The organism is Pseudovibrio ascidiaceicola, assembly GCF_900114245.1.
Classification (GTDB): Bacteria; Pseudomonadota; Alphaproteobacteria; order Rhizobiales; family Stappiaceae; genus Pseudovibrio; species Pseudovibrio ascidiaceicola.
Genome location: NZ_FOSK01000013.1, coordinates 57108 through 111602, shown reverse-complemented (window position 1 = coordinate 111602; position 54495 = coordinate 57108). Strand labels below are relative to the sequence as shown.

63 protein-coding genes (2 of these 63 running past the window's edge) are annotated in these 54495 nt (G+C 51.1%); 48 read left to right on the top strand and 15 right to left on the bottom strand.

The features are described from left to right. Positions 1-144 carry the beginning of an Ntn hydrolase family protein gene (locus tag BM231_RS21565; protein ID WP_093522756.1) on the bottom strand. 1188 nt of this gene lie to the left of the window's left edge, so only the first 144 of its 1332 coding nucleotides appear in the window; its start codon is at positions 142-144; its stop codon lies beyond the left edge, outside the window. Between the two features lie 97 nt (positions 145-241). Here BM231_RS21565 and BM231_RS21560 point away from each other — a divergent pair, with 97 nt between their 5' ends. Then, entirely contained in the window at positions 242-844 is a 603-nt protein-coding gene (locus BM231_RS21560) for a hypothetical protein (RefSeq protein ID WP_139226391.1), read from the top strand. Here BM231_RS21560 and BM231_RS21555 read toward each other — a convergent pair. Then, the gene (locus BM231_RS21555) at positions 822-1676 is read right to left on the bottom strand and encodes a hypothetical protein (RefSeq protein ID WP_093522752.1); all 855 of its coding nucleotides are present in this window, start codon (positions 1674-1676) and stop codon (positions 822-824) included. The genes BM231_RS21560 and BM231_RS21555 overlap by 23 nt on opposite strands. 289 nt (positions 1677-1965) lie before the next feature. On the opposite strand from BM231_RS21555, the gene BM231_RS21550 reads away from it, so the two are divergent. From BM231_RS21550 to BM231_RS21540, 3 genes are read left to right on the top strand one after another with little or no spacing between them, the layout of a single operon-like run. After that, entirely contained in the window at positions 1966-2433 is a 468-nt protein-coding gene (locus BM231_RS21550; RefSeq protein WP_093522750.1) for a terminase small subunit, read from the top strand. Further along, positions 2405-4489: a phage terminase large subunit family protein gene (locus BM231_RS21545; RefSeq protein ID WP_159437985.1), complete on the top strand. Its 2085-nt coding sequence runs from the start codon at positions 2405-2407 to the stop codon at positions 4487-4489. The genes BM231_RS21550 and BM231_RS21545 overlap by 29 nt, the downstream gene beginning before the upstream one ends. Beyond that, entirely contained in the window at positions 4486-6111 is a 1626-nt protein-coding gene (locus tag BM231_RS21540; protein ID WP_093522746.1) for a phage portal protein, read from the top strand. The genes BM231_RS21545 and BM231_RS21540 overlap by 4 nt, the downstream gene beginning before the upstream one ends. Here BM231_RS21540 and BM231_RS21535 read toward each other — a convergent pair. Then, entirely contained in the window at positions 6098-6964 is an 867-nt protein-coding gene (locus tag BM231_RS21535; protein ID WP_093522744.1) for a hypothetical protein, read from the bottom strand. The two genes, BM231_RS21540 and BM231_RS21535, sit on opposite strands and share 14 nt — an antisense overlap. Before the next feature lie 56 nt (positions 6965-7020). Between BM231_RS21535 and BM231_RS21530 the strand changes: the two genes are divergently transcribed. The 27 genes from BM231_RS21530 to BM231_RS21400 all read left to right on the top strand — a co-directional run bounded on the left by BM231_RS21530 (position 7021) and on the right by BM231_RS21400 (position 28789). Next, on the top strand, positions 7021-7260 hold the full coding sequence (locus BM231_RS21530; protein WP_139226390.1) for a hypothetical protein: 240 nt from the start codon (positions 7021-7023) through the stop codon (positions 7258-7260). A gap of 8 nt (positions 7261-7268) precedes the next feature. Beyond that, on the top strand, positions 7269-8294 hold the full coding sequence (locus BM231_RS21525) for a head maturation protease, ClpP-related (RefSeq protein ID WP_093522740.1): 1026 nt from the start codon (positions 7269-7271) through the stop codon (positions 8292-8294). 65 nt (positions 8295-8359) lie between these two features. After that, a complete protein-coding gene (locus BM231_RS21520; protein ID WP_093522738.1) occupies positions 8360-8728 on the top strand; it encodes a head decoration protein in 369 nt (122 codons plus the stop codon). Between the two features lie 42 nt (positions 8729-8770). Then, positions 8771-9793 carry a major capsid protein gene (locus BM231_RS21515; RefSeq protein WP_093522736.1) on the top strand — a complete coding sequence of 341 codons (1023 nt, stop codon included), beginning with the start codon at positions 8771-8773 and terminating at the stop codon, positions 9791-9793. A 12-nt stretch (positions 9794-9805) separates the two neighbouring features. Continuing rightward, positions 9806-10237, top strand: coding sequence for a hypothetical protein (locus BM231_RS21510; RefSeq protein WP_139226389.1), 432 nt, complete (start codon positions 9806-9808; stop codon positions 10235-10237). A gap of 49 nt (positions 10238-10286) precedes the next feature. Then, positions 10287-10664, top strand: a complete 378-nt coding sequence (locus BM231_RS21505) for a hypothetical protein (protein ID WP_093522732.1) — start codon at positions 10287-10289, stop codon at positions 10662-10664. Beyond that, complete coding sequence (locus BM231_RS21500; protein WP_093522730.1) at positions 10661-11398, top strand: hypothetical protein; 738 nt, start codon at positions 10661-10663, stop codon at positions 11396-11398. Before BM231_RS21505 ends, BM231_RS21500 begins: the two co-directional genes overlap by 4 nt. Further along, a complete protein-coding gene (locus BM231_RS21495) occupies positions 11391-11954 on the top strand; it encodes a phage baseplate assembly protein V (protein ID WP_159437984.1) in 564 nt (187 codons plus the stop codon). The genes BM231_RS21500 and BM231_RS21495 overlap by 8 nt, the downstream gene beginning before the upstream one ends. 11 nt (positions 11955-11965) lie before the next feature. Beyond that, a complete protein-coding gene (locus BM231_RS21490; RefSeq protein WP_093522726.1) occupies positions 11966-12172 on the top strand; it encodes a hypothetical protein in 207 nt (68 codons plus the stop codon). A 1-nt stretch (position 12173) separates the two neighbouring features. Then, a complete protein-coding gene (locus tag BM231_RS21485; protein ID WP_093522724.1) occupies positions 12174-12578 on the top strand; it encodes a GPW/gp25 family protein in 405 nt (134 codons plus the stop codon). 5 nt (positions 12579-12583) lie between these two features. Further along, positions 12584-13432, top strand: a complete 849-nt coding sequence (locus BM231_RS21480) for a baseplate J/gp47 family protein (RefSeq protein ID WP_093522722.1) — start codon at positions 12584-12586, stop codon at positions 13430-13432. Next, positions 13429-14538 (top strand): hypothetical protein, encoded by a 1110-nt coding sequence (locus BM231_RS21475; protein WP_093522720.1) that lies wholly within the window; start codon positions 13429-13431, stop codon positions 14536-14538. Before BM231_RS21480 ends, BM231_RS21475 begins: the two co-directional genes overlap by 4 nt. An 11-nt stretch (positions 14539-14549) precedes the next feature. After that, the gene (locus BM231_RS21470; RefSeq protein WP_093522718.1) at positions 14550-17750 is read left to right on the top strand and encodes a DUF4815 domain-containing protein; all 3201 of its coding nucleotides are present in this window, start codon (positions 14550-14552) and stop codon (positions 17748-17750) included. A gap of 12 nt (positions 17751-17762) precedes the next feature. Then, entirely contained in the window at positions 17763-18992 is a 1230-nt protein-coding gene (locus tag BM231_RS21465; protein WP_093522716.1) for a hypothetical protein, read from the top strand. After that, positions 18992-19564, top strand: coding sequence for a hypothetical protein (locus tag BM231_RS21460; protein WP_093522714.1), 573 nt, complete (start codon positions 18992-18994; stop codon positions 19562-19564). Before BM231_RS21465 ends, BM231_RS21460 begins: the two co-directional genes overlap by 1 nt. 76 nt (positions 19565-19640) lie before the next feature. After that, a complete protein-coding gene (locus tag BM231_RS21455) occupies positions 19641-20873 on the top strand; it encodes a phage tail protein (RefSeq protein ID WP_093522712.1) in 1233 nt (410 codons plus the stop codon). A 23-nt stretch (positions 20874-20896) separates the two neighbouring features. Continuing rightward, positions 20897-21406 carry a phage major tail tube protein gene (locus BM231_RS21450; RefSeq protein ID WP_093522710.1) on the top strand — a complete coding sequence of 170 codons (510 nt, stop codon included), beginning with the start codon at positions 20897-20899 and terminating at the stop codon, positions 21404-21406. Between the two features lie 76 nt (positions 21407-21482). After that, complete coding sequence (locus tag BM231_RS21445; RefSeq protein WP_093522708.1) at positions 21483-21794, top strand: phage tail assembly protein; 312 nt, start codon at positions 21483-21485, stop codon at positions 21792-21794. Positions 21795-21958: 164 nt separating this feature from the next. After that, positions 21959-24238, top strand: coding sequence for a phage tail tape measure protein (locus BM231_RS21440; RefSeq protein ID WP_093522706.1), 2280 nt, complete (start codon positions 21959-21961; stop codon positions 24236-24238). Between the two features lie 26 nt (positions 24239-24264). After that, positions 24265-24672, top strand: a complete 408-nt coding sequence (locus tag BM231_RS21435) for a phage tail protein (protein ID WP_159437983.1) — start codon at positions 24265-24267, stop codon at positions 24670-24672. Between the two features lie 9 nt (positions 24673-24681). Further along, positions 24682-24906, top strand: coding sequence for a tail protein X (locus tag BM231_RS21430; protein ID WP_093522702.1), 225 nt, complete (start codon positions 24682-24684; stop codon positions 24904-24906). 3 nt (positions 24907-24909) lie between these two features. Then, the gene (locus tag BM231_RS21425; protein WP_139226388.1) at positions 24910-26013 is read left to right on the top strand and encodes a phage late control D family protein; all 1104 of its coding nucleotides are present in this window, start codon (positions 24910-24912) and stop codon (positions 26011-26013) included. Positions 26014-26091: 78 nt separating this feature from the next. After that, positions 26092-26934, top strand: coding sequence for a hypothetical protein (locus BM231_RS21420; protein ID WP_093522698.1), 843 nt, complete (start codon positions 26092-26094; stop codon positions 26932-26934). A 195-nt stretch (positions 26935-27129) separates the two neighbouring features. Then, positions 27130-27600 carry a lysozyme gene (locus tag BM231_RS21415; RefSeq protein WP_093522852.1) on the top strand — a complete coding sequence of 157 codons (471 nt, stop codon included), beginning with the start codon at positions 27130-27132 and terminating at the stop codon, positions 27598-27600. Further along, positions 27597-28031, top strand: a complete 435-nt coding sequence (locus BM231_RS21410; RefSeq protein ID WP_093522696.1) for a hypothetical protein — start codon at positions 27597-27599, stop codon at positions 28029-28031. Before BM231_RS21415 ends, BM231_RS21410 begins: the two co-directional genes overlap by 4 nt. Before the next feature lie 195 nt (positions 28032-28226). Beyond that, positions 28227-28454 carry a hypothetical protein gene (locus tag BM231_RS21405; protein WP_093522694.1) on the top strand — a complete coding sequence of 76 codons (228 nt, stop codon included), beginning with the start codon at positions 28227-28229 and terminating at the stop codon, positions 28452-28454. Between the two features lie 110 nt (positions 28455-28564). Next, on the top strand, positions 28565-28789 hold the full coding sequence (locus BM231_RS21400) for a hypothetical protein (protein WP_093522692.1): 225 nt from the start codon (positions 28565-28567) through the stop codon (positions 28787-28789). 279 nt (positions 28790-29068) lie between these two features. Here BM231_RS21400 and BM231_RS21395 read toward each other — a convergent pair whose 3' ends face one another. Both BM231_RS21395 and BM231_RS26980 read right to left on the bottom strand, forming a co-directional pair. After that, entirely contained in the window at positions 29069-29851 is a 783-nt protein-coding gene (locus BM231_RS21395; RefSeq protein ID WP_093522690.1) for a S1/P1 nuclease, read from the bottom strand. Positions 29852-30008: 157 nt separating this feature from the next. Continuing rightward, positions 30009-30167, bottom strand: coding sequence for a hypothetical protein (locus tag BM231_RS26980; RefSeq protein ID WP_159437982.1), 159 nt, complete (start codon positions 30165-30167; stop codon positions 30009-30011). A gap of 584 nt (positions 30168-30751) precedes the next feature. Between BM231_RS26980 and BM231_RS21390 the strand changes: the two genes are divergently transcribed. Together BM231_RS21390 and BM231_RS21385 are read left to right on the top strand one after the other, a co-directional pair. Continuing rightward, on the top strand, positions 30752-32872 hold the full coding sequence (locus tag BM231_RS21390) for a VCBS domain-containing protein (protein ID WP_093522688.1): 2121 nt from the start codon (positions 30752-30754) through the stop codon (positions 32870-32872). Between the two features lie 438 nt (positions 32873-33310). After that, a complete protein-coding gene (locus BM231_RS21385; protein WP_093522686.1) occupies positions 33311-34603 on the top strand; it encodes a DUF6538 domain-containing protein in 1293 nt (430 codons plus the stop codon). Here the strand turns inward: BM231_RS21385 and BM231_RS21380 are convergent. Genes BM231_RS21380 through BM231_RS21370 form a run of 3 tightly spaced genes read right to left on the bottom strand, consistent with a single transcriptional unit; the run spans position 34600 to position 35671 of the window. Continuing rightward, a complete protein-coding gene (locus tag BM231_RS21380) occupies positions 34600-34803 on the bottom strand; it encodes a hypothetical protein (protein WP_139226387.1) in 204 nt (67 codons plus the stop codon). The two genes, BM231_RS21385 and BM231_RS21380, sit on opposite strands and share 4 nt — an antisense overlap. Before the next feature lie 8 nt (positions 34804-34811). Next, on the bottom strand, positions 34812-35384 hold the full coding sequence (locus tag BM231_RS21375; RefSeq protein WP_093522682.1) for a hypothetical protein: 573 nt from the start codon (positions 35382-35384) through the stop codon (positions 34812-34814). Between the two features lie 2 nt (positions 35385-35386). After that, positions 35387-35671 carry a hypothetical protein gene (locus BM231_RS21370; RefSeq protein WP_093522680.1) on the bottom strand — a complete coding sequence of 95 codons (285 nt, stop codon included), beginning with the start codon at positions 35669-35671 and terminating at the stop codon, positions 35387-35389. A 277-nt stretch (positions 35672-35948) separates the two neighbouring features. On the opposite strand from BM231_RS21370, the gene BM231_RS21365 reads away from it, so the two are divergent. Continuing rightward, entirely contained in the window at positions 35949-37073 is a 1125-nt protein-coding gene (locus tag BM231_RS21365) for a hypothetical protein (protein ID WP_093522678.1), read from the top strand. A gap of 101 nt (positions 37074-37174) precedes the next feature. On the opposite strand, the gene BM231_RS21360 is transcribed toward BM231_RS21365, so the two are convergent. After that, positions 37175-37489 (bottom strand): helix-turn-helix transcriptional regulator, encoded by a 315-nt coding sequence (locus tag BM231_RS21360; protein ID WP_093522676.1) that lies wholly within the window; start codon positions 37487-37489, stop codon positions 37175-37177. An 88-nt stretch (positions 37490-37577) separates the two neighbouring features. On the opposite strand from BM231_RS21360, the gene BM231_RS21355 reads away from it, so the two are divergent. The 4 genes from BM231_RS21355 to BM231_RS21340 are packed head-to-tail and all read left to right on the top strand — an operon-like array spanning position 37578 to position 39032. Further along, positions 37578-37814, top strand: a complete 237-nt coding sequence (locus tag BM231_RS21355; RefSeq protein ID WP_139226386.1) for a thioredoxin domain-containing protein — start codon at positions 37578-37580, stop codon at positions 37812-37814. Then, positions 37798-38016, top strand: coding sequence for a hypothetical protein (locus BM231_RS21350; RefSeq protein ID WP_093522672.1), 219 nt, complete (start codon positions 37798-37800; stop codon positions 38014-38016). Before BM231_RS21355 ends, BM231_RS21350 begins: the two co-directional genes overlap by 17 nt. 6 nt (positions 38017-38022) lie before the next feature. Further along, a complete protein-coding gene (locus BM231_RS21345; RefSeq protein WP_093522670.1) occupies positions 38023-38517 on the top strand; it encodes a phage regulatory CII family protein in 495 nt (164 codons plus the stop codon). Further along, on the top strand, positions 38514-39032 hold the full coding sequence (locus BM231_RS21340; RefSeq protein WP_093522668.1) for a hypothetical protein: 519 nt from the start codon (positions 38514-38516) through the stop codon (positions 39030-39032). Before BM231_RS21345 ends, BM231_RS21340 begins: the two co-directional genes overlap by 4 nt. A gap of 5 nt (positions 39033-39037) precedes the next feature. Here the strand turns inward: BM231_RS21340 and BM231_RS21335 are convergent, their stop codons facing one another. From BM231_RS21335 to BM231_RS21320, 4 genes are all read right to left on the bottom strand, one after another. Further along, entirely contained in the window at positions 39038-40006 is a 969-nt protein-coding gene (locus tag BM231_RS21335; RefSeq protein WP_093522666.1) for a pentapeptide repeat-containing protein, read from the bottom strand. Between the two features lie 119 nt (positions 40007-40125). Beyond that, positions 40126-40563 (bottom strand): hypothetical protein, encoded by a 438-nt coding sequence (locus tag BM231_RS21330; protein ID WP_093522664.1) that lies wholly within the window; start codon positions 40561-40563, stop codon positions 40126-40128. 90 nt (positions 40564-40653) lie between these two features. Beyond that, a complete protein-coding gene (locus tag BM231_RS21325) occupies positions 40654-41082 on the bottom strand; it encodes a hypothetical protein (RefSeq protein WP_093522662.1) in 429 nt (142 codons plus the stop codon). Further along, complete coding sequence (locus BM231_RS21320; protein WP_093522660.1) at positions 41083-42618, bottom strand: pentapeptide repeat-containing protein; 1536 nt, start codon at positions 42616-42618, stop codon at positions 41083-41085. A gap of 351 nt (positions 42619-42969) precedes the next feature. Between BM231_RS21320 and BM231_RS26890 the strand changes: the two genes are divergently transcribed. Further along, positions 42970-43371 (top strand): hypothetical protein, encoded by a 402-nt coding sequence (locus tag BM231_RS26890; protein ID WP_139226385.1) that lies wholly within the window; start codon positions 42970-42972, stop codon positions 43369-43371. Beyond that, a complete protein-coding gene (locus BM231_RS21310) occupies positions 43368-44129 on the top strand; it encodes a BRO-N domain-containing protein (RefSeq protein ID WP_093522656.1) in 762 nt (253 codons plus the stop codon). Before BM231_RS26890 ends, BM231_RS21310 begins: the two co-directional genes overlap by 4 nt. On the opposite strand, the gene BM231_RS21305 is transcribed toward BM231_RS21310, so the two are convergent. Beyond that, positions 44093-44914 carry a hypothetical protein gene (locus tag BM231_RS21305; RefSeq protein WP_093522654.1) on the bottom strand — a complete coding sequence of 274 codons (822 nt, stop codon included), beginning with the start codon at positions 44912-44914 and terminating at the stop codon, positions 44093-44095. The two genes, BM231_RS21310 and BM231_RS21305, sit on opposite strands and share 37 nt — an antisense overlap. Positions 44915-44962: 48 nt before the next feature. Next, the gene (locus BM231_RS21300; protein WP_139226384.1) at positions 44963-45784 is read right to left on the bottom strand and encodes a hypothetical protein; all 822 of its coding nucleotides are present in this window, start codon (positions 45782-45784) and stop codon (positions 44963-44965) included. A gap of 65 nt (positions 45785-45849) precedes the next feature. Between BM231_RS21300 and BM231_RS21295 the strand changes: the two genes are divergently transcribed. From BM231_RS21295 to BM231_RS21260, 8 genes are all read left to right on the top strand, one after another. Continuing rightward, entirely contained in the window at positions 45850-46092 is a 243-nt protein-coding gene (locus tag BM231_RS21295; protein ID WP_093522650.1) for a hypothetical protein, read from the top strand. Then, on the top strand, positions 46092-47231 hold the full coding sequence (locus BM231_RS21290; protein ID WP_093522648.1) for a DUF7146 domain-containing protein: 1140 nt from the start codon (positions 46092-46094) through the stop codon (positions 47229-47231). Before BM231_RS21295 ends, BM231_RS21290 begins: the two co-directional genes overlap by 1 nt. After that, positions 47228-48886, top strand: coding sequence for a DNA primase family protein (locus BM231_RS21285; RefSeq protein ID WP_093522646.1), 1659 nt, complete (start codon positions 47228-47230; stop codon positions 48884-48886). Before BM231_RS21290 ends, BM231_RS21285 begins: the two co-directional genes overlap by 4 nt. Positions 48887-49199: 313 nt before the next feature. Continuing rightward, on the top strand, positions 49200-49931 hold the full coding sequence (locus BM231_RS21280) for a hypothetical protein (protein ID WP_093522644.1): 732 nt from the start codon (positions 49200-49202) through the stop codon (positions 49929-49931). Between the two features lie 75 nt (positions 49932-50006). Then, the gene (locus BM231_RS21275) at positions 50007-50567 is read left to right on the top strand and encodes a phage tail protein (protein WP_139226383.1); all 561 of its coding nucleotides are present in this window, start codon (positions 50007-50009) and stop codon (positions 50565-50567) included. A 168-nt stretch (positions 50568-50735) separates the two neighbouring features. After that, positions 50736-51419, top strand: a complete 684-nt coding sequence (locus tag BM231_RS21270; RefSeq protein WP_093522640.1) for a hypothetical protein — start codon at positions 50736-50738, stop codon at positions 51417-51419. Between the two features lie 16 nt (positions 51420-51435). Further along, positions 51436-53490, top strand: coding sequence for a terminase gpA endonuclease subunit (locus BM231_RS21265; RefSeq protein ID WP_093522638.1), 2055 nt, complete (start codon positions 51436-51438; stop codon positions 53488-53490). Continuing rightward, positions 53475-54495 carry the 5' portion of a phage portal protein gene (locus tag BM231_RS21260; protein WP_093522636.1) on the top strand. It continues 611 nt past the right edge of the window, so the window shows 1021 of its 1632 coding nt (coding positions 1-1021); the start codon lies at positions 53475-53477; its stop codon lies beyond the right edge, outside the window. Before BM231_RS21265 ends, BM231_RS21260 begins: the two co-directional genes overlap by 16 nt.

Sequence of the window (54495 nt, the reverse complement as noted above, 5' to 3'; positions counted from 1 at the left end):
AATCATAACAGCTAGAGGTTGTTTTTCACTAAACTCAAATAGCTTTTCAGCAGAATTGAATGTCTTATACGGGCCAAAGGAGACGGTGCTGTCTGCAGCTAAAGCAACGCATGATTTATTTAGTATTGCGATCTCAGCGGTCATTTAGAACTCCGTGAGTGAATCAATAATTCTACATAAATATACATGTTTTCCTTCGGTGTATGGCTGAGAACTAATAATTTAGATGCGGAGCATCCAATTGGCACCATTTACGCTCAAATTAGACGACAACTTTATAAGGTTCGAGAAGGCTGTTGAACGTATAGGGAACAGGAAGACAGCAGAGCGCGCCTATAGAAAGGTCATCAACAAAACGGGCACCAAGCTGCGTAGGGGCGTACTGAAGACGCTTCCAAAGCAGACCGGCTTGCCATCCCGTACAATCAGGAAGGCTCTGGGGAAGCCCAAGAGGGCGAGCGCGAGCTATAAGGGCAACGCTGCCAGCCTGTCTTATGTGCTGACAGCCAAGGGCGGTTTCATCAGCCTGAAGCACTTCAAGCCAAGAGAGTTGAAGCGGGGCGGTGTTGTAGCACGCCCAAGAGGCCAGCGGCTCTATCTGGAAAAGGCATTCATGAAGGGCGGGCGCTTCCCGGGTCGTAAAACTTTGAACCTGGGCGGGGCAGTCTTCCGGGCTAACCTCAACGTTGGTAAGCGTTGGTACAGGGGCTTCCATAGCCTCAAGAGTAGCGTCCGCATTCCGGATGAAATGGTAATAGGCCCATCAAAAGCCCAGTACGACAACGCAACCCGCTCCTTTGCCCCGGCAATGGAAGCGGAGATTACTCGTATCTTGGCATTATAGATGGGGGACGCTCAGATGTAGGAATTGGCAGCTCGATTGCTCTCTTCGCGTCTTCCAAATGACTCTTGTAGGCCTCTCCAATGCATACAATAACGTTGTAATAATTGGCTGCCGTCGTTTGTACCCTATCTTCTAGCTCGTGATCATGGCTATCAAGCGGGCCTTTAGATATGGACCGAATATAGATAGACAGCATATGGAACTGATGAACAAACTCTTCTCTATCGGCATATAAGATATCGGAGAGGTGAGCGATGGCGGGCTCGACATTGTTTGTGATTTGCTCATGTAGAGCAGCAAACTCTGGGGTGAGGCCTCTACTATTCTTTCGAATGCGTTGATCCCAAATGTCGACAACGCTCGGGTGTGCGTTTTCTTCATTCATTTTTTGGAAGGCACTCGCAATTCCCTCAATTCGTGCATCATTGAGCAACTGAAAGACTTTCTCCATGAGTGCTATTTCTGTTTCCACAGCGGCAAATGCCGCAGCTCTGAGCTGAAGAGTTAGTATGGCACTGTCTTTGCGGGCGAGTGCAAGTTGAGCATCAGCAAGTTCGAGCTGCTTGTGTGCTAGAGAGATCTGCAAATCTGCCTTCACAAGCTGTTCGTTTGCTTTTGTCAGCTGGTCATCAGCCTTAGTGAGCTGGATGGTCACAAAGTAGAGTGTGACAGCACCTATTGCCAAAGCAGAGAAGCCTGCCAAGACTTGCAGCCACTCGATCACTCGTCCATCAACACCGGTCACCTTAAAATACTGTGCCCAAAATGGGATGACGATGAGGACTGCGCAAAATAGGCAAAGGCTGAGAAGAAAGAATGTCCGACTGTTCATACGACTTCCAATAGTTGGATTCGCAGGGGCAGGCTAGGGGCACGAGGCGCGGCAAAAGGCATGCGCGATGCATACCCCCCCCCCCCGGTCTAGGGACCGTATTTCGATTTTTTCAGTTTGCTGCGGCTGCGAAGCCCGCATTATGGCGCGTTTTAATTTCAAAAACCGCCGTTTTACTTGTCACGTTTTCCTTACGATCGATCCCAAAAAATCCAATAGAATCAATGTTCCGCAACTTTAAAACGTGCGCGAACATGTAAAATCGTCACGTTTTGAGGTTCACAGCTGCATGTCGGGCAAAATTGTAAACCAGTTAGAGCTTGCAGATCTCTATGGGATCACGCGTCAAACGCTCCGAAATTGGATGGTGAAGGGATGCCCGGTTCACTCTGATGAAGGCAAGGGGAAGCCTAAACTCTTCAACACAGCTGAGGTGTTCGCGTGGCGAGAGACGTTCATCCGCTCCTCTCTTTCCGAAGACAAGATACCTGAACGAGAGCGAGCAGCAATCCGCAGGGACAACGCCAAAGCGGAGACAGCCGAAATTGAACTTGAGCTGCTGCGCAAAACAGCAATCCCGATAGATATCGTCAAGGAGAAATTGACAAAGGAATACGCTGAGATCCGAGCAAACTTTGTGGCAATGCCGGGTGAAATCTCAGCTGATCTTGAACTTCTTGAGGCTCCAGACATTGAGGAGATCCTCTCTTCAAAAGTGAGTGAAATCCTTGAAGCATTGGCGGACGATAGCTGGTGAGCGAATTGATGATGTGTTTGCAGAATGTAGGCAGCGCGATCTCAAGCCACCACCACGACTTAACCTCGTAGAGTGGGCAGATGAGTACCGCTATGTAGCGCGCGAGAACACAGCCAATCCGGGGCGCTGGAAGACAAGGCGTGTTCCCGTTTCGATTGGTCCCATGATGGCAGTTACAGAGAAGGATACGCAGGTTCTCACCGCTATGGCGTGCACTCAGCTGATGAAGACTGAGTTCCTCCAGAACGTTGCGGGTTACCACATACACCAAGACCCATCGCCCATATTGTTTGTGCAGCCTACGCAAAAGCTTGCTGTTTCCTTTTCGAAGGAACGCTTTCAGAAAACCGTCGATACAACACCAGTCCTGAGAGAGTTGATACCAGACGCCAAGTCGAGAGACTCTGGCACAACACTTGATCACAAAGAGTACCCAGGCGGAGCGTTGGATTTTGTGGGCGCTAATTCGCCAAACGATCTGGCATCACGCCCTAAGCGCATTACCCTCGCTGATGAGGTTGACCTTTACCCCGCCGACGCAGGCGGAATGGGTGACCCTTTGGCATTGGGTGAGGAGCGATCATCAACCTTTAACAAGCGTCGCCTGAATGTCCGAGTGTGCTCACCTTCAGACGAAGAAACATCGAAAATCTATCATGAGTACATGGCCAGCGATCAGCGGAAGTGCTTTGTTCGTTGCCCTCATTGCGATGAAGAGCAAGTTCTTTATTGGTCCCGCGAAACAGTTCAGTGGGACAAAGACGACAACGGCAACCATCTTTCAAATACCGCCGAGTACTTTTGCTCAAAGTGTGGTGCTGGATGGAGTGAGAAGGAGCGTAAGTTAGCGCTGCTGAGCATTGCTGATGAACCGGATTTTGGGTGGAGGCAGACAAAGCCTTTCACGTGCTGCGGAAAGACACATAAGCCACTCGATTGGAGTGGCGCAGGACACTGGGATGAGCAAGGCCGCTCACACTGTCCCGAATGCAAAAAAGTTTCGCACTATGAAGGGCATGCAGGCTTCCATGTATCCAAGCTCTATTCAACGAGGCATTCCCTTTTTGATGTCGTGAAGGAGTTCCTCAACTCCTACAAAAAACCTTTAATGCTGCGCAAATGGACCAACACCGCCCTTGCAGAGGTCGTGAAAGGTATCAAGCTGGCATTGAGCGCTGAAGGTCTGGCTGAGCGGGTGGAGAACTACACCCATGAAGCGATACCAGAAGGTGTGCGCCTGCTTGTTGTAGGGGCAGACACGCAAGACGACCGCATTGAAATGACTGTGGTTGGTTATGGCCTTGACGATGAAAACTGGGTCATCCGGCATATAGTTCTGGATGGCGATACAGCAGGCAAGCGGGTCTGGGATGAGTTCGACAGAGAGTTACGTAGAGTCTACCACCGCGAGGATGGGAAGCGGCTCTCAGTCAAGGCGACTTGCATTGACTCTCAAGGCCACAGGGCAGCCATCGTGCAATCATTTTGTGCGAAACGGAAACATCGCCGTATCTACGCAATCAAGGGTAAAGGGAACAATGCGGGGCACCGTCAGATCTGGCCTAAAACACCGTCACGAACCAAGAATTCCGGTGAGCATGTCTACATTGTGGGTGTTGATACCGCAAAGGATTTGATCGCCTTGCAGCTCGGGGTTCTGTTGCCTGAAGACGGTGGGCCAACACCGAACGCAACGCATTTCCCTTGTGATGATTTACCTGCCGACTACTTCGCTCAAATGACTGCTGAGCAAGCGATTATCAAAGAGCATGCAGGTAAGTCTGTTAGGTGCTGGGAGCCTAAGGAAGACGGTATCCGCAACGAAGCGTGGGACTGCAAGGTTTATGCAGCTGCCGCGCGTCTATCACTACCTGATCGTTTGATCAGTAAACCGGGCGGTAAACAGAGCCTACCTAAACCGGCGTTGCCGAACGAGCCTAAGGAACCCAAACAGACGAGTAGACCCGAAGCGCCAATCAAGGCCAGTCGTGGGACTACTCGACCAGCACCTAAGGCGCCCCGCTCGAAGAACAAGTTTCGGAGAAGATTTCAATGACAGGCAAAGGTTTGACGCGACCTCGTGTCCGCGTGCCTGCCAATACCCGGCAGCTCGCGAAGACTAGCGCACGCTTGACGAGCACCCCCCGCTCGACAATGCGCTATCTTGGGGGCGATCCATCTGGCGTGTTGGCAAAGCGCTCCGCCCCGATCCGCTCAGGGTCCGAGGATGTGAGAGCGGCGGCGGCGCGGGCTTCTGCCCTTGCGACTGACTTCATGCACAACAGCGGATGGATCGCCGGTGCAGTTGATCAGGTCATCACTGATACAATCGGGGAAGGGCTCAAGATCAACTATAAGCCAGACCTCTCAAAACTCGGGTATGACAAGAAGGAAGAGAAAGAGTTTGCAGAGCTCGTTGAAAAGGAGTTCCGCGCATACGCAAACAACCCTCTTGAAGTGGATCTAGCGGGCCAGAAGAAGCTTGCTGAAATGGATGATGGTGTTTGCCGGATCTACGCAACTAAAGGTGAGGCATATGGCGTTTTCAGCTTTATGTCTCCTGCGGAGCGGAAGAAGTATGGCATTAGGACCGGCACTAAGGTTTCGCTCGTTTCACCCCATAAACTGAAGTGGGAAACAAGCCAGTTAATTGGCTTAGAAGATGGCATCTTCAAGGATGATAACGGGCGACACCTGAAGTACAGGTTCCAGCGCAAAGGCAAAATAGGCGGGTTAGTCGATCACGATGTGGACGCCTTTGATGGTCTCGGTTTGTGTCAAGTAGTGCAGCTAATGGATCGTTCAGAGAACCCTGACGCCTCTCGCGGAGTCCCTCTGATGACCGCAGTTCTGAACAATATGAGCTTTCAGGAGCAGCTGGGAAACGCGACGCTTGCTACCGCACTCGCGCAGGCGATCATGGCGGCTACAGTCAAAAGTCCCGATGCCTCTGAAGATATCTTTCAAGCATTTCAGGCGCTTGATGGAAGTGACAACGAAGATATCGGCGAAGATCTTGCAAACCTATGGCGGTCACGCCTTGAGGCCCTTCAGGAAGGAACAATCAACCTTTCAGATGGAGTGAGGGTCAACCATCTAGCACCGGGAGAAGAGTTTGAGCTTCACTCAAGCAAAACGCCAAACCCGCACTATGTTTCCTTCTTCCAGAACCTTCTAAGAGAAGTTGCGCGACGGATCGGGGCAACAGCTTCATCCGTCACCATGGATCACACCGGCGCAACTTACAGCTCAGTCAGAATGGAGTATGCGACCATCTGGCCGATTGTAACTCGTCGGCGCGATCGCGTGGTAGCACCGCTTACAAAAGTGACGTTCGCCAACTGGTTGGATGAAGAAATTGCAGAAGGACGCATCCCATTCAAAGGCGGATATGCGGCATTTCGGGCCAACCGGGAGCATGTGAGCCAGGTTGATGTTTTAGGACCGGCTCAGCCAACCGCCGATGATGACAAGAAGGAAAGCGCGCGCAAGAAGCGGCTTGAAAACGGTGTGACCTCTGTTCGCCGCGAATGTGCTGCTGATGGTGTTGACTATGACGAAGTTCAAAGAGAGATCAGCGAAGAAGTGAAGGAGTTTGAAAAAGAGGGGCGCCTCCATCCTTCTGTAAAAGTGCAAGGTGGTGACTCACAAAGGAGTAAAGTCGTTAAGGAAACCTAACAGCCTCAAATTCACGCAAAAGTCTTTCAAGAGTTACACTTTTAGCTTCGTTCAATAATCCATGGTCTGCAATGATCGAGGCCATCATGTCCCGTCCCGGTGAGTAAGCTTCAAATGCTAAAAGTATCTGCTCAGACGGAGAGATGGAGTCGCAGAGTATGTTGATGTAAATACCTTGCTCATCCAAATTGTACTCTTCCAACAGCAGTGCAGCGCTTACAAAAAGGTTTATGTGAGTGGTAGTAATTTTATAGGGATCAGAGTTCCTGTAATCAGCCAGAGCACTTTTAGCACCTTGCTTACTATAAGTTCTTTCTGCATTCGCAGCATAATTGCTTAGAGCCCGCTCTCCACTGACTTCAAACTTACCGGGCATCATAATCCCAGCGCGACTAGTTGAAACTAAACTTAGTAGATTGAAAAACGTAGTCTCGAAAGCCTGCTTCTTCGTAACTTTATTTTGCTCGTCAAGATTAGCCTGTTGATGTCGCAATATTGAGCGAGTGTCATCTCGTTCTTCTTTTACTAGATGCAGTTCTTGCCGTTGCAACAAAATTGCGTAGACCAGACCTACGAATGCCATACCGGAGAAGAGGGAGTTGATGATACCAAAACTATCTCCCACTGGGCCACGCTCGCTCTGCGCAACAGAAACTTGCTCAGTTGCCCCGAAGTTTGGTTCAGTCATTGAAACATTAAAGAGATCAAAGGGTAACTCGCCGGTCAAAGCAAAGTAAGCGTTTGCAACCCATAGAAGAACAATTGCGATAAAAACACCTACGAAAACCATCAAAGCAGTTGATGAGTTGAGCAAGAAACTTCTTTTGCTTTCTACTCCAGTAACTTCAGACATGAGTACGCTCCTTTGCAACCGAGCAAAGAGGTAACACGATTCCTTCAGATCAAAACATGAAAGGTCTTTGTATGGGCAAAGACTGGTGCGCTGAAGTCGAGAAGCTTCAGACAATTTATGAGACTGTTCGCGATGGTGAACAGGTCACAGAAAGCCGCTTTGGTGAGGATTTCATCAAATATCGTAACGCTGATCTCAACCGGATTGAGAAGGACCGCGATTACGCCAGAGCACAGTGTGAAATCCAAAAGGGCAAGCTTAAGCGTAGGCGCTTTGCTGCCCGTGTGAGAGCTTAGAGGAACACATGGGAATTTATCGAGACGGGCAAATCTTCATGTATGGGGCTGTTGGGCTCGACTGGTACGAAGAGTTCTTTACCGCGCTGCAGGTCATTGAGGCACTCGCAGAGCACGGGCGTGAAAAGGACGTAACTGTTCGAATGAACTCAGGTGGTGGTGATCCGATCACTGCTATAGCCATCTACAACGCTCTCAAAGCCCATGACGGCCAGGTTACAGTTCAGATTGATGCAATGTCAGCTTCAGCTGCTTCACTCATCGCAATGGGCGCAGATGTTCGTATCATGAAAGCTGGTGCTCAGATGATGATCCATGATCCATCCTCTGGCGTTTGGGGCACTGCGCGAGATCTCAAAGAAGGTGCGGCTCTGCTCGACATGCAGGCTGATGAGTATGCAAAGCTTTACGCTAAAGCATCCGGCAAGACTACGGAAGAAGCCCGAGAGATCATGGAGGCTGAAACGTGGATGATGGGTGAAGAGGCGGTCATCGCTGGTTTTGCAACAACTCACGATGGCAGCACGAACTCGCTTATGTGCCCGCCGTTTGATTACACCCAATACTCGAAAGCTCCAAAAGAGCTGGTGACTATGACCCGCACGAACAAGTGGGGCAAGGAGCCTGAGCAGACAACCCCAACCCAAGAGGAACAGACGAAAATGCCAAAGACTGATGAAGAAATTGCTCAGATGGTGGCTGATGCGGAAGCTAAGGGCAAAGCCGATGGCGTCAAGGAAGGCGTCGAAACCTACATGAAGTTGCAAAAGCAAGTGATGGAACTCCCGCAGGCGCAGAAGCAGCCAAAGCTTGCAGAATCCTTCATGGCCGATGGCATGGATTTTGAACAGATCAAAGCGAAGTTTGACTTGATGGAAGACAACGAGCCAGCCCCCAACAACAACCCATCGCAGAGCGAATACAACAATTTGCGACAGACGGGTGCAGGTCTGGACAGCACTGACAAGCCACAACAGCCGACGATGAGTGCTGGTTCTATTTACAAAAAACGTCGTGAGTTGATGGCCTCTTAAGCCTTCTTCACCCGCAACAAAGCTTAAGCAGGTCGCATACGCGGCCTTTTTTTATGGAGTTTTGCATGTCAACGAAAATGCGCCAGCGTGACTGGTCTTTTCTACTTTCCGAAGCAAGCGGCAACCGCTCTCGCGAGACTGTGACCATTGCGGCTGGCTCAGGTGTGGTAGCGGCTGCCACTGTGGTCGGAAAGCAGACCGATTCCCAAAAGTATGTTCCGTCCCCGGCAACAGGTGCTGATGGTTCAGAAACGGCAAAAGCGGTTCTCGCTAACGCTGTTGATGCTACGTCTCAGGATGTCGAAGCAGTGGTTTTGGGTCGGGATGCCGAAGTAAAGGAAGTCATGTTGAACTTCCATTCGACGGTGGATGATGCCGACAAAGTAGCCGCAAAGCTCGCTGAGTTAAAAGCGGTCGGGCTGATCACACGCTAACGGCCAACCAACCCCTTTCTTTCAAAAATATGTGAGACTTAAATGCCTGATATCTGGGATGACGACCGCTTTAGCGTTCACAACCTTACGCTTGCCATCAATGAAGAACCTTCGGTTCCTGATCAGATCGGCAAGTCCGGCCTGTTCGAAGAAGATGGGGTGGACACCACTTACATCGACATTGAACGGGAAGGCAACGACCTGCAGCTAGTCGAGCCAACCGCTCGTGGTGGACCTGGGGAAACAACCGGGGATGAAGAGCGCACCCTCGAGTCCTTCAAGATCCCTCATTACGAGCGCAATGATCATATCTCAGCTGACGAAATCCAGAACGTTCGTAGAACCGGGACAAATGATCAGTTGGAGCGGCTTCAGGAACGCGTTGTGAAGAAGGGGCGCAAACATACCCGCGACCTTGATAATACGCTGGAACACCAACGCATGGGTGCACTGAACGGCATCGTTCTGACCCGCAATGGCAAAACGCTGGCGAACCTCTATGCCAAGTTTGGCTATGCAATCCCAGCTCCGCTTGACCTCGATCATGAAGACGCAGATCTGAGCCTTGGCTCTTTCTTGATGCATGCGCTGTATGGCATTGAAGATGACCTTGATCGGGCATACGGGCATATGCATGTGTTCTCTGGTCGAAATTTTCATGAATGGATCTGGAACCGTCCTGAAGTTCGCGAGACTTTCCTCAACACCTCTTCTGCAGGGAAGTTGCGGAACGCAGCCCCGGATAAGTTCGATTTCGGTGGCTTCAAGTTTGAACGCTACAAACAGGGCCGTAAAGCGAGAGAAGCCGGTGGGGGCACCTATATTGCCCACAATGAGGCTCGCATTGTTCCGTTTGGCGTGCCTGATTTGTTTATCACTCGTTTCGGTCCCGCTGACTACGAAGATACGGTGAACTCCGAAGGCCTGCCGCTTTACCTTCGACAGTTCAAGGATCCAAACGATAAAGGGCGCTCCATTGAAGTGCAGATGAACGCCATGTCCCTCTGCACCAACCCCAGTGTTCTGCGTAAAATCCGTCTTCAAAACTATACACCGGGCCAGTAAGGGGGGTGCTCCATGACTAAAACTATGTGGATTGCAAACCTCTCTGGGCTCATGATCCCCGGAGAGGTCGTAGGTGAGGGCGGCGTCGTCACGATTGAACCCGGTGAAGCCGTTGAGGTTCCGGTTTCTTATGCAACAAGCCTGATCGATGATGGTCTTGCCTATAAAGCAGACGAACCAGACACCGAGCCAGTTGCCGATGAGGGCGGCGAAGATGCTTACAGCGCCATGAGCATGGACGCGTTGCGTGAAGAAGCTGAAAAGCTTGATTACCGTCCGCCTAAAAACATTGGTCTTGAAACCCTACGTGACAACGTTCGCGATCTGGTTCGGGCTCAGTTTGACGAACTCGACACCAAAGCCAAAGAGCTTGGCATTACGCCGGACGAAGACTGGACCGTCGAAGAGTACCAAGCGGCTATTGAAGCCGCCGAAGCACAGTAAAACAAAGGCGCGGGGAAACTCGCGCCTTTTCCTTTTGTGAGGCCAAGCTATGACACCTGAAACAAAGAAACATTTTGAGAAAGTAGTGAAGGCCGCAGATGAACGATGGGCGGAAGCTATTGAGCTCAAGTTTTTGCAGGATGGCAGACAGGACCAATCACGCGGAAACACGACAATCCAAGCGATTTTGAGAGTAGGCAATGTACGCAACACCAACTTGAGTGGTGGTGACGCTTTGAAGTGGCGTGGCCGCGTCAACTCAGCAAAGACTCAATTGCATATCGCAAAGTCGCTTTACACCGGCCCGGAAATCAAAAAGGGCGATACCATCAGAGCAATTACCCGTGATGGGATGCCTTGGTTTGACGTGCTGCACGCTAACTATCGCGATCAGCTGCGCATTGTTTTGGAATTGGGGGAAGCATGAGCCTAGTTAGGATTGCTGCACGATACTGCCTTTGCGAAGCTCTGAAGGGCAAGACAAGTGTCGGCGAGAACGTTCAGGACTCGGCTTTTGGTGCGCTCAACTTCAATGAGGATGGTCTGCCAGAAACGAGCCAAGACCAACCTTTTTTGACTGTCTATACAGATGAGGCAGACATGCAGGCGAGGGGCAATAGTCTGGAGTTGCTCGGCCAAGCCGACACCAAAATCTATTTCGAGTGGGGCATCACCTCTTCTATGTCCGTCAAAGATAATGAAACAGGCGAAGCTGTCATCGTGCAGGATATTCCGGTTACTGATGCCAATATGGAGTTCAAACTTGATCTTATTGGCCGCGAGATCCTCAACGCACTATCAGATACCAGAGATCCATATGTGAAGATGTTCCGAGAGCTTTTGATAGGTGTGACCAGCTTCAAAAAGGGTCGTATTGCAAATGAACAAGATGGATTGCGGCTCGCGGCTCACCAGTTTGAGCTCAAGTGCATGCTTTTAGAAGAGCCAAGAACCGGCGCTGAAGTGCTCTCAAACCCATTCGGGGAACTATTTGAGCTCATGCAGGCCAGTGATGATCCAAGCATAGCCGCTAAAGCTGACTTAATGCGCGCTGCCTTAGAGCCGGATGCGCCTCCGCTTGATGTGTTCAGAATGGAAAACGGCATGCATCCAGACCAGATCCAAACGCTCGGGCTCAATGAGGTCGCACAAGATGGATAGCGAGTGGGAGGTAATCGCCGAGCTGCTCACTCAGCAGCAGGCTGAACTGGAAACCTTGAGGTCTGTTATTTCTGAGATGATACAGGTCGGGCCGGTACATGATATCGATCCGGATAAGGGCTACCGGATCAAACTGGGAGAGGATGAAGAGGGCGCCCCTTATCTCTCACCTTGGAAACCGCATCCGGAAACCTCTAAAACTTCCATTCCGCTAAAGGTCGGGCAGATGGTGGGGACGCTCAATCCAAACGGCGATCCCCGGCAAGGAATACTGCTGCCAGGCGGCTATAGCAACGACCACGAAACGCCCAATACCGATATGGAAGCCAATGTTTTTCAAGATGCGGGCGTGCGTATCCAGATCAAAGGCGGCAAGCTCCAGATCTCAGCGGAGAACAGTATCGAAATCACCGTGGGCGGCGTGACACATATAATCAGCGGCGATGGTGTTGATACTCAAGGCGGCAAGGTTACGCACAATAGTAAGAACGTCGGCTCTACCCACACACACGGCGGCATTTCGCCGGGACCAGCTAACACCAAAGGCCCCAACTAAGGACTCCAGACATGACAAAGAAGAGATACCGGATCCGCGAAGGTGCGGACACCGTTGATGGTGCGCGTGTGCCTGAGGATCGCATTGTCGAAATGACAGAGCAGGCGGCTGCCTATTACGTTGAAATAGGTGTTGCCAGCCTTGATGACGGCGAAAACGGCACCCCACCAGCACCGCGCAAGCGGCGCAGTAAAGCTCCTGCAAAGCCAGAGGCCTGATATGGCGGGGATTTGCAGGCACACAGGGCAGCCGATCTCTAACCTGCAATCAGCACTCCAAGGCGTGGAAGTCACCCTAGGCACCCGGCTTTACTCTCGGGTGATGCGCAGGCAATTCGGCGCGGGCTTTGTAGAGATTTTGGGTAAGAAGCTTTCACCAAAGCGTTTTGCTGTCTTCATGCAGCTGATTGCGGTTGCAATTGATCGCTGGGAGCCCCGGTTCAAGGTCCGGCGTCTGACTCCGCAAGGCTCTGTAGAGCAAGTTCGCTTGGGGGCTGTCGGCCTAACTATTGAGGCAGACTTTCGCCCGAAAGCGCACCTTTCACCACCAGATTTTACCGTTGAACGTTCTGTTTCCTTCGGCCTGTTCTTTCGGGATGGGAAGGTGCAAACACTGGAAAGTTGATCCATATGGCCCAGACCAAGCTTCCGCCACCAGAGTTGATTGAGAATATCGACTATGAGGCCATCCTTGCAGCCTCGCTTGACCGCCTGAAAACCAAGTTTGAAGCAGCAGGCATCCCTTGGACCGTTGGCGAACTTGAAACAGATCCGGCTAAAATTCTGCAAGAGGAACTGGTTTATCTGGTCGTCTATCTTCTGCAGCTGGGGAATGAGAAGTTCGTTCTCTACTTCGTGGATTATTCCTACGGCGTGGCGCTTGATGTATTGGCGACCTTTTATGGTGTCACACGCATGCAAGGGGAAGACGATGAGCGCTTTAAGACGCGCATCAAGCTTCACATTGTCGGGCGTTCTGGCGGTGGTCCTGAGGAGCGTTACAAGGCGCTTGCAATGGACGCGCATTTGGATGTGAAGGGCGTTGCAATCTGGGATGACGGAGTTGATCCGACACTCCATGTGGGCATTCTCTCAGCTGTTCCCGGTGGCCATGCAAGCGATGAACTACTTGAAACCGTCCTGGCACATCTGAACTTGCCAACCAACAAAGTCACTTCAGATCGTTTCAGTGTGGTGTCTGCTGTCACCAAGACCATTGATGTGGCTTTGAAGGTTCAGCTTGAAGAGCATGCACGCAACTCAGCCTTAGAGACATTGGAGACAAAACTGCGGGCTGCTTGGGAGGCTGAAGACCGCCTCGGACTCGATCTCACCCGCGCTTGGCTGATCAACACGGCCATGGGCGATGGGATCAACAACGTGATTGTTGACGCGCCATTTACTGACGTTGTGGCTGATCCCAATGAAGCTATTGCGCTTGGCACGATTTCAATCAGTTCCATGGGGCGCGGGCGATGACAGAAACACTTTTGCCAGCTGGCGCCACTCCATGGATGCAGGCGATCTCCGAGGCCAATCATGAAGCGCTTCAGCAGGTCCGCCAGCACTATGACAATTTCGGCATGAAGTGGGCCAATCCGCAGCCACGTATCATGCCGCACCTCATTCAGGAAACTGGGCTTGGTATCCTGAGCCCCTACGTAGATAACATCTATCAGCTCTATGATGTGGGCCTTGAATGGCTGCGCATTCGCGGCTTTGAGGCTGCGGTCTATAAGGGGCTAGGCTTTATAGACTATGGCGGGCTCTTGGAGCAGGCGCCAAGCAGGCGGCGCAAATGGCATTGGGACCAGCTGGCACTTGACCGGCTCCCGCACAGTGAAGAGGATTTACCTCGCATTGCCGGGATCGTTGGTCTTTCCGTTTCCCGGCGCACCAAGGTGATGCGGGCGTTCAACGGCTATGACATTCGCGCTGCTGAGTTGTCTTATTCCAAGCTTGGAAATGCGCTTCTATCGTCGCACTCCGGCGCAAAGGTCGGTGACGTTCCAACCAAGTGGAGCTTTGGCACCACGCATGAGTTTCAAAGAGCGCTTACAGATGCTGAAAAGCAGGAAATCGGTGTTTACATCGATATCTCTTCAGGTGGTGTGACTTGGGACGAGCTGGCAGCGCCATGGAGCGAGATTGAAACCTCATGGCAGGATTTGGGGGGTGGGGCGAAGCTTCGCGTCATGGCCCGCCAAACAGCGTTGCTGGGCGGCTATATGGGCTTTTATCGTGCCGATGGCTCCATGATCGGGGCAAGGCGTTTTAAGGCACTGCATCAGGTTGCGCCCGGCTCCACTTACAAGGTCGGCGCAGAGCAGATCACTCCGCACGATCAAGGGCAGCGTGTCTATGTGGAGGCGCTCACCGGATTTGGCGAAGGGGCAGGCGAAGACTGCGCCTCTGTTGCTCTGCTGTTCGGAGCCACACCAAAGCCGGACCAGCCACAAGGAAAGCGCTGGCTTCTTCCTGACCAGATCGAAACACCGTTTGCAGCTGTTTGCTCGCAGGCGCTTACAACTGAATTGCGGCTCACCAAGCGCACCCGCGTGAAGGTTCTCCTGAGCTTCGCATAAGGACCATCCTAATGGCTTTTGAACATCCACTCGTGCAAGGCGCGTTTGATCGCACGCCTGCGCGCCAGAACGATTCCGCCTCTGTATGGCCTGAAGGCGTCTTTATCACCGGAACGGATCTCAATGATGCGTTTGGTATTGCGCGTGGCCAGTCTACTCGTATCGGCAACACTGTCTCCCGTGATGGTGACCGCAAGTCCGGCGCGGCCATTGAGATTGATCGTGAAGGCAGCCGAATTCTGCTTGGTGCAGGGACTGTTTACATCGCAGGGGACGTGCGTCCGGTTGATGCTGCTGTTTTGGAAGGTGTGGACCTGACAGGTGATCTTGTGGTTGGCGTGCGTGTCAGCTCCACTGTGATTAACTCTGAAGATGATCCAACACTTGCGGGCCTAAAACCCGGCACAGAAGCCGAAGGCGAGCAAGGTGCGTCAAAGATCGTGACCCGTCTTGTTTGGGGCTATGCCGGAGATGGTGCGGATGGTCAGCTCTATCCGGTTTACAATCTGGTCAAGGGCACCCCATTGGACCAGACTCCACCGGCAGAAATGAGCCAAGTAGCACAAGTGTCTGCTGCGCAGGATTTTGGAGCAAATGGCAACTACATTGACGAGGGTTGCCGCGTTACTGCAATTGAGAAATCTGACGGCAATGTGGTCTTTTCCATCGCTGCTGGCACCGGCAATATCAAAGGCTTTAAGCGTCCACGTCAATACGCGCTGCGCCTTGAGGTGGAAGAGAAGTGGGACACTTTCCAGATCGATGGTGAGCAGCACACCTACACGGTGCAGCAAAATGAAACCCAGCGCTTCCGAGTGCATTACGGGCCAATTGATACAATCGTTAACATTTCGCTTGAAAAAGAAATCACAGAAGTCGTCACACGAGAACAGATACTCAACGGTTCTGATGGGCTTGAAAATGATAGTGTAAAGGAGCTTGTTGAGATCAAGCAGGGCTCTAAAACCTTTACGAAGAGCGCCGACTATCAGCTCACCGCCGATAAAGTCGATTGGTCGCTGGCAGGGGATGAGCCGTCCCCCGGTTCCACATACACCTGCAAGTATCGTTATCGGGACTCGGTTGTCCCTCAAAACCCAACCGCACATGATTTTGAGTTGTCTGGAGGCCGAAAAGGTGGGGAGGTGGTAATCATCTACACTCGGAAACTGCCTCGCGTGGATCTGGTCTGTCTCGATCAGGCAGGCGCAGCAGTGTACCATGAAGGGCTTTCAGCAGCGCGCGCTATTGTGCCCGAAGTTCCGGGCAACCTCTTGAAACTGGCGACAGTTTACAATGACTTTGATGGGCTGCCTCGTGTTAAAAACGATGGCACTCACAATGTCACTTATGATCAGATCCAAGTAGCCTTGGACCGGCTCAATGATGCACTAGATCTGATTGCCTTAAATCGCTTGCAGCTTGATATCCATGATAAGGAGCCCGCGGCCAAAAGAGGCATTTTTATTGACCCCTTTACAGATGACCGTTGGCGAGATCCGGGTGTTAATCAGAATGCGGCCACCCGCAATGGCATGCTCACCCTGCCATTGGATGTCACGATCCATAATCTGAACTCTAACGCTGTTGAAATGCTCCCTTATGAGCTGGAAAATGTGATTGATCAGCCCTTGCGCAATACCTGCAAGCTGGTCAACCGATTTGCCAACCATGACCCATTCCCAGCAAAAATGTCACTGGATCCGGCCCAAGATTTCTGGACGGATGTTGATGAGGTTTGGGATTCAGATGTAACCCATGAAGTGTTTGGTCCAACGGCGTCCACAACAACAGAGCAACAAGTGGTTGGCATTGCCGAAGAGAATGCAAAGTTTTTGCGGACCATTGAAATCACGGTAAGCATTGAAGGCTTCGGTGGAGGTGAAATTCTTGATCGTATCTTATTTGATAATGTGGATATGACACCAGTTCCCAAACCGGCTGCCGATGATGATGGACTTATGACGCTCATCCTCAACATCCCGGCGCGCAAACATGCCGTTGGAGAGAAGCAAGTTGAGGCCTACGGTGTTGGTGGCTCAGAGGCCTTTGCGCAATTCGTTGGCGATGGCAAGGTCACCATTCAAACCATGCAACGGGTGACAACACTTGTTGTCGTTCCACCGCCGCCACCGCCGCCTCAGATTGTAAGAGTTCGGCGAGAGAGGAGTGAACGCACTCAAAATCGCGATCCAAGAGGACAAACCTTCAATATTCCTGCGGGTAATCGCCATATTGCGCAAGCAACGCTTTGGTTTTGCAGAAAGGGGAATCCTAAAACACCTGTAATCGTAGAACTTCGAGCAACCAATGGGGCAGGCTATCCGACAGATGAGATTTTGGCTCAGGCTGAGATTGATATGTCCTTAGTAGAACTGAATAAGCCAACGCCGTGCCCGTTTCCGGGGTTGCCGTACATACTCTCAACGAGAGAGTATGCGGTGATTGCTATTACACCGGACAATGAGCATTCGATATACGCAGCTACTTTGGGTGAGTTCGATGAGATCAATCAGAGTTTCCTCGGTGTGAACCCTTACACTGTAGGAACTGAAATCGAGAGTTCAAACAACTCGACATATATCCCTGTACATGGCTCAGATCTCACATTTGGTATTGATTGTGCCAGATTTACTCAAGCCACTAAACGCGTGGAGCTGGGTGAAGTTGAGCTTGATCGCTGCTCTGACCTTATGATTGCAGCTGCGGTCGATCTTCCTGAAACCGGCTGTTCTGTTACTTTTGAAATTACTCGTGCCGATGGGTCCACGATCCAGACGGTGGCTTATGCCGGTGTGCAGTTTGATGAATGGGTGAAGGAAACAGTCAGTATTGCCGCGATCATGAAGGGAACGGAAACGGCAACCCCGCGTCTCTTCCCTGGTGTTCAGGTGCGGGCGGGCAAGCTTGCCGAAACTGCTGACTACGTGGGGCGTTTGTTCAAGACCGGTAACGCAAACCGCTTCCCGGTTCGCCTAAAACGCACTCTTCCCAATGGCTCAAGTTTGAAAGTGTTTCTGCAGGACAACTCAGGGACGTTTGTAGAAGCCTCCTACAAGGAAGGTGAGGTTCTCGATGCATTGGGCACTGTAGATGCCACTTATGAGCTGCCTCAAGATCTTGGAAGCGAGACGGCAGTAAAGCTCACTGTCACAGGTAACCCTGCTTCAAGGCCGGTTCTGGAAGACCTGCGCGCTGTGGCGACCATCTAGGAGGAGCGATCAATGGCAACTACGCTAAATTTAAACCTGCCACTGCTCGACAGTGCGGAAAATGTCTCCGAGGATCATCAGAAAATCAATGTGTTCTTGCAGACTCTTGATGCTCGCCTAGGTGAGATTGCAGTCACTCTGGCAAGTCTTGCTGTTGCTGGGCACTCTCACGAGATCGCTAAGATCAATGGACTGGCAGAGGCATTGGCGCTGCGGGCTTTGACTGATCATCTGCATAAACTTAATGATCTTTCCGATGTTAATGTGACGGATGCTCCGGATGGCTCAGTTTTGCAAAAGGTTGGCGGTGCCTGGGGTTTTGGTGGTCGAGGATATTCTGTTGCCGAGATAAATAACCTACTTGCAGAAAAGGTGAGTGTTGCAGGCCTGCAAAGTGATCTAGATGCTACACGCGATGCGGCGGTAGCTGTTGTCATGGGCGGTGCAACCAAAGCACAGTTGGATACTCTCAAAGAACTGTCAGAAGCCTTGTTAGACAACGACAGTGAAATTGCTGCTCTTATCTCGTCAATCGCAACGAAAGCTGGATGGAATATCTCAAATACATTTGCCGCAAGACAGTATTGCTCAGTCGATGGCGGACATGGCAGCTGGGAGGCTTTTGGGTATGGTGGTGTCGATCATGGCTCTGCGCTTGTTCTGGGTATCGCAAGAGGCTCAAAAGCAAACCCTGAGTATCTTAAATATGGAGACTTAATTGCTTCTGTGCGTGCGCGGCCTTGGATTGGAAGCTTTGGTGCGACTAAAGGCATGTTGGTGTGGCTGGCAACTCAAGATCACGGTCCGGACCAGTTTGGCACCGAAGCGCGTGTGGCGGTGACACCAAACGGCCAAACAGCTCCACAAGTGGCGGCAATTTTCAGGAATGACCTGTCACTGCAAGTCAGCGGCGATAAAATATTCATTGGCCCCAGTAAGGATGAAGCTATCCATGAAGGGAACCTTGTTGAGAAAGCAGCAGCTGTTGGGATCGGTAGTGTCTATGAAGGGTCAAACGCCAACAACTTGAATTTTCCCATAGGGACAATCATTGCGGTTGCTGCACCTACTAACACTTACCTGCAGCGAAACAAGGCATATACCGTTCGGCTTGGCACCGACACGAGGTACTACAGCACTACTGGAGGCGGTTCTGCACTTATTGGCACCTGGGCTTGCCGAGGAATGTCCGGTGACTGGGGCAGTGGCAATTATGTCTACAACTTCCAGAGGATCGCATAATGATCAATAAACCTACGGATATTGAAGATGTCATCTCTGTTGTGCGAAGTGGTGAGGCCTACCTCGCCACGCTATTATTGATCTCTGGTGAGGACGTTACACACACTTGGTATTCTGCCAAAGATACGTTGTGGTCCGGTTGGCTTCAGCAGGAGATTGATGAAGAGCGCTTGGAGGTCACAGGTGACAACACCTCAAATGGCAGCCAGCTTTATCGTCAAATTGTATCAGATGAAGCTGAGCGCCGCATTGAACAAGGTACTCAGATCAACGGCCACCAGTTCAAAACAGATCAAGCGTCAGTCAGTCGCCTCAGAGAGATGCTTGATGGGTTCGGAGCGGGATTGCCGGAAGCCTCCCAAGTGAAAGCATGTACAGCCGAAGGCGTTTTGCTGGTGCTTGAAACTCAAGAGAAGGTGCAGGCGCTTTATCACGCGGCCATTAAGTACCGCGCTGGCATCGTTACCCGCTCTGCCGAGATCCAGCAGCTTGATCCAATCCCTGACCCGTCACAGGACGCCCTTTGGGATCTGAGTAAAACCCTACCTGTGGCTCTGGCTGAACTGACCTAGCCAGTCCCCAAACCCTTTAAGACTTAACCCACCCGCACGGCATAACCGGAGCGGGTTTTTTCATGGAGAAATATCTATGAGCGCGCCCACAATCGGCATGCAGTTCTCTTACAAATCGGATGATCCGTATCCGGTTTCAGAAGGCGACCTATCAAAGGTCGTGGTGATCGAGAGCTCTGATGATGCTTCAGACACGGAATTTCCGCTTGATACAGCAAAGCGCATCTCTTCCAGCGACAAAGACGCGGTTTCAGCTCTTGGCTCCGGTCCTTTGCGGGATCACATTCGGGGCATTCAGGATCAGCTCAATGAACTTGATCGAGCTGCTGATGTTACAATCGTGCGAACCGAAAAGGGGGCAACCCCTGAGGCGAGTGCGGCTGCGATCGTTAGCATCATCAACAACATCACGGAAATCCCCTCAGCGGTCAACGCAACACCCGGCATTGTGGTCGCAGGTTCAACTGCATGGCGCCCTGATCTGGACACTGTCAACCCGGTGGTTGCTGCGCTTGAAGCTAACATCGGCAAGATCCTTGCAGTGGCACCAGTCGATGTAGACCCTACGAGTGCAGATAACGCTATTGACGCCCGTGAAACCATGGCATCAGGCCGTTTGATGCCGGTTGGTGTGGCTGCGCGTGTCTGGGAAGGGGATGCTGTTGTAACCCGTCCCATGGCCTCACGTGTGGCTGGCTTGATTGTTCGGACCGACACCAACAACGGCAACATGCCGTTCGAGACGATCTGTAATCAACCAATCTTTGGTCTTGCCGGTCTATCGCGGAAGATCCCGTTTAACTTCCTTGATGGTTCCAAGGAAGGGCAGCGATTGCTTGCTGCTGATATTGCGATTGCTGCAGAAGGTGAGATTGGCGTTTATGGCGCGGTTGCTGATGGTGGCTTTACCTTCCTTGGCACAGACATGGCGCAGACCGACGCGATGTGGCCACAGCTGCACCAGTTGCGCGGCTCTGACTACATCGTCACACAGATGATGAAGATCACCCGGCGCCACTTGGGCAAGAAGCAGACAGCACCACGGGTTGAAAGCTGGATCCGTGAAATAATCGGTGAGTTGCGCGGGCTTAAACAGGATGGGCATATCCTTGGCTATACGCCTGCCTCCGAGATGTTCACTACCGATAAGAACCAGCCTGAGTCCATCGAGCTTGGTCACATCAAGCTTGAGCTTGGTCAGGAAACTGCAAGTGCCTTCAAGCGTGCTGACTTTGAGCTGCGCCGCTATCGCCCTGCAACTGAAGGCCTGATCAAAGACATTCTGGCGCGTTTGCGCGCTGTTGTTTAATCCCCTTAACTGGAGAACCCCACATGCAGCGCCCTATGCTGATTAATGGTGACATTGACCTGCGCTTGGTCAGTGAACCGGAAGACTCCCGCGCAAACATTCTGAGCAAGCTTGTTCTGCCCGCTTTCAAATACACAACGGTCAACCACAATCCCGGCGGGGGTATCGGAGCAGTAGACTTCGGTAAGCCGCGCACCGAAGCCTTTGAACCCAAAGCTGAACACAAAGGGCTTGATGGGAAGCTGCTTGAAAAACTCGGAAAACACGAAGAGTGGGTTTTCGCTGGCAACTATCGCCAGATGCCGGGGAATATTTGGCTTCCCGTCCGCGGCTTCATTCACGCTACTCTCATGGAGTGGGAACCCGATGAAATGGGCGCCGACGATCTGCAAGGCTGCAACCTGGCATTCAAGGAAGTCACTCACGTTGAGCTCATCCTAGATGGCAAAGAGCTGTTCTATTGGGATTTCTGGGAACGTGAAATACGGCCAGATCCAACAGATGGCGAACGCAAGCGAGCGCTCGGTATCTAAGTCGCACAACCAATTATCATAACTCTTAGAGCCTTCAGCATCGCTGGGGGCTCTTTTGCTTTAAGGACGTGGAAAATTGACTGAGAAAGCAACCAAAGCAACGGTGCAGCTGGATTACCCCTTTGAACATGACGGGCGCGAAGTCACCTCTCTGAGTTTCCGCCGCATGCGCGCCGGTGACACTCTGATCGGGGAGAAGCACACAAACGAGCAGAAGGCAGGTTTTGCACTTCTGGCAGAGCTGGCAGGCGTTGATCTGGATGTGATCGAACGTCTCGATATCGAAGACCTCGACAAAGCTACGCGGGGTGCTGCTCCCTTGATGGGAAAGCAGGGAATCTTGGCGCTGAAGCAACTGGACGCTCGGGACGAGTATCTGGAGGGGTAGACGCCCCCCATTCTCGAGACTTGATTGTCGCTGTTTCGCGCAGGCTCCACACACCAGTTGATGTGGTCATGAACTGGGAGATTGATTTCTTTCTTGAAACAGTTTCCAGCCTTGGGCGCGTGCTTAAGGCAGAAAATGCTCCCCCTCCAAATCGGTAGAATGTCATGGGTGTTTTAACCTCCAAGCTGGTCATTTCAGTTCTTGACCGGGCAAGCGGTCCTGCGCGAGCTATCGCCAACTCCATGAAGGGGATGCAGGCCTCAGCTGATCGCAATAGGCGCGAGCTGAACCGGATGCAGGGGCAGATGCTTGGCGCAGTCGGAACGGGCTATATTCTGGCCCGCTCCATTGCTGCCCCGGTGAAGTCTGCAATAGAGTTCGAGTCCGCTATGTCGGACGTGAAGAAGGTCGTTGATTTCGATAGTCCTGAAGGCTTCAAAAAGATGCGCAAGGACATCATCGATATGTCCACTCGCATGCCAATGACTGCTTCTCAGATTGCAGACATTGTCGCCGCAGCCGGTCAGGCCGGTATGGCCGGGGATGAGCTGACCCAGTTTGCAGAGATGGCAGCGAAGGTCGGTGTTGCTTTTGATGTGAGTGCCGGCACCGCAGGTGAAAGCCTTGCCAAGATCAAGACGGCACTCGGGTTGACCGTGAGCGAAACTGGCGAGCTGGCAGATGCAATCAACCATCTGTCAAACACCTCTGCAAGTTCTGCTCCTGATCTGCTCGACTTCATGCGCCGCGTTGGCTCAGTAGGTAAGCAGTATGGTTTCACCGCGGAGCAAACAGCAGCTATTGGCTCTGCAATGATCGCGTCAGGCGCACAAGCTGATGTCGCGGCCACCAGCTTCCGAAATGCTGGCAAGGCATTAGCACGAGGTGAGGGGTCAACAAAGCGCCAACACAAGGCCTACAAGCGCTTGGGACTGGATGCAGTAAAGGTATCCAAGAACCTGCAAAAGGACGCTGTAGGCACGCTTAAGACTGTCATTGGGCAAATCAGAGAGCTGCCTAAGGAACTACAAACCTCCGTCATCTCTGATCTGTTTGGAGATGAAGCCCGTGCAATCGCACCTTTGATTGAGAATGCAGAGCTACTGGATAACGCATTGGGATCAGTCGCTTCAAAGGCTCAGTTCCTTGGCTCATCTCAGGCTGAGTTCGAGGAACGTTCGAGAACCTCAGCGGCTCAACTTCAGGTGTTCCAAAACAAGATTGAAGCTGCTTCAATTGCGATTGGCGATAGTCTCCTGCCGGTAATCAATGATTTGACTGATGCCTTAGGACCCCAAATTCAAGCGTTCACAAAATGGGCCGAAGAAAACCCGAAAATTCTATCTGAGCTTATTAAATGGGGCAGCGTTGCGCTTGGTATTTTGATTGCCTTAGCTGGCCTAAGATATGCTTTCTTGCTTTTGAAATCTGTGACTTGGGACCTTGCAGCTGGGATCTTTAAGGCATTTCGCAAGCTATCAAAGTTGCCCGGTCTTGGAAGTCGTCGTGCTGGTAAGACAAAACGGGTCGCAGGCCCGGCAGGCGCTAAACCTTCTTCAGTTAAGAAAGCCGGTGTTCCTCAGGTATCCCGTAAAATGCCAGCCGCCGCCAACGATAACGGAGGCGGAAAATCTAATATCAAAGGGTTGAAGGCTGGCAAGCTGTTGAAAGGTGCAGCAAGCCTGAATTTGGTGGGTTTGATCCTCAATGAGTTTGAGCACTCAATCAATACATGGGGAATGAGCTGGAAAGATAGAGCTCAATACGCCCAGAACAGGTTTGATGCTGGAGCCGCCAACGGTGAGGCAATGAACCAATGGCTTGAAGACCTCATCGGGGTGCGCAAAGGGCCAGTCGAAAAAGGGAATGTGCTTGTTGAGGCTCTTAAGCAAGACCTGGCACTAATCGATAGCCAGATTGCTGAGTTGGGTGACAGCCGAAGCGAAAGGCAAACCAAGCGCGGCCTGCAGACAGACCGTGAGGAAATTGTCGAGCAGTTGAAGGCGCTCAATGCAGAGCTTGCGCAGACTGCAAATGGAGTTGCTGACGCTAAGGTGGCGGAAGCCCTTCAAACCAAAGCAAACCAAATCCTCGCAGTTCCAATCCCCAAACCTTCTGCTGGTTCTGGTTTGAAGGTGCCACAAATTGCTGGCGCACGCGCTTTGGGCGGGCAGATTGTGGGTGGTCGCAACTATCTGGTTGGAGAGAATGGCGCAGAACTGGTGACACCAAGCCAGTCCGGATACGTCCACACCGCTTCAGAGAGTGCAAAGATGCTCGGCGGTGGCGGCTCGGACTTATCTTCAGGTGAAACTCATTATTATTTCGGGCCGTTTTATGTAGACGCGGCAAGCAGTGCGTCTGAGATGGTCGAAGGATTTGTTGAACAGGTCGAAGATCGGATGTCCGGACTTCATGCAGACCGAGAATATGCGGTGCGCTAATGCTTTACATTCTTGGAGCTTTGCAGATGGACACCTTTCCATTCAACGTGGATCAGGTGTCCATCTCCGCAAAGGCAGATTGGGCGAAGAAGCCAGTTATGGGCGGGATAAAGCCCGGTGAGTTCATGGGGGATGGCGGCAAAACCATCAACCTTTCAGGCCAGCTGCTTCCCATCCGCATAGGTGGCCTTACTGAGCTTGAGATAGCCGATCAAATGCGGCGGACTGGACAGGTCTTTCCGGTTATGCGTGGCGATGGCAAACCGATGGGGAACTACTTTATCAAGTCCTCAAAGCAAACTCACAAAGAGCTGGAATGGGACGGCGTTCCTTTTGTGATCTCCTATCAGATTGGGCTTGAGCAGTTGCCGGATGAAACTCCGACTTCTGCTGATCTCATTCCAGATCTGATTTCTGTTTTCGACCTGCTTTAAGGGGCGGCCATGTCCACCAAGATTACCGTTACAGGTGAAGGGATCACCTTGGATCTGCTGCTTGTGCGCGTGCATGGCTGGAAGGGGCAAGATCTCATCACCGATGCACTTAGCCTTAACCCTGGCATAGCTGCTGAGGGCGCATTGCTCACAGCAGGCCGGGAGGTGCTTATTCCTGACCTGCCATCCGAATCCACAATCACACCAGAGCCGACAATAGACTTGTTTGGATAGCGCATGAACCAATGGACTGTAGATTGGAAAGTCATCTTGAATGGCGATGACATCTCGCAGGATCTTCGCCCCTATCTGATGAACATTTCAGCGACGGATAAGGCTGGGATCAGCTCAGACAGTTGTAGTCTTAGCCTTGATGATCGCGCAGGGCAGATCAAGTTGCCGAGTGCAGGTCACCGGCTATCAGTTCTCCTTGAAGGCAAAAAGGTCTTTGAAGGGATTACTGATCAGCCGGTTTCTTCAAGCAATCGATCAGGCGGGCAAAAGCTCTCAATCAAGGCCAAGGGCTTCGACGAACGCTCCCCAGTCAAGCAACCGCTTTTCTTCCATAAGGACGATGCAACGCTTGAAGAGTTTCTGCAGGGCGCTGCCAAGAAAGCCGGATTTAACATCAAGGTAGCCCCGGCATTTAAGGAGATTTTTCGCGACTACTGGTCAGCTAATGGGGAGAGCTTCCATTCAATCGGCCAGCGTTATGCAAAAGAGCTGAATGGGGCATTCAAGATCAGGGACAAGACGGCTGTTTTACTGCCGCTGGGTGCTGATAATGGGCTTCCTGTGCTCAAGTGCATCTATCCCGGTAACATCATCACTTGGCGTTTGAAACCCCGTGATCTGCGTAGGGCCTTCACAGGTAGTTCAGTACGCTATGTGGACAGGGAAAAAGGCAAGGTAGTCGAAGTCAAACGACCCTACAAAGAGGAGGAAATCGAAGACCCCGCGTTCTCAGATCCAGTGCTCAATGCCATTCGCTCCACGGTCAAAGACGAAGACCAAGCTAAAGAGCTTCTGAAAGCTCGTGAAGGTCAAAGCAAGCGTGAGAAGGCTTCAGGGTCGATCACAATCAATTTTGAACCTCAGGCACAAGCGGAAGCCCTTTGCACGGTAGAAGGCATCAAGCAAGGCATTGATGGCAAGTATCGGGTAGAGAGCAGAACACATAAAGCCGCGAGGGGTGGAGGTGCAACAACGACCTTGAGCGTGAAAGAACCGCAGGACGGGGCAGGGAAACGGGAAGGGGCCAAACCCAAGACCCCGACCAAGAAGCCCGCCCTAACTGGCGACGGACTAAATCGAAACGGTAGAACCGGAACACAGCAGTAGCGATTGCCACCATCACAAGTCCTTATTCCATGCGTCACTCAATTGCGTTGCAAAAACAACAATTAAAAAGAGGATCACATGAAACGTATAAAACTAATCGGTGCATTTGCATTTGGGCTACTTTGTATTCAGATGTCTCCCGTAAACGCTCTGGATCCGGTTCCAATGAATGCTCAAACCGAGATAAATGATAACATCAGCGGGAAGCTTGTTGATCGCTGTGCGAAAGTACTAAAAGGGGAAGACAAAGCTTTGTGTCAGTTGAGTGCTGCATCAGGTTTAGCTTTGGCTTTTTGCAAAAGAAGCAAGTTTAAGGTCGGTGGGCTCGGAAAAACCAAGTGCTATGACTTTATATCTGAGCAGCTGAATAATCTTGCGATGCTTGCTGCAGGAAATGTTCCTATGCCAAAGACATTTGAACCCATACAATCAGATATCCCCTGTTACAGAGAATGGAACAAGAAATGCTACGGCTATGTTCAAGAGTTTGTCGGAGATGCAGAGTTCACTGAAAACTTGTATTTAAAAATCATCAAAAGCCCTCAAAAAAAGGCACTAAACACAATCGGTTCGGTTGGTGCAGAACAAGCCGCGAAGGCGGAATGCACTAAAGTTGCCTTCACAGATTTAATCAATCAAACAAACTTCGGTCAGTTTATAAAGGCCTCCAAATCCCCCGAGCGAGACAATGTCATTGATAGCTTAGCGCTAATTAATGATTTTATGTTCCCTGGTGGTGGCGGGGCTCAACTTATTTTAGATCTTCAAGGGATCATGACTAAAGAAGGGAAGTTTCTTGTAATAGACCCTGACGGTGTTCTGAAGACAGATAAGCCTTATGAACCAAGCAAAGGACAGATTGCTTATTGCTGGCACAACTTTATGCAGACCGTCCTAGAGTACGCTAAGAACGTAAAATAAGACGAAGTTAGTGCGTAGTTGTTGGCCGTCTCGAACTGTTCCGGCGTAATATGTTTCTAAACAATCTCGTAGAAACCGAAACTTGGCTTTCCTTTGATCTACGTGGCGGTGGAGACTAGTTCATCTCCACCGCCTTTACAAAACCCACCGCATCACCCGCCCATTGAGGCGGGTTTTTTTATGGAGTTTTCTGGAATGAAATCTACCAAAACCCGGCTCACTGGCTGGGTGGTCGCGTTGGTCGTGGCCCTCGTCGGCGCTTGGGAAGGGCTTCGCACAACTGCATATCATGACATCATTGGTAAGCCGACAATTTGCTATGGTGAAACCAAAGGCGTCAAGATGGGTGACACGGCGACCAAAGCTCAGTGTGACACAATGCTTATCAAGTCTCTGAAGCGCCATGAAGCAGGTATGAGGAAGTGCCTCAACAATCCCGACAAGATCCCCATTAGGACCTATGTCGCCTTTGTCTCACTCACTTACAATATCGGAGTTGGCAACTTCTGTAGGTCAACGGCTCGCAGCAGGCTTAATGCCGGTGACTGGGCAGGAGCCTGTAAGGCAGCTACTTGGTTTAACAGGGCGGGTGGCCGCAAAGTTCAGGGGTTAGTCAACCGAAGGCAAGATGAATACAAGCTGTGCATGCAAGGGGCGAAGGGATGATAGATCTCATCTCCGCGTTTATCAGCACAGGCATTGAAACCTTGCTGGCCTACGGGGCACTTGTGGGCGCCTTGCTGGCATTCATCGCACGCTTTGAGCCTCGCACACCCAATTGGCTTTCTTCAATCATAACAACCGCGCTGCTTTGCGTCTCAGTCTGGTTCTTCTCTGACTTACATCATGACAGGGAAGCCGAAGTAGCCCAGCTGAAAGCCGATAACAGCGCTCTCACACGCGTAGCAGCGGCACACAAAGTCATCTCAGAGCAAGCGAGTAAAAGCCTGTTGGACCGTATCCAGCAGCTAAACTCAATTGAAGAAAAGGTAAGGGACTATGAACTTGAGCTGGAGAGGGGCAAGATATCCGCTTGTCCTCCTGATCCCGCTTATCTTAGCCGGATGCGGGCACTTCAATTCCGGAAGGCTCGTTAAGAACTCTGGGGAGCTGTTCAAGCCTCCAGATCCTCCACCCGATCTGACAGTCACAACAAAAGACCCTGGCATTACCGGCGATCAAGGCCGGGATGCAATCAGGCATAGAGCTGCATTGATAGCCTGCCATGCAAAGGAACAGGGCTGGCAGTCCTTTTACGGAAGCATTCAGGACAACTTGAAAGGAATTGCCAAATGATACCCAAAACAGAAATGGGATCAGTGACCGGATTGAGTGTTTATGGACTGCTCGGCTATGCAAGCAGTTATCTGGAGCCAGCGCTTCAACTAGCCTTGCTGATCGCTGTTTTGATCGGTGCAATCTTACTCGCTTATGGCAGATGGGTGGATGCGCGTAACAAGCATTTGGATACTCGAATTAAGTTGCTTCAGATTGAGGAGTTGGAGCAAAACGAGGAGTGACGAAACACCAATCGAAGCGACCACTTAATCTCACGAGTAACCCGCACCGCAAAAAAGGCTCCTAATGCACATGTGTGAAATTTTTTACACGTAAGTATCAGGAGTTTTTCATGTTTGTTGTAACTTATAGAAACTCAATTCTAGGTATGGGAGAGAGTGAAGAGCAGGTAGTCAAAGAGGCTACCTCCCTTTTGGAGAACTTAGAGCTCGAAGAGAAGTTTTATGTTCTCAGTCGCTTGCAGGTTGCAGCTATTTCGCAGAATGCTTTCAAGCAAATTTCATCTAATCGAACAGTCACTTTGAGAAGAGTTGATAGCGTGTTAGAGGCAATCTGATCACTCAGCTATCCAGCGGCGGAGATAGCTGCATTTTGTTCAGTATCCCTACCTAACCCATAGATTTATCATCATGTATTGCTTGGCTGTTAGTCACGGTATGTCTCTTAGGCGTCTAGTACCAGCGTGTGAATATCGTTGAAAAACGAGGCAGTCGTTCCTTTCAATAATTTGCTAGGCTCGATAGAGGCTTTGATATTGAAGTTCCTCGTAGCTGAGAGGCCTTGCAAAAGTGTTTTACACTGAAACTCCTTTGCAAGGCTCATGAGTATCAAACACTTATTTGAAGATATCATTCAGATAAGCAGCGATCCGAACACCACCTTGTGTAAGGCGCCGATGCAGAGTTTCACGATGTTTGAAGACATAACCGTAGCTAAGGTTCGTCTCACTAGGATACAGCCCATCGCGATACGAAACGCTTTCAGAGATCCACACCAACGGATCTGGCTCTTTCCAGTCTTCAGCTTGCTGGTCTTCTAATCTACGCAGCAGTCGCTCAGACAGCTCCGTATAGGACAGGCCGCCATGTTCAATTAGGTCTGTATCCCACAATCGATGGAGATTTGTCTTCTCCCAGAAGAACTCAAGCTTCACGGCGTTCCCACCACGGTCATCCGCATAGCCTGCGTGCATTGGTTGATGCAAATCCCCCACAATGTGGACGATGAACCTCAGGGCTAGTTGCCGATCTTCCAATGGAGCATTTTCATCCTCCAATGTCGCGCGAAAGTCAGTGAGGGCTGTGACCGCATCACCATGCTCTGGAGCATTTGCAGCGTCGTAGCCTTCACCACGTTTGGTATTGACGTAATGGTAGGGGCCTGAGTTCTTCCAAAACGGACTTGTGTCGGAACGCATAAAGTCAGGCCAAGTTGAAGCATCGACAAGGTTTTCAGTACCTAGTATTTCTTCAACTTTCATCTGAGCAGTTTCAGATAGGAATTCTTCTGCGATCAACCCGGTTACCCGATGCCCGGTTTTACCCCAAGCAAACACAGTTGTCGTTGATGCAGTGACAAGCATAGCTGATAACGCTAGGCCGGAAATGAGCGACTTCATAAGGCTGTCCAATATCTCTTTAAGTAATCAATCGAGCAGCTAATCCCAATCGTAGACAGGGATTTCTACCCTAAGGTCAACTTAGATAAGCCTAGTTAGTTTCTCGCTGAATGCAAGTCAGCCTAATCGCGCCAATCGAAGCTAGACTTGATGCTGCTTAGATCCAGTCATCAGGCTCCAAATCATCAAGCGCTGCACCAAACAATGCGAGACGGTCCATTTCCTTTTGGGTTAGTGCCACATGCAGATGGATGAGTTCGCCAACGGTGGTGACTTCGCAACGCTGTGCAATAAAATCTAAAGCCGCGGATAGCATGAGTTTACCTTTTAAATTTCTTCATTATTCCAAAGAGCAGACTTTAAAAACTATTGGCAAAGCGCTGTCATTCCGCAAGGAAAATATTTTGTGTAAGTTGAAATAGATAGATATTTCTAACTAATTACATAAAGTGATTGATTAACGATATTGTATTGCTAAGGATTGCGGTGAGAACAATAAGTTTAGTTTAAATAACTAAAGAATTTCCGGTAATAGTCCCGCCGGAGATTCTTGATAATACAATCAAAATGGGTCGTTCGTATAACTTTTGGCGACCAAAGTTTATCCTGAGTTGCTGAGCAAAATCTCTTTCACCTCGAGGTCGCGCAAGGGGCCTTATCTACTTAAGTTCGCAACTTAGAGAATACGCTCAGAGCTGGTGAATGCACGACTCGTGAGGAGTATGTGTTGCTGGTAGGTGGTGGGTAGTTTAACCACTTTGCTATCGCAGCGCCATTTTGCGTATTAAACGCCTAGGCACTTGCTGTTTTTGTCTACTAGGCAAGTCTAAGGGTACAACCTCAAGTTTTGCGCAAGCGTTCCACTCCTAAAATGCGAATGCATTTTTTGGAGTAATTTCAATGCCAAACAGCACACCAGTTTCCTCTCCCGTCTTAGTCAATACCGATGAGAACGGGGTAACTTCAATTCGAGTCATTTTTCAGGACTCTGATCTCAGCGATACTCATACCCTAGCCCTAAACACAGACGAAATGACTGGTTCTGGCACTGTGGTCAGTGATGATACGTTCCACTATGATCCAGGAACTGCGTTTGATTACCTCGCTGCTGGCGAGACGGCGACTGATACGTTCTCATACACGGTGACAGATGCTGCAGGTGAAAGCTCTACATCAACGGTCACGATAACTATTACCGGGCATAATGACGGCCCCATAGCTGCTGCAGTGGCAGTTGAGACTGATGAGAGCACTTCGATAGTCATACTCCCTGATTTTACCGACCCAGACAACAACGATACTCACAGCTTTACAGTAGATACGTCCGGCACGATTGGCAGCGTGATAGTAAATGCGGATGGCACTTTCTCATATGATCCAAATGGGAAGTTTGATCACCTCGAAGCCGGTGAGACTGCGACAGATACCTTTACCTATACAGTGACAGATGCAGCTGGAGAGAGCTCTACTGAAACCGTGACAGTGACTATTAATGGAGAAAGTGAAGTATTAATTGCTCCTCAGAAAATTTGGGCATCAGACGGTGCTCGCAGAGACTCTTTTGGTATTTCTGCCCAGATCAACGATCATGGTGTAATTGTTGTTGGAGCAGATTCAGATGATGATAGGGGTGCGTCATCTGGCTCAGTCTACGTTTATACGCCGGACGGCGAAGGCGGGCTATCTGAGACCAAAATCACTGCCTCAGACGGAGCCAAGTCAGACAACTTTGGCATCACCACGGTGATTAATAATCATGGTGTTATTGCGGTAAGTGCTTATTTAGATGACGATAAGGGCCAAAACTCCGGATCAGTCTATGTCTACACTCCAACCGAAGAAGGTGGCTATGATGAGACTAAACTGATTGCTTCTAGTGGTTTCACTAATGATTGGCTCGGACGAAATCTTGTCATCAATGATGATGGGGTAATCGTTGCTACCGCATTTGAAGGATCATATGACCGGATTTATGTCTTCACACCTGACGGACAAGGTGGGTATGACGAACTCAACATCCCAGTTTCTGGATATGCGAGCAGCGGGAATGGAGGCGTTCACATTAATGAAGAAGGTATAATCTCTGTACGCAACGGTACTTCTGTTTCCATTTTCACACCGGACGGGCAAGGTAATTACAGCGAGATGGTGATTAACAGACCTGCACCTGACAGCTTGTTTGGGCGGAATGTTGCGGTTGCTGCCGACGGGACTATTGTTGTGGGAGGCCTCTCAAGAATCTATGTTTATGAGCCAGATGGTGAGGGAAACTATACCATATCTAGTTTAAGTGGAGGTGCTTCTCTTGACATGAATGCAGATGGGGTAATTGTCTCAGGCGTCCCACATGATAGCTCCAATACTGGTAAAGCTTTTGTGCACGTACCAGACGATGAGGGCGGTTACACACGCTTTGTACTCTCCGCCATTGACGGACAAGAAGGAGACTCTTTTGGACGAGCGGTGTCCATCACGAGCGACGGTACTATCATCGTTACCGCTTATTTGGATGACGACAGGGGAGAGAATTCTGGCTCGGCCTATGTCTACACACCCAATTCAGAAGGCAATTATGTCGGTGCAGATGGCACTGTATATGAACCAGAAGGCTCGTCAGTATTAGAGACCTTTGACATGCCAGCTCTTGAACTCATTGGTAGCGCCGCTGCTGAAACTCTTCAAGCTGGCGACGGTGCAGATGTGATCTACGGTAATGGTGGTGAAGATACCATTATTGGCGGAGCCGGCGACGATACTCTCACTGGCGGTGAGGGCAATGATATGTTTGTTTTTGCAGGAGGACAAACCGGCCACAATGTTATCAAAGACTTTGCTGCTGGGGACGGAGCTTCTGACATAATTGAGTTTGCAGCATCTATCTTTACTGATTTTGATGCAGTGCTTGCTGTAGCTCAGCAAGTTAGTGCGAATACGGTAATCACAATTGACGAAGACACGTCGATTACTCTTGAGGGTGTCACTCTTTCCGACTTGCATCAGGATGATTTTTCCTTCGTTTAAGTCTTCGGTGTGAACCTCAAAAATCTACCTCGGCGGTTCATTTCGCCGGGGTTTTTTGTTGCTGATGAACATAGTAATTTTAAGTTGCTAAGTACTCTGGCGGACAGTCTACCTCATCAGAATGAGTGCTGTAGGTTAGGCGCTCTGCGATCAGATTACAGAGACAATCGGCACGCAAAATCTGTTAGGGATCGGCCTCAAATTCGCTAGAGTTTTCAAAGGCGCAATTTTGGCAAATTTGCCCCTAACATTCGCTGAAACCCGCAGAAACCCTAGATTTTGCGAATCCTGCAGGGATCGCCACTTTTTCTCTCCAAAAATCTAAATACCTCTTATATATCAAGCGCTTATAAAAATAGTGCGTTTGCGTGTTTGACGGCGATTCGGCAATCCCGTAACAAATCCCGTAACAAATCCCGTAACATTTAGGGTGTCGTGATGGGAGTTGCGTGTGATCGTGGCAGATATTATTTCGTCAAAAGGGTGCCCAAGAGGTACCAGAAGTTTGATCCGCGTTCCCGGGTCACGATAGCTCTCCATACAGACAGTCATGAGATTGCGCTTACCAAAGCCGGACCGATCGAGGCACAGCTCATTTCTTATTGGGAAGCTCTCAAGGCCGGTAATGTTGAGGATGCAGATGCGCTTGCTGGTGCGCTACGGGAGCTGGCGTATGCCAGCGGCTTCAATTACGCGCCTATGGAAGATCTTATCTCCAGCAATCCGCGAGACCTCATTGATCGCCTCATAAAGCTGGAAGGGGCTCTGGAGGCGAAAGAAGACCCATTGGTGCCAGCATTGCTGGGAAATGCCAAAATCCCTCCCAAGAGGCTTAGTCTTGCTTTTGAGGAGTATTTTGACTTCACGAAAGACCAGCGCGTCGGCATGAATGAAGAGCAGGTGCGCAAATGGAGAAATCCGCGCCTGAAGGCCATCAACAACCTTATTGCTCTGGTCGGAGACAAGCCCATCCTTGATATGGGACGCAATGATGCAAAGAGGCTGCGTGAATGGTGGGTGGATCGTTTGTTGAATGAGGGCAAATCCTCCGTCTCAGCAAACAAAGATATTGGTCACCTTGCGCAGATCTTTCAGGTCTACGGGCTTATGCACGAACTGGACCTGGATAATCCTTTTGCTGGTATGCGCGTTAAAAAGACCATGACAGCACCTCGCGCGGCCTTTTCTCCAGAATGGATGCGCAAAGAAGTTTTAGCGCAAGGTGCTCTCGATGGCCTCAATGATGAAGCCCGCGATGCTTTTCTGTTTATGATCAATACCGGAGTTCGCCCATCGGAACTTATCGGCAGCCTGCCTGAGCACCTGATGCTTGAGGGGCCGATTCCATACTTCGAGATTCGCGCCTATCAGGGCGGTGAATATCAGCGAAAACTCAAAACCGAGCATTCTGCCCGCGATATTCCGTTGACCGGAGTGTCTTTGGAGGCGGCGCAGCGACTGAAAGATGCTGGAGGCGTGAAGAGATACTTCCTGAATTCAGATCTGTGGAGCAATACCGTCAATAAATATCTGGAGGAGAACGGCCTGCGAGAAAGCGAGCGGCATACGGTTTACTCGCTCAGGCATGCGTTTGAAGAAAACCTGCTGGAAGCTGGGGTGGATGAGCGCATCAGGGTTGAGTTGATGGGCCACGCCTACAATCGCCCCAAATATGGTCCGGGCGGAAGCTTGGAGCTGAAACTACAGGCAATCAGGAAAATTGCGCTTTAGGTACCGGGCAGTGCGTAGCGCAGAGCAAGGTCCAGTTCCTTTTGCTGCTGCTCTCGCTCCACAATAAGTTCATGGACACGATTGAAGACTGGGAGATAATCTGGACCATAGTTCTTTACGATGGTCGCCGCGATCCCACGCGCTTTGATGAGCTCTTCTGTGCTCACATCTGCATCGATAAGGATCGCGGACTTTCTCACATCTTCACCTAAGCTGCAGCTTCGCTGCCACATGAGAGACTGGAAACGTAGCTTTCCATCGCCTCAGCCCAGTCCATAGCCGCCATTTCTGGGCTCTTAGGCTTGATGGTGGTCGCAAGGGGAAGTGTTGGGCCTGTCAGGCTTCTGCGGGAGAGTTGGTTGAGAGCTGTGATGGTCGCTGCGTGTCGGATCTCTTCAAGTTTGCTGCTCTCTGCCCTGGAAAGTTTCGCTGGCCTTGGGATGAGTTCACCTAAAGCCTTGGCAAGCTCGCATAGCCCGCCTTGAGGTCTCTGGAGTGTTGTTTGGCCGCTATCGCAGTCTGTCTCCACATAAGCGAGATTGGCCAAGATCACCTGTAGGCCGGAGGTCATCATCAACGGCTGGAGAGGGCGCGGTGTAAATCGAGCTGACAGCAAGTTGAACTGGGCCTGAGAAAGGAACATATCAGTGAGGTTCGGCAGAGCAGCCACGCGGCCCAGAACGATGCCGACCGATCGCCAAGTAAGCCTTGATGAAGATGGATGCGTCAGGTTGATGTAACAGCGCTCAGGCAGGGGAATGAGATTTGTGGGCTCTTTCATGATCACCCCCGACCCAGCTTGTTGAGAGTGACCTGGCAGAGCTGCCAGCCGTCGCGGTAAAAATCTTGCAAATTGCGGATCTGGGCGACGACTGCCGGGCTGTCCTCCGGAGTATCTTTCAGAACCTGTTTCAGGTCTTCTCGCTTCAACGCAATCTCGCCAAAGCTTGGGGCGATCTTGTCGAGCAGCTTGTGGCCTTGTTGCTCAGCAGTGGTGTTTGTGGGCACTTGTCCTGGTTGCAGGAGTGGGCCGGTGTTGTGTGAAGCAACTGTCAGATATGAACTCATGCAGAAATCTCCTGAGCGCATGAAACAAGTGGCACGGGCACAAGGGTTGGAGGGAGTGCCCGCGCCTGTCACCTGCCTAGCGTAGGGAACTGCATGGCAGGCACTTCGGAAAATGTGTTTTCAGACCAAAAAAGTTGTCCGATTGCCCTCTGTATGAAATTACAAATATTTTGTATTGTCAATATACAAAATACAAAATATTTGTAGTTGAATATTTTTCATTGTGCCGAGATGCTGCAAATTTACTAAAGTTACCCCTAAATTCTAAGGGGCGCTTATGAAAGCTATCGCATTAACTTCATTGATTTTATTTTTGACTGCTGCGTACTCGGATGCGTTTGAGGTTGCGCCTCCGCTTCCGCGCGCAACGGCGTCCGTCGTGATTGAGCCCACGGGGCACACCGACTTCCCGTTGCCGTTAGCTATTTCCTGCACTAGCGGGATTGTTGCTCGATATAACTTCTCCCTTCTGGGCCTTGAGGAGTATAGCCATAGAACTGCGCGGGATCCGAAATTTATGAGCTTTCTATTTCAAGTTGATGATGAGGAGGCTCGCCACCTTAGTTTACGGGCAGAACGCTATCGTGGCAGTATTGTTTTATCTACTTATGAAGAGGCTTCGAGACCTTCCTCCTATCCCGTAGAGGGCATAAAGCAGGTGCAGGGTGGAATGGAAATACAGAGCCTGAATGGTGATGTTTTTCTCTATAGTGCAAAGAGTCTTTCTGCTGCATTTGAGTATCTGGGCCGAAAATGTGAGGATTTGAGTTTCTCAAGTCAGCTTGTGAAGGTAGAGACCCCTTCAGACCTAAAAAAGCACAACCTAATGCCGTTGCAATTCGTGAGTGGTGGCTACTACAAGTTTGAAGATGAGGAAAATGAAGACGGGGAGGTGATTTTAATTTTTAAGGAGGTTGGAATTGGTGATTGGACCTCTATTGAGCGAGCAAGATCTCTGACTTCATTAGCAAAGTTAATTAACTCAATGCAGCCCAAAGTCGACATTGAATTAGCTCTACTGACTGGAGGTGCTGACCGCTCGGCTGCAGGTATGACTTCCTCTGCGCTGACCTACTCTGCGAAGTCAGAAACTCTCGTAGTGGAGGCGAATGACTTTCATATAGGCGAAGACTTCTATTTTCTTCTGCAAAAATACGTGAAGGCTGATGTAAGTTGGTGGCTTACGTTTGGGAAAACGGAGAAGCTTGAGCTCGAATACAATCAATTTCGAAAAAAATATAAGAGAGATCCAGAGCTCTTAAATGATGTTGTGGTTCAAGGGCTTAAAATGAAGGAGTTTAATTTGAGTTTGGATGACGCTCCTACGCCATTTACCTATAAGCTTGTTCTTCAGGATGTGCGGATGGCGCTTTGTGACAATTATTATAGCCTCTGCTTCTAAATATTCTATCTGCATACATTTTATAACTCAGCCCTTATTCCGTATTTTAAGGGTTGAGTTATGCGAGATGAATGTAGATTGAGAAGACTGATAATTATCGCTTATTCGACAGGGCTATCGCTCGATTTATTAGAGCTGCTCTCGCGTGGTCTGGATGTCCAGGCTTTCGCGATCTTCTGTGGCAATGCCTCAACTCTCCCAATGAACAAGAAGTCCAATGAGGTGCCGTAAGTGTCGTTAATGGCCAGTGCACCCTTGAGGGAAAGGCGCTGTGTGCCATTCTCCCAGTTTGCCATCTGGGTGTAGCTCGCGCCTACACTGCTCGCGAGCTCTTTTGTGCTCAAGTCATAGTATTCCTTGAGCCATTTAAGGCGCTCGGCAACGTGTTTGGTCGAGGATTCTTCTGGTTCTTTCATGGTCTTAAAGATTCCAGATTACAAAAAAATTGGAAGCTTTTTTATTTTGTACTTGTGATATAACAAAATATTTGTAATGTTACGCGTCATGACCGATGCAAAGCAAGTTCTCCAATCACTGGGCCGCGAAGCTGTTAAGTCGGCTTTGGGCGTCAAGCAATCCGCAATTTATGCCGCCGAAGGCAAGGGCGTCTTTCCCGCGGCCTGGTTTGATGCGCTGGACAGTATGGGAGCGTCCCAAGGCTTTTCCGTTCCGCGTACGCTTTTCAATTGGAAGCATGCTTCAGAAGACGGAGAGGAGCGCCGCGATGACACTCCTCTCTGACCTTGCCCGAAAAGCACCGGGCGAACCGGCAGGCAGCGAGGGCGCTTTGCATCTGTCGCCGGCATTCATGGTTCTGCCGTTCAGCATCGCGCTCCAGTTTTTCCAAATTCCATTTCTCTGCCTGCATCAGCTCGGCTCCGCTGCTTTGGACGGTCAGTCTGCAAGACTGACTGGGCGCTGTCAGCGAAACACTGAAGGATAGTTTTGCATGTCCCGCTCACAGACCAGTCGCACCCTGCCGGAATCTGATTATTCCCGCCTGTTTGCCTACTCCAAAGCTCTGGTGAAGCTGAATGGCGGGGTGGAGGCGGCCAGCATGGTCACTCGTGTGGCACCGTGCCAGCTCTCCCGCTATGGCAACCAGCAAAGCCATGATGCCATGCCGGTGGACGTGATTGCCGATCTGGAACATGAGGCCGCCGATCCCGTGCTCACCCGCATCCTGGCACGCATGAGCGGCCACGCCCTGGTCAAACTCCCACGAGAAGCCGCCGAGCCCGACTGGATCGGCAACATGGGCCAGCTCTCCAAAGAGTTCTCTGATGTGATCTCCCGCGTGGCCGAATGCCTGAAGGACGACGGCAAAGTCTCTGCTGATGAAGTGAAGCGCCACCACCTGCGCAAGGAAATCGCAGAGCTGATCAGCGTGGCCGTCAAGCTGGATAAAACCTGCGAGGCCATCGAGCGGGAGGGCGTAAAATGATCCAGTCCCCCAAAATCCGCCGCAGAATTCTGCAGCATCATGCCAACAACATGAGCCCACGGGCGATCGCAGGCATCTATGGCTGTTCAGAGGGCGATATTGAAGGAGTGATCAAGACAGAGACAGCCGAGCGGCTCATCCTGTCCGGCGTGCCTGTTCTAAACGGAGTGCCCTTGCATCCGGTGCAGAGCCTGAACGCGCATCTCACCCCACAAATCCGCTTGTACAAGGCACTGCCAGAGGAGGTGCAGACCTTTGCAGCTGGCGTGGCCAAAACCTGCAAGGTGCCCGTGGGCCGCCTGTTCACCTCAAACAGCAAACGCAAAAAAGATGTCTTCTGCCGTGGCTGCTTCTACTACGGCCTCAGCTGCCAGTTCCACTGGAACTACGAGCGCATCGCCACCGCCTCCGGCGTCAGTGTCCACGTCGTCTGCCGAGCTGTCAACCGCTACTGCACTCAGGTCGGCGCACCACGCCCAAGTGAGCTGGTGAATGCAAGGAGGGCAGTGGCGTGAGGGTGTTAGGCGGGATCAGGAATGAAGGGGATTTCAAATCCGTTTTCGTTAATCCAACGGATTTGTGCTCGTTGTTCATCACTAAAAAGCTCTTGCCATTTTGGCTCGATACGAGCACCCGTCATTTCTGCGTTCTTAAAAGTACAGCCTTCGAGATTTGCTTCTGGAAACTTGGTGTTTTCCAAGTTCGCATCATCAAACTTAGAGTATTCCAAGTTTGTATGCTGAAACAATGTTCCTTCCAACACGAAATGAGAGAAGTCTGTGTTTTCAAAGTTCAGATGTTCAAAAAGAGCATCAGAGACCTGCAAAAAATCAATCCTCTCCATGTTTGGATCGAGCTCTGTTTTCAAAATTGCTATGCTTTGAAGTGCTTCCCAAAGCTCAGAATGCAAGGGGTGAAACTTCCCCGGAAGCTCTTCAGTCTCTTCGAGGGGCTGTATAGCTTCTTTTTCTGCCACTCTTTTAGAGAGCTCTTCTTCTCTGTAACGCTCCCAACTTTGCTCGCGAATGAACGTGCAAAGCAGTTTTTGAGTGCCTTCATAAAATTCATCGGGGTCAATCATCGCCAGTTGGGTAAGAGAGTGAACGCCGGCCTCTCTTACAGATGGCTTTTGGTGGCCGAGCTTTTCGGCTGCCTTTTGAAAGCGTTCGGCATTGTGCCCTCTTTCGCTAAGCTTCAATTGCCGATGAAAGACAATAGAACGCCAAGTCAGCAAAATGAGACCAATTACAGCAAGAGCTGTTCCACCTACATCTCTAAAAACAGTCGAGCGTGGTACTGTTTTGAAGTCTTCACTGCCGCTGACAGAGCTAGAGCCCCAGTATTCAAAGGAAGCCCACTTCACTTCACTCAGATACGCAAAAGTTCCAACGCCAATGATAACCGCACAAACGGCTGCGATCGCAAAGCCGTAGCCCAAAGCGACCCAGAAGTTTGTTGTTTGCGGGGAAGGAAGTTTAAACTTCGCCATCAATCTCAGCTCTCAAAACAGCACAAAGTAACTGTCTTGCACACTATGCTGCATGCCTCTGAGTCTTCAACCAGAGGACGCCGGTCGTCCAATGACAATTGGAGGGCTGCTGCGTGATGCTAAGGCGCACGAAAGATATTGATTACCATATAGGCAGCAGTGCTGGTGATCACCAGACCATACAGAGTTACGGGTTCAACGGCCCATTCATCAATGAGCTCAAAGTAAGTCAGGAAGAAGAGCGGAACGCCAAAGGCTATGACGACGACTGCCAAGCCAACGTTCACCAGAATAACCAGGCTAAGCAGGTTGATGATATTGAGCTTCTTAGGCCAAAGCCAAGCACCAAGGCCGATCGCAGTCAAGCAGCCGATGATCATAACCAACTGAAGTGCAGTGAGCGGGCCAGAGAGCTTCGGATAAAGTGTCCAGAGACTCCGTCCACCAATGATGAAGGCGATAACAGCAACGTACTTCTTTGTAAGGGCAGTTTTGCTCAGAACTTGAGGTGGTTCGATGGTGGTTTGGTCGCTTTGGGGCACACTAGTTTTAACCATCAATTTGCTCAAGAACTCCTAGTGTTTTCAATGGCGCAACTGTCGCTCAGTTTGTGGAGGTGTGTCCAGTCTGTCGCCAGTGAAAAGAATTCAGTCGTTGCTCTGCCTCACCCAGCTTATGAAAGCGGTGAGGAGGGTTATGGGGATCATGAGGATGTAGACGGCCAGAACCATTTGGGTGATGCTCAGCTGGTTGAGGGCCTCAATCTCGAAATCCGCCAGGCTAACGCGGATGAGGGCGATGGCGGCGAACATCTGCACCTGAAAGAAAAGGGTGACCAGCAGGGCTTTGAGCGGGCTGAAAACGGGCTCAATCCGCGTTGCCAGCCAGTAAACGATAACCGCCCCAACAATCCAGAGAAACCCAGCCAGAAACCAGTCCCGCAGCGCGCTGCCCTGATAAATCAGATAGACACCCAAACTCCACAAATTACCCGCAAAAACAAACCCAAACCCACGCAGCTGTCCTGGCAGGTAAGAGCGGAAAGGTCTCGGTGGAGCAGGGGGCAAAGCAGTCATCTAGCTGTCTTCCAGCTCTTTGTCGCGTTGTCTATCTGCAGCTGCAAACCTGTTCGTAAGGACATCCATTATTTTATGTACATGGTAAAGTCCGACCGGAAAGATGCCAAAAGAGAAAACACTAGCGCCAGCTTTAAAAGCACCGATCACTACATTTCCATTTCCAAGTTCTTGGCAAAAAAGCAGGCCCTCACGTATTGTTTCAAGATTTTCTGGCGTCAACCATTCCAAGCTGCCGAAGTACGGAGCTGCGTGCTCTTCTGTCATAGCTTTTCTAATTGCTTCAAAGCAGGCTTCTTTATCTTCAGGTGCAATCCAGTCAGCCGTAAGAAGTTCAAGCCACTCTTCTTCTTTGTCTTTGAAACGAATGTCTTCGCCGTTTTCTGCGGCTTTGATCACTCTCTCAAATATTTCAGGGATAGCATTCTGCTTCCCGCGCATGGCGATCGCGATACTAGCAAGAGTAATTTGAGTGTCTGTTCCGTCTGCCTTGGTAAAATAGACAGGGGTGTTGACGCTCATAACCTGATGGTGATCAAGGGTTCCTTTGTCTGTTTTAAGTGGTTGACTGGCACTGACTTCGCTGAGATCGAGAGCGTTTGGATTGTCTGCAGAGAAAATGGCGCTCTCTGTTACTTCATCTTTCGACGGAGCCTCTTTCAAACTATCTTGAGGTCTTGCTTGGAATATCGTTGTCTCGTCAACCCTTGCTCCTGGCAATTGCTCCGGTCCCCAGATACCAGTTCCAACAAAGTTCGCTCCTCTCAGATCACAACCACCAAAGTGAACGTTGTCGATTTCTGCTTTCGTGAAGTTAGCACCTCTGAGGTCAACTTGAACGAAGTCGCAGTCAGAGATTGTTGCAGCTTGAAAGTTTGCAGAAAGGGCTCTGCCGTACTTGAAATGCCCACCAGTTATTGTCGCTTTCGCGAACTGAGCGTCATCGAAAATAGAATGATAAAACTTAGCGTTGATGAGTTGGGCTGCTCCGAAGCGTGCTTTAGCGAAATTACACTCATCATAGACAGTTTTGTACCAAGTGGTTTGGTGAAGTCTGCAACCTTCAAAGTCTGTATTCACGGCTTCCGAACCACTAAAGTTGCTTTCGAAAGCTTCGCACTGCACCAAGTTGCACTTTGCGAATTTCACATTTTCAAAACTACATTTCGTCAGTTCACTATTCTTGAAAAGCACGTCTTCAAAATCATTGTCTGTAAACTCAGTTCGGTGATGTTTACTTCGAAAAAAAGTGGCGCTGCGCATTGTCAGAACTTTGAATGTGCTTCTATCAAACTCTGCGTCTGTAAAGTCCGTTTCTACGGCATGGGGGGTGACAAAGTCGACATTGAAGTACCGGCAGCAACTCAAATCAATGCTTTCAGCAGGAAGATCAACCACCTCATCTTCAAAGGTGTAAATTATTCGTCCATCTTTTTCCGGTTTATAGCCGCGTTTCGTGTTTTCAAAAGTACGCCATCCATTCCACTTTTTAGGGTCATGACTGATGTATTTTTTCATCTCTTCAAAAGTGGGCATGTACAACTCTCCGATAGCGGCACACCTTTAAGGCGCTTAATTTGTAAGCACCACCTATCCGCGATTCCATCTGCGTTGACAACAGGTACAAATCAGGCCATGATTCCGCTCAGCTGGTGGTTTGCTGGTGAGCGCGTCACACAAAGGCGTGCGGGGATTGGTCTCCCTTCCGATACAAGGCGCACGTCATGCGCCGCGTTTCCTTATGGGACGCGGTTTTTCTATGGTCAGACGGGCGGGAGCGCTCACGCGCGCCGTTTCCTTGTAGCGGTAAGACCAATCCTGTTCGTCTGGCCGCCAGAGATTGGTCTCTCTTGTGGTCGGGTTCAACTCGATACAAGGAGATTTGCCATGGTAGTGCTGGCAGATAACGCGACACGTGCGTGCCGTGAACTTCGAACTTCCCTTGAAAGTATTGATTTAGCCGTGGCCCAGTTTGGCGCGCTTTTGCACGCCATGAACGCGCTCGGCAACAACCTGCCTCCCCATCAGTGTGAGGCGGTGCAGTCCATTGTGACCCTGCAATCCCTTCTTCACACCCACCACAAAGAGATTTTCACCCACACCCAATCCGCGTGGCACTCCACCCGCACGCTTTTACCAACCCAAGGTGCCGAGGAGGTGAGTTCAACTCATCCCCTTAAAGATGAGCCAGCGCTAAACACAAATAGCGCTTCTTCGATCAAAGGGGCCCATACTGTGGGCCCCCTTGATGAAACTATCGCGCAGCAAAATCGAGGAGCAGTTTCATGAATGACCTGATCAATATGGATTTCGAAGATAATCTGGTTCGTATCGTGAAGTTGGAGGGGGAGCCGTGGTTTGTTGGCAAGGACGTGTGCGGCTGCTTGGACATTAAGAAGGCTCGCAACTCCATCGATCTCCTCGATGATGATGAGAGGGGTACCTATACTGTAGGTACCCCTTCAGGAGCACAGAAAGTAACCATCGTTTCTGAACCGGGATTGTATCGCCTGATTTTCCGCTCACGCAAACCTGAGGCTGAACGCTTCAAACGTTGGCTTGCTCACGACGTTCTGCCGAGCATCCGCAAAACTGGAGCGTATACCCCAAACAGAGAGAGACTGGTTGATCGCGCTGATCTTGGTAGCCTGACAGAGGTTGCCAATAAATCCAGACTGGTAGAGATCGCAGCAAAAATCTCCGGTCCACGCGCCGCCTGCGAGCTTTGGGAGAAGCTGGAGCTTCCTATGGTCTCCTCTTTCACCCCACGCAAAGTCGATATTCCGACTGGCATCGTCGCATCATCAGAAAATCAACTGCGCATCTTCATAGAAGAGGGCTGCCAGCTGGAAGCGGGCTACACCATAACCGCCCGAGCCATGTTCCTGGCTTACAAAGACTGGGCCCTCACAGAAGGCCACCCCATCATCTCCGAGACCGCCTTCGGCCGCGCCATGCTCCACCTCTCACAGGACTACAACTTCCAAAAAATCAAAGCCCGCGTGGTTACTTATCGCGGGTTGCGAGTGAAGGAGGTGGGGTCGTGATAGCCTACTTCCTCAGCATTCCGTATTCTTTCAAGCTTGAGTGCGTCATGCAAAGTGACACATTGGCTAGTGAACTCTCTAAACGTTTGAATGATGAGATAAAGGAAATGAATCTCACTAGGCCCAACAATTTGATTAGGATCGGTTATTTTTGCAGCTTTTCGCAAATGTCGAACAAAGACACGAGTCCTTTTTTCTGTCAATCCGAGATTTCCTTCTTCGTTCCCCTTCAAGAATTCACGGATCTTCCATCCTTCGATGTATGCTCTCAAATAGTTTTCAAGTGCCTTCCGATTTTCAAGAACTTCTTCTGGAAGAAATCTATTGGCACTTTCTCGATTACTTCTAAGGCTATCCGAGAGTTGGATCAGCAAGCCAAGAAACTCGTGTATGATGTCATCATTAGGATAAGTCCGACCCGTTATTTTGAGCTCATTGGTGTAAAGCTTGTTCCAGAATGTGCCCAAATCAAACTCTGGCATCAGTTCACCTTTAATTTGGGCGAGTTGAGAATAACGAGAGAAGTGGTTTCCTTTTTGCAACTCTTTGGAGTGGTCAATAAGTACATATATTGTACAACCAGCAGCGATTGCGGCAGCCCAACCACTCGTTGCTCCAATCCACTCTCTTGTACATTCGAAGGTCGAAACTGCTTCACCTTTTATCTCACAAAAGCCAATTCTGTTGAGAGTGAGGTCTGCCAGCAATATCCCCCAATATCCAACTGCTCCAGCCAAAATTACAAAGCCAAAAAGGACGCCGGTCAAACCAAGCCGTTTTGTCATGCTAATTACCTAGTTTTCAATGACATAATTAAAAAGAATGCTGGGTTGCTATTTACCAAGTGGAGGCATTTGAGCCTCAACTCTATCGAGATTGAAAGCAACGGTTTGCTGCTCTTCAAGTTGTTTTTTCCAAAAAACAAGGCATACAAAATAATTGTACCAAGCAGTGTCAACTGCACTCATTCTACTAAAATGGTTTTGAATTACTTCGAGATTGCCGGCGGCGAAATCGTAAGAAAGAGAATGCGCTGGATCGCTACTCTTAGAGTTGCTGAAAAACATAGCATTCAATGCTTCGATAAGTGCGTTTCGTCTATGTATGAATTTTATCGGGAGGCAGGCGTTAGCTTCATCTGCTGTGTTTTGCAGATCATGAAGCCAGTTGTTTCTATAAGTGATCAATTCAGCAAAATCAGGACCACCATCAGTTGGCAGATAAGCCCGTTGCCAAGGGGTTTTGTCTCGATAGTGCCGCAGCATAGCATTGATGTAGAGCTCTGGAGCCTGGTTTCTTCTATGTTCTTGATCAATAAACTGTATCGCTTTGAAGGTATGCGTCAGCTCAGCAATAGCATTTGTCTGTTGCATTTTGCGAAGCTGAGATTTGATTCCCACCCATGCGACCGCAATGCCGATAAGTGCAATCAAACCACCCGCATAACTTCCAAGAGCAGACACCCATTCCCGATAAAACGTCTCTTCAGAATATTGGATAACAATTGCGTTCTCAGGTACTCCACCCCCCCAAGTCGAAATAGTTGCAGCGCCATAAAAGCAACCAATAGCTACTCCAATTGCCGCCAAGACAATGTACTGCAAAGTGATTTTCATTTCCCAAGGTATCAATATTTTACTCGCAACTTGCATCATTCATACGCAAGTTCTAACGACAATGATCCTTTCTGGCATTCCGTAAATGTTGAGAGGTGCGCCGCATGACCCTCAAGATTGATCGTAGGAAAACACCCAGAACCACTTCCACTGGCCATTCTGAGCACCCTTGCATGGCAGAGGGCTGCACAACCTGGGGTTCTCGTGGCTACACCGTGGATGATGCTGGCAAGCGTCAGCAGCTGTGGTTCTGTCCGGACCATGCCAAGCAGTATGAGGCGGATGTTGAGGCAGCCAAGCGCACGCCGCCGCCGCCGCGTCCTCCCAAACAAGGGAGGCTGGTGTGATGCGGTATTCCACTCTTGAATTGTTGCGGTTGAAGCAATCTGCGGATCTTTACGGGCGTATTTGCCAGCACACCACGCTACGTAAATCTGGTCGGCTGTATTCCGGAAAATGTCCGTTTCCCGACCATGATGATCGCAATGCCAGCTTTGTGTTTGATCCGGAGAAAAACAGTTTCCGCTGCTACTCCACGGCCTGCGGTCGCTCCGGGTCCGTCATTGATTGGATGATGGAGTTTGAGGGGTACTCCAGCTTTGCAGATGCTGTTGAAACGCTTGGCGGGGCTCAGGTAGCCCGTGATCAGCGCTGGCAGGAAAAACAGCAAAAGCTGGTGCAGGACAACCAGCGTCTGGCAGATGCCCGAGCAGCGAACAGTCAGGAGAAAGCGCGGCAGGCGGCACATAAAATCTTCTCTAGCGGTCGGGAGCTGGCGGGCAGTGTGGCGGAAACCTATCTGCGTGAAGCACGTGGGCTGGGGGATGTGCTATTGCCCGGTGCTGTGCTGCGGTTTGCTGCGGATCTGCCGTATTGGGCAGAGATAGAGAAAGATCGCTTTGAGATCATCCATCGCGGGCCGGCGCTGCTGGCGGCTTTTCAGAACAAGCATGGCCGGTTTGCCGCTGTTCACCAGACCTGGCTGAAATCAGATGGCAGCGGGAAGATCACACTGAGCCTTGAGGATGGCACCAAACTGCCAGCCAAAAAGATCCGTGGGCCCTACATGGGTGCCAGTTTGCGGCTTGGCCCGCCTGCGCCTGTGATGGGTCTGGGTGAGGGGGTTGAGACCTGCCTGTCCTGTATGCCCTTTGGGCTTTCGTGCTGGTGTGCGGGCTCGCTTGGCAATCTGGTCGGTGCTGGCAAGCCGGACGGGATCTGCGAGCCGCATCCGGAGCGCACTGGTCATCTGTTGCCAACGCGGCAACCGGATATGGCCAGCCACCGCGCGTTTCTGCCGTTTGAGGCGCGGTCCATGATTGTTTTGGCGGACAGTGACACCAAGGATCTTGAAGCCCTGAAAGCTCAATTGGAGCGCTCTGTGCGTCGGCTGCGGTTTGAAGAGCGATCAGCGCGGATTTTATGGCCGCCGCTCGGCATGGACATGAATGACTGGATACTGGCGAACGGGAGGGATGCAGCATGAGCACCATGAGCCAAGCGATTGAAGAGGCTATGCAGCCAAGCGACGATCCCCTCATCACCCCACTTTCAACTGAGTTTGCGGAAAAACTCTCGCGCTGCGCCCTTTATGACCAGAATGATACGGGCAATGCCAAGCGGCTTCGCGAGCATTTTGGCGAGGAATTTCTGCATGTGCGGGAGGTTGGGTTTTATACCTTCAAAGGCACCCACTGGGATCTAACCGGCGGTGAGGAAGTGATGACCCGCTATGCGCAGCGCACGGCGGAGCTGATCAAAGAAGAGCTGGATTACCTTGGCTATGAGCCCTGGGAGGAGCTGGTGCTGGACAAAGCCAAGGCGGTGCCACGGGCGACAGCAGATGTTTCGCTGAGCAAAGAACAGGAAGCCCTGCTGAAGGATGCGGAGGACGTGAAAAAGGCGCGCTCTGGCAGGCGGACAGCGCGCAAGAAGTTTGCGGTTTCCAGCGGTAATTCCAACAAGATCAAGGGCATGATTGTGCAGGCTCTGCCGCATGTGACCTATGCGCCCGAAGAGATGGATGAGGATGGCCTTGTATTCAACACGCGCACGGCCACGCTGCAGCTGCACCCTGAACCTGATGGAGAAGGCGGGCAGGTGATGGTGCCGGAGTCTGTTGTTCACAACAGGGCCATGCGGCTTTCCAAATGCGCGCCGGTGAATTTTGACCCGAAAGCAGAATGTCCGCAGTGGCAGGCGTTTCTGGATTTCTTCCAGCCCGATGTGGGTGTGCAGCGTTTTCTGCAGGTGTATGCCGGCTATTGTCTGACGGGTCTAACGGCAGAACAGAAGCTGCTGTTCTTCTATGGCGATGGCGCCAATGGCAAATCCACCTTCGTGGAGGCGATCTGCGGGTTGATGGGCGATTATGCCGGTCAGCTGAACCCGGAGAGCGTGACAGGCACGGGCCAGCGGCGCGGTGACCAGGCAACGCCCGATCTTGCCACGCTGGTGGGTAAACGTCTGGTGCGTGTCTCCGAGCTGCCAAAGGGTGAGGCGGTGAAGGAGGAGCTGATCAAGGCGCTGACGGGCGGCGAGCCCATGCAGGTGCGGCGGCTGCATCAGGGCTTCTTCGATATGACGCCGATCTTCAAGGCGATCATGAGCGGCAACGATAAGCCGTTCATCAAGGGCAATGACTACGGGATCTGGAGGCGCTTGCTGATTGTGCCGTGGTCGGTACGGATCAGCGAAGAGCAGAAGCGGCCCATGGCGGAGGTGCTGGCGGAGTTTGAAGCCGAGCGATCGGGCATTCTCAACTGGATGCTGAAGGGGCTGCAGATCTACATGGAGGATGGACTGGACGTTCCACCTGCCGTGGAAGGGCTGACGCAGGATTACAAAACCGAGCTGGATCCAATACAGCAGTTTGTTGATGCCTGCTTGGAGTTTGCAGAGCCACCGGGAGAGGACCCGAATGAGCCCTCCATTACAGGTCGAGCAATGTATGACACCTATAAGAAATGGTGTGAAGTTTCCGGCCTAAAGCCTTTTACGGAAACAGCTTTAGGTCGTGAGCTTCCGAAGAAGCCGGGCATGCGCAAGGTGATGACGCGCATCCGCAAGTACGCCAATGTGCGCTTCAATCTGCCGGCTGAGATGCGTCCTGAAACGATGAGTTGGGAGACCTTGGGATGATTGTATCTGAGCCCGCGAGGGTGCGAGGGTATGCGCGAGGGTCAGGCCTTGTGCCTCGCGCCGGATTTCGTAAAGCCGTGAATGGGTTAGAGGATAACCGCGAGGGCGCGAGGGTATCGCGCGCGCCTGCGCATATATAGGGGAATGGGGACTAAGCTTTGAAAGAAAAGACTTCTCATATGCGTAATTAGTCAACTAACCCTTGAACCCTCGCGGAGGGTTATAAAAACAATTGATATTAAAAGATAAAATGCCCGCGAGGGTCTGTTTTTAACACTCGCGGTACCCTTGAAACACTCGCAGGAGATCAATTATGGTTCAAACGCTGCGCGCTTCTCCGGAATACATCGATCGGCTCAGACAAGAGCAGGCAGAGCAGAACGAAATCCGGACAATTGATCTGGTGAGCTTGCTGGACTGGACCTATGGCGAGCAGAAGGCCCATCTGGATCTGGTAAGCAACGATGAAGCTCGTCACTTCGATATCCGGTGTGCGTTGAACTCACTTGAGCAGCTGCTGCACCTGCGGACCTTCGTGGATGGTGGTGGGCGCTCACCGGCAAATCTGCATCCGGACGCCGAGGCTGTGCATGCTGCGGTGATGGGGTTTGCAGCTCAGTCCGATGACTGCGCCTATGCGGCTGGATTGCTGGTCTATTACGGCAGCAAGCAGATGCAGCCGGAGAAGCCAGCTGTTTCTGGTCGCAAGCTGCAAGAAAAGCGCGATCGGACTGGGCGTACGGTGATGAGCTATTGGCAGGTAGATGGTGAGGAGCTCTTTGTGCGTCCCGGTACGAAGCTGCCCAAACCTTACGGTTATGATGGTCCGGGCTGCCGTGTTGGGCAGGCCTGTGAGTTACATGTCCTATCCGTTGAGAGTGATTTGGAGGAGTTTTTGCTCGAAACTTACACCTATTGGTGCGCGGCGCTCGAAATCATAAGCGATGCGCTACCAATGTTGAAAACTCACAAACTCAAGAAGTTTCAAGCACCTGAGTTTGATCGGAAGGCCGCGAGAATACTCAAATTAAGCACAGCAGCTTGAATTGACCCGCGTCGTTTGACAGCCTGACAGCGGCAAGAAGACCGCTCTGAGGGAGACCTACAGGGCGGTTTTTTATTGAGATACCGACAAGGCTTCGCAATGTTCACCGTCAACTTCGACAAACGAGACCTGGATGATCTCATGCGGGGGCTTGGCAATCTACCCGGAGACATCAAAGGAAAAGCGATTGCTCGGGCCCTCAAACACACGACGGCAATTGCCAAAACTCGTGTCATTCAAAAGTCCGCAGCCTCTACTGGAATGCGGCAAAAAGATATTCGCAGCATAACCGTTGCAGTGAACACCGGCGCAGATACAGCCAGCGTCATCATGCGCTCTGGTTGGATACCGCTCTACCAACTCGGCAGCGTTCGCCAGACACGAGACGGAGTTTCCGTTCGAAACTGGGGAACACACCAAGGCACATTCCTCGCTACGATGGCCTCTGGTCATGCTGGAGTGTTCAAGCGATCAAGCGCAGCGCGCCTTCCAGTCCGCGAGCTTTGGGGACCGAACCCTGCTGCTGATGTTCAAAACCATGAAGACGAGTTCCTGGACGTGCTCGAAAGTGTAGCTGATGAGAAGCTGCATCCTCGGCTGGAACACGAAATCGACCGGCTGCTCCGCTCGCTTTGAGCGGAGCGGGGCGGGCTGAGAAATAAGGGACCGTACCAAACACCGTTTCCACGCGGGGGGCGCAGCTCCCGGGGGTTCGCCAGTTTTACAGGTTGAAATTTTGAGTTGTCAGGGTTGTTAGGGTTGCCAGCAACCGGTTGCCAAGGTTGCCAGAACGGAGGTTTTCAGATGCAGGATGATGCACCTCTGGTGATGGCAACATTTGTCCAAGTTGCCGATCGCGATGGGGTCTCTAAGTCGGCTGTTTCAAAGAACGTGCGCAACTATGCAGACAATCATAACTTACCGGTTGAGCGGGATGGGCGTGGGCGGATTACATGCTTTTCGCTTGCCCATTACGATCATATCCGCTCCCGGTTTTCTAATCCGTTGAAAGCGCCCACCAAGCTCCCCGCTGTTCAAAGGTCACCAACAAGCCAGTCCGTGACAGAGGGCAGTATGCCGGCAATACCCGGTGCCGATCCGCAGAGCCTGAACGAGGGCAAGCGTCAGGAGACATGGCTTAAGGTACTTCGGCTCCGCCTTACAATGCAGGAGGAGCTTGGAAATCTGGTACGTCGGGATCTGATGGAAGATGCACTGGCTACAATGGGCGGTGAGATTAAGTCTGTTGTTGCCCGGCTTCCTAACCGAGCTGATGACCTTGCCGCGCGTCTCACCAAGGATGGTGTGCACGGGCTGCGGTTGGCGCTCAAAGATGCGGCTTTTGAAGTTGCAGAAGAGATTGCAGAGGCCATGGAAGCAGCTTTTCGGGACGCACCCCAGTTTGATGACTTGCCGGACGGCTTGATCGGCGCAGAAGCAAGCGCAGAAGAACTCATGCTCGCAGGCGAGCAACAGGAGGAACTCTAACTACAACAGGTGAGCCATGCAGGAAACTTTGGGAAGTTTGCAAAACGCAAACACGAGGGTTTACGGTGCGGCTCGGCTTGTTACCCGAGTGCTTGCAAAAGCGATCCGCCCTAAAAAACCGCTTCCTTTTCATGAATGGCTACCAAAGAACATTGAGCTTGTAGATGGTCCAAGGCGCGGAGAGCTTTGGAATGCAAAAGATGCGCCGTACTTGCCGGAAATTGCAGAGTGTCTGTCAGCTGATCACCCTTGCAATTACGTCTGCGTGCGCAAATCCCAGCAGACCGGTGTTTCCATCCTGGGGCTTTCCTGGAGCATCTATTTGGCGGAAAACGCGCCAGATAATATCTTGTATGCCGTGCCGGGCGATCAGGCGCTGAAAGAAACCAACTCCATGAAGATCATGCCTTTGATTGAGGCATGGGAGAAGCGCACATCCAAGCGGGTGATTGAACCTGTTGCGAGCCGCAGCGGCAAAGGATCAACCACCTTTGAGAAGAAGTTTCCAGGCGGCGCGTTGTCCTTGGCCAATGCCAACTCGGAAATGGACCTTTCCTCCAAGACGATCAAGTTTGGGGTGAAAGACGAGGTTTCCAAGTGGGAGGAGACCGACAATGGCGGCGATCCGGAAGAGCTTTTCTTTGGTCGTTTCACCGCGTTTCGCCGCGAGAAGTCCTATAAGATCTTTGCTCTTTCGACGCCGGAACATGACAGCGGGGATGAAGATGGCGAAGGGCCTGGCCATTGCCGCATCGACCGGGATTTCAAGCGCTCAGATCAGCGGTTCTGGCATATCAGCTGCCCGTCCTGCGAGTTTGAGCAAAGGCAGGATTGGAGCGGGTTTCAAGTCAACCGAGAGAACCCAGAGGAGAGCACCTACCTTTGTGAGGAATGCGGTCACTCCATTACGGAAGCAGAGCGGGTTGTTGCTGTTCGCAAAGGTCGTTTTATCGCGACTAAGCCAAGTGAAGGACGTCAACCGGGTTTCCATGTAGATGCGTTTTGCTCCTTGATGATGAGCTACGGCGATATTGCACGGGATTACATCAACGCTGAAAAGCGCAGCGAGGCTGCCAAAAAGAACTTCACCAATCTGGTGCTTGCTAAGGCCTACGCCATGCGCGGCAATGCTCCCAAACATGAACGACTTATGGAGCGGCGTGAACAACTGGAGCGTGGGAAGATCCCAGCAGAGGGCCTGTTGTTCGTGGCTGGCGCAGATGTTCAGCACTACGGCATCTATGTGGAGGCAGTGGCCTTTGGTGATGATCGGCAAAGCTGGTGTGTGGATGCGCACTTCTTTGAAGGTTCAACAGATGACATCAAAGCGGGTGCATGGCTCAAGCTGGATACGTTTTACAAGCAAGGCTTCAAAGATGCCTGGGGCATTGAACGCCGGTTGGATGGTCTGGCGGTGGATGCTGGTGACAGTGGTCGTATGGAGCAAGTCCTTAGCTGGTGCAGAGCAAGGCCAGATACCTACGCCATCAAAGGCCAAGGGGGACGAGGTGTTCCTGCGATCGGGTTGCCGCAAAAGAAATCAGTCAACAAACGGGGCAAGCGCGTAAAGGTACGCGGCTCGCAGCTTTGGCCGGTTGGAACGTGGGGTCTTAAGCACGAGTTCTTCGGTAGTCTGCACAAATCTGGCATGGCTGCGGGCGCTGAGTGTGATCCGCCTGGATATTGCCACTTTGGCGTTTGGCTGGACGAAGAGTACTTCCTCCAGATCACTGCTGAGTACTTTGATCAAAAACTGGTCAAGGGCCGGTTGAAAGAGGAATGGAAGAAGTCCCGAAAGGACAACCACTTCCTTGATTGCCGGATCTACGCCATGGCGATTGCCGAGCATTTGGGCCTGACCTCTAACACCGACAATGATTGGGCGCGGCTGCGAAAGCGGTTGGTGCCTGAAAAGGAACTGGACTTGCTCTCGCCTGAAGTTGTGAAGGCAAACCAGGCAGACATTCCCATCGAAACATCACAGACAAAGGCAGCTCCAGCTCATGACAAAGGATGGGCAGAGAGGCAGGAACGCATCAGGAAGAGGCGCGAGAAATGGCGAAACCGTTAAAAGCGCTTGGTCGGTTGCTTAACCGGGGCGACAAACCTGCTCTTACCGATAAGGGACCAGGACAGGTTGCAGTGCGCAGCGTCAGTCGATATCTGCGTGATACCCGCTCTAAGGTTCTGGCAACACGTCCAGCTTCGCTCACAAACAGCCGGGATGATATTCGTTTGTCCTGGCGTCGCTGTGCAGGTCTGGCGCGAGATATCATTCAAAACTCAGGCCGGCTTAAAGGGGCCGTTGACCAGGTAATTGCAGATACGGTTGGTTCTGAGTTGTTGCTTAACCCCAAGCCGAACTTAAGCGCTGCGGGCTATGACGCGCAGGAGACAGCTGAATGGTGCCGGATTGTTAAGCAGCGCTGGAAGCGGTTTGCCTGGAACCAGGCTGAGTGTGACATGCGCGGCAAGTTCACTCTGCCTCAGCTGGTTGATTGCTCTTTACGGGACTACATCACCTTTGGCGAAGTCACGGGCATGCTTGATTACATGGGCGGTGCGCAGCGGGCTCGCTACGGCATTAAAGCCGGCACAAAGCTTTGTTTGTTCTCACCTCAGAAGTTGGTTCAAGACACGCTGGAGCATGACCGTCTGTTTCAAGGTGTCTTCCATGATGAGAATGGTCGCCCAATATCCTATCTGATTGAAGAGGCGAGAAACGGTCAAACCGTCAAGACGCGGTATAACGCTCGCGATTTAGCGGGGCGGGCTCAAGTCCTACATATCTTTGATCCAACATGCGCAAGTGATGTGCGTGGGATCTCTGTTCTGGCGTCTGCCTTTAGAAAACACATCCAGCATGAAATGCTTGAGGATGCCACGCTGCAAACGGCGATTTTGCAAACCTTGTTTGCCGCTGTTTTAAAGAGTGAGTTACCATCAGAAGAAGCATTTGCTGCAATTGAAGCCATCGCCAAAAGCTCTGAAGATTCTGAGTATGTGGAAGAGTTTGCTGGTTATCTGTCTGGCTCATTGGCGAAAGCTGCAGAAAGCTCCGTGAGTTTGGGTAGTG

What these genes read in the sequence shown, in the direction of transcription:
- BM231_RS21320 (WP_093522660.1), bottom strand. Translation starts at nt 42,618, where the DNA reads ATGCCCACTTTTGAAGAGATGAAAAAATACATCAGTCATGACCCTAAA.
- BM231_RS21395 (WP_093522690.1), bottom strand. Translation starts at nt 29,851, where the DNA reads ATGAAGTCGCTCATTTCCGGCCTAGCGTTATCAGCTATGCTTGTCACT.
- BM231_RS21495 (WP_159437984.1), top strand. Translation starts at nt 11,391, where the DNA reads ATGGATAGCGAGTGGGAGGTAATCGCCGAGCTGCTCACTCAGCAGCAG.
- BM231_RS21460 (WP_093522714.1), top strand. Translation starts at nt 18,992, where the DNA reads ATGATCAATAAACCTACGGATATTGAAGATGTCATCTCTGTTGTGCGA.
- BM231_RS21405 (WP_093522694.1), top strand. Translation starts at nt 28,227, where the DNA reads ATGATACCCAAAACAGAAATGGGATCAGTGACCGGATTGAGTGTTTAT.
- BM231_RS21385 (WP_093522686.1), top strand. Translation starts at nt 33,311, where the DNA reads ATGGGAGTTGCGTGTGATCGTGGCAGATATTATTTCGTCAAAAGGGTG.
- BM231_RS21555 (WP_093522752.1), bottom strand. Translation starts at nt 1,676, where the DNA reads ATGAACAGTCGGACATTCTTTCTTCTCAGCCTTTGCCTATTTTGCGCA.
- BM231_RS21470 (WP_093522718.1), top strand. Translation starts at nt 14,550, where the DNA reads ATGGCTTTTGAACATCCACTCGTGCAAGGCGCGTTTGATCGCACGCCT.
- BM231_RS21330 (WP_093522664.1), bottom strand. Translation starts at nt 40,563, where the DNA reads ATGGTTAAAACTAGTGTGCCCCAAAGCGACCAAACCACCATCGAACCA.
- BM231_RS21285 (WP_093522646.1), top strand. Translation starts at nt 47,228, where the DNA reads ATGAGCACCATGAGCCAAGCGATTGAAGAGGCTATGCAGCCAAGCGAC.
- BM231_RS21535 (WP_093522744.1), bottom strand. Translation starts at nt 6,964, where the DNA reads ATGTCTGAAGTTACTGGAGTAGAAAGCAAAAGAAGTTTCTTGCTCAAC.
- BM231_RS21505 (WP_093522732.1), top strand. Translation starts at nt 10,287, where the DNA reads ATGACACCTGAAACAAAGAAACATTTTGAGAAAGTAGTGAAGGCCGCA.
- BM231_RS21490 (WP_093522726.1), top strand. Translation starts at nt 11,966, where the DNA reads ATGACAAAGAAGAGATACCGGATCCGCGAAGGTGCGGACACCGTTGAT.
- BM231_RS21360 (WP_093522676.1), bottom strand. Translation starts at nt 37,489, where the DNA reads ATGAAAGAACCAGAAGAATCCTCGACCAAACACGTTGCCGAGCGCCTT.
- BM231_RS21540 (WP_093522746.1), top strand. Translation starts at nt 4,486, where the DNA reads ATGACAGGCAAAGGTTTGACGCGACCTCGTGTCCGCGTGCCTGCCAAT.
- BM231_RS21475 (WP_093522720.1), top strand. Translation starts at nt 13,429, where the DNA reads ATGACAGAAACACTTTTGCCAGCTGGCGCCACTCCATGGATGCAGGCG.
- BM231_RS21485 (WP_093522724.1), top strand. Translation starts at nt 12,174, where the DNA reads ATGGCGGGGATTTGCAGGCACACAGGGCAGCCGATCTCTAACCTGCAA.
- BM231_RS21435 (WP_159437983.1), top strand. Translation starts at nt 24,265, where the DNA reads ATGGACACCTTTCCATTCAACGTGGATCAGGTGTCCATCTCCGCAAAG.
- BM231_RS21270 (WP_093522640.1), top strand. Translation starts at nt 50,736, where the DNA reads ATGCAGGATGATGCACCTCTGGTGATGGCAACATTTGTCCAAGTTGCC.
- BM231_RS21465 (WP_093522716.1), top strand. Translation starts at nt 17,763, where the DNA reads ATGGCAACTACGCTAAATTTAAACCTGCCACTGCTCGACAGTGCGGAA.
- BM231_RS21305 (WP_093522654.1), bottom strand. Translation starts at nt 44,914, where the DNA reads ATGACAAAACGGCTTGGTTTGACCGGCGTCCTTTTTGGCTTTGTAATT.
- BM231_RS21340 (WP_093522668.1), top strand. Translation starts at nt 38,514, where the DNA reads ATGATCCAGTCCCCCAAAATCCGCCGCAGAATTCTGCAGCATCATGCC.
- BM231_RS21515 (WP_093522736.1), top strand. Translation starts at nt 8,771, where the DNA reads ATGCCTGATATCTGGGATGACGACCGCTTTAGCGTTCACAACCTTACG.
- BM231_RS21355 (WP_139226386.1), top strand. Translation starts at nt 37,578, where the DNA reads ATGACCGATGCAAAGCAAGTTCTCCAATCACTGGGCCGCGAAGCTGTT.
- BM231_RS21345 (WP_093522670.1), top strand. Translation starts at nt 38,023, where the DNA reads ATGTCCCGCTCACAGACCAGTCGCACCCTGCCGGAATCTGATTATTCC.
- BM231_RS21265 (WP_093522638.1), top strand. Translation starts at nt 51,436, where the DNA reads ATGCAGGAAACTTTGGGAAGTTTGCAAAACGCAAACACGAGGGTTTAC.
- BM231_RS21370 (WP_093522680.1), bottom strand. Translation starts at nt 35,671, where the DNA reads ATGAGTTCATATCTGACAGTTGCTTCACACAACACCGGCCCACTCCTG.
- BM231_RS21310 (WP_093522656.1), top strand. Translation starts at nt 43,368, where the DNA reads ATGAATGACCTGATCAATATGGATTTCGAAGATAATCTGGTTCGTATC.
- BM231_RS26890 (WP_139226385.1), top strand. Translation starts at nt 42,970, where the DNA reads ATGGTAGTGCTGGCAGATAACGCGACACGTGCGTGCCGTGAACTTCGA.
- BM231_RS21365 (WP_093522678.1), top strand. Translation starts at nt 35,949, where the DNA reads ATGAAAGCTATCGCATTAACTTCATTGATTTTATTTTTGACTGCTGCG.
- BM231_RS21300 (WP_139226384.1), bottom strand. Translation starts at nt 45,784, where the DNA reads ATGATGCAAGTTGCGAGTAAAATATTGATACCTTGGGAAATGAAAATC.
- BM231_RS21525 (WP_093522740.1), top strand. Translation starts at nt 7,269, where the DNA reads ATGGGAATTTATCGAGACGGGCAAATCTTCATGTATGGGGCTGTTGGG.
- BM231_RS21335 (WP_093522666.1), bottom strand. Translation starts at nt 40,006, where the DNA reads ATGGCGAAGTTTAAACTTCCTTCCCCGCAAACAACAAACTTCTGGGTC.
- BM231_RS21350 (WP_093522672.1), top strand. Translation starts at nt 37,798, where the DNA reads ATGACACTCCTCTCTGACCTTGCCCGAAAAGCACCGGGCGAACCGGCA.
- BM231_RS21510 (WP_139226389.1), top strand. Translation starts at nt 9,806, where the DNA reads ATGACTAAAACTATGTGGATTGCAAACCTCTCTGGGCTCATGATCCCC.
- BM231_RS21425 (WP_139226388.1), top strand. Translation starts at nt 24,910, where the DNA reads ATGAACCAATGGACTGTAGATTGGAAAGTCATCTTGAATGGCGATGAC.
- BM231_RS21410 (WP_093522696.1), top strand. Translation starts at nt 27,597, where the DNA reads ATGATAGATCTCATCTCCGCGTTTATCAGCACAGGCATTGAAACCTTG.
- BM231_RS21480 (WP_093522722.1), top strand. Translation starts at nt 12,584, where the DNA reads ATGGCCCAGACCAAGCTTCCGCCACCAGAGTTGATTGAGAATATCGAC.
- BM231_RS21280 (WP_093522644.1), top strand. Translation starts at nt 49,200, where the DNA reads ATGGTTCAAACGCTGCGCGCTTCTCCGGAATACATCGATCGGCTCAGA.
- BM231_RS21415 (WP_093522852.1), top strand. Translation starts at nt 27,130, where the DNA reads ATGAAATCTACCAAAACCCGGCTCACTGGCTGGGTGGTCGCGTTGGTC.
- BM231_RS21325 (WP_093522662.1), bottom strand. Translation starts at nt 41,082, where the DNA reads ATGACTGCTTTGCCCCCTGCTCCACCGAGACCTTTCCGCTCTTACCTG.
- BM231_RS21295 (WP_093522650.1), top strand. Translation starts at nt 45,850, where the DNA reads ATGACCCTCAAGATTGATCGTAGGAAAACACCCAGAACCACTTCCACT.
- BM231_RS21450 (WP_093522710.1), top strand. Translation starts at nt 20,897, where the DNA reads ATGCAGCGCCCTATGCTGATTAATGGTGACATTGACCTGCGCTTGGTC.
- BM231_RS21430 (WP_093522702.1), top strand. Translation starts at nt 24,682, where the DNA reads ATGTCCACCAAGATTACCGTTACAGGTGAAGGGATCACCTTGGATCTG.
- BM231_RS21440 (WP_093522706.1), top strand. Translation starts at nt 21,959, where the DNA reads ATGGGTGTTTTAACCTCCAAGCTGGTCATTTCAGTTCTTGACCGGGCA.
- BM231_RS21520 (WP_093522738.1), top strand. Translation starts at nt 8,360, where the DNA reads ATGTCAACGAAAATGCGCCAGCGTGACTGGTCTTTTCTACTTTCCGAA.
- BM231_RS21500 (WP_093522730.1), top strand. Translation starts at nt 10,661, where the DNA reads ATGAGCCTAGTTAGGATTGCTGCACGATACTGCCTTTGCGAAGCTCTG.
- BM231_RS21455 (WP_093522712.1), top strand. Translation starts at nt 19,641, where the DNA reads ATGAGCGCGCCCACAATCGGCATGCAGTTCTCTTACAAATCGGATGAT.
- BM231_RS21290 (WP_093522648.1), top strand. Translation starts at nt 46,092, where the DNA reads ATGCGGTATTCCACTCTTGAATTGTTGCGGTTGAAGCAATCTGCGGAT.
- BM231_RS21550 (WP_093522750.1), top strand. Translation starts at nt 1,966, where the DNA reads ATGTCGGGCAAAATTGTAAACCAGTTAGAGCTTGCAGATCTCTATGGG.
- BM231_RS21420 (WP_093522698.1), top strand. Translation starts at nt 26,092, where the DNA reads ATGAAACGTATAAAACTAATCGGTGCATTTGCATTTGGGCTACTTTGT.
- BM231_RS21400 (WP_093522692.1), top strand. Translation starts at nt 28,565, where the DNA reads ATGTTTGTTGTAACTTATAGAAACTCAATTCTAGGTATGGGAGAGAGT.
- BM231_RS21530 (WP_139226390.1), top strand. Translation starts at nt 7,021, where the DNA reads ATGAAAGGTCTTTGTATGGGCAAAGACTGGTGCGCTGAAGTCGAGAAG.
- BM231_RS21375 (WP_093522682.1), bottom strand. Translation starts at nt 35,384, where the DNA reads ATGAAAGAGCCCACAAATCTCATTCCCCTGCCTGAGCGCTGTTACATC.
- BM231_RS26980 (WP_159437982.1), bottom strand. Translation starts at nt 30,167, where the DNA reads ATGCTATCCGCGGCTTTAGATTTTATTGCACAGCGTTGCGAAGTCACC.
- BM231_RS21390 (WP_093522688.1), top strand. Translation starts at nt 30,752, where the DNA reads ATGCCAAACAGCACACCAGTTTCCTCTCCCGTCTTAGTCAATACCGAT.